Raw genomic sequence first — 57,671 nt, 5'->3', positions numbered from 1 at the left:
GATCCGGAAGGGCACCACGTGGCGTACAAAGCGTTCCGTGAAAACCCGCAGGCGAACCCGCTGACCACACCGTCGGGCAAAATCGAAATTTACTCCGAAGATCTGGCAAAAATCGCGTCGACATGGGAACTGCCGGAAGGAGACGTTATCGATCCGCTGCCGATCTACACGCCGGGCTTTGAGAACTACAACGATCCGCTGACGGCGAAATTCCCGCTGCAGCTGACCGGTTTCCACTACAAAGCGCGCGTGCACTCTACCTACGGTAACGTCGACGTGCTAAAAGCCGCCTGCCGCCAGGAGATGTGGATCAACCCTATGGACGCGAAAGCGCGCGGCATCAGCAACGGCGATCGCGTGCGCATCTTCAACGGTCGCGGCGAGGTGCACATTGAGGCCAAAGTGACGCCGCGCATGATGCCAGGCGTGGTGGCGTTAGGGGAAGGGGCCTGGTACAGCCCGGATGCCAACCGCATCGATCAGGCGGGCAGTATTAACGTGCTGACCACGCAGCGTCCGTCGCCGCTGGCGAAGGGCAATCCATCCCACACAAACCTTGTCCAGGTTGAAAAGGTTTAAGGAGTAGCCGATGACAACCCAGTATGGATTTTTTATTGATTCCAGCCGTTGCACCGGGTGCAAAACCTGCGAGCTGGCCTGTAAAGATTACAAAGACCTGACTCCGGACGTCAGCTTCCGCCGCATCTACGAATACGCCGGGGGCGACTGGCAGGAAGATAACGGCGTCTGGCATCAGAACGTCTTTGCGTATTACCTGTCGATTGCCTGTAACCACTGTGAAGACCCTGCCTGCACCAAGGTCTGCCCGAGCGGGGCGATGCACAAGCGTGAAGACGGCTTTGTGGTAGTGGATGAAGATGTCTGCATCGGCTGTCGCTACTGCCACATGGCGTGCCCGTACGGCGCGCCGCAGTACAACGCCGCCAAAGGTCATATGACCAAATGCGACGGTTGCCACACCCGCGTGGCTGACGGCAAAAAGCCGATTTGCGTCGAATCCTGCCCGCTACGCGCGCTGGACTTCGGTCCCATTGAAGAGCTGCGTCAGAAACACGGTCAGCTCGCCGCCGTGGCGCCGCTGCCGTCTGCGCACTTCACGAAGCCGAGTATTGTGATTAAACCTAACGCCAACAGCCGTCCTACAGGTGACACCACCGGCTACCTGGCAAACCCGAAGGAGGTGTGAGATGGGAAGTGGATGGCATGAATGGCCGCTGATGATCTTCACGGTCTTTGGTCAGTGCGTGGCGGGCGGCTTCATTGTGCTCGCGCTGGCGTTGTTAAAAGGGAACCTCAATGCCGAACAGCAGCAGCGTCTGGTTTTGAGCATGTTTGGCCTGTGGGTGCTGATGGGGATTGGTTTTATCGCCTCTACGCTGCACCTGGGTTCACCGATGCGCGCGTTTAACTCTCTGAACCGCGTGGGTGCCTCATCACTGAGTAACGAGATTGCCAGCGGGGCAATTTTCTTTGCCGTCGGTGGGCTGGGCTGGCTGCTGGCCGCTATGAAGAAGTTGCCTGCCGGTCTTCGCAGCCTGTGGCTGATCCTGACCATGGTGCTTGGCGTGGTGTTCGTGTGGATGATGGTGCGTGTCTATAACACTATCGATACCGTCCCCACATGGTACAGCGTCTGGACGCCGATGAGCTTCTTCCTGACGATGTTTATCGGCGGACCGCTGCTGGGCTACCTACTGCTGCGCGTGGCGGGCGTAGACGGGTGGGCAATGCGTTTACTGCCCGCCGTTTCGCTTCTGGCGCTGGTAGTAAGTGCGATGGTCGCCCTGATGCAGGGTTCTGAACTGGCAACCATTCACAGCTCTATCCAGCAGGCCTCTGCCCTGGTGCCGGACTACGGTGCGCTGATGGCCTGGCGTATCGTTCTGCTGGTCGCCGCGCTGGTATTCTGGATTTCTCCTCAGCTCAAAGGTTATCAGCCCGCGCTGCCGCTGCTGTCACTGGCTTTTGTGCTGGTACTGGCGGGTGAACTGATTGGTCGCGGCGTGTTCTACGGGTTGCATATGACCGTAGGGATGGCTATCGCCAGTTAACGTTGTATTTGGTTATATCAAGCCGGGCCTGAGTGCCCGGCTTTTTCTTTTTTCGATCATGAAATTTTTCGACTGTCGTTTTGCTTTTATTTTGCCCATTAATAAATGAAAACAGCGACATAATTAATATCTATAGCTGGCGTGGCATTAGCAGGATAAGTTTTTTAAATCGACAGGGAACATATTGTGCGAGGCGGCTAAATCAGTGGATTGACTTTGTTTTTGCCAGTGGCATGATGCGCACGAAATCTGAACTTCCTCACGGTTTTTAATCCATGACCACCTATACCCGGCCAGTGCTGCTGTTGCTCTGTGGCCTGCTTCTGTTGACCCTGGCGATCGCAGTGTTAAATACGCTCGTCCCGCTGTGGCTCGCCCATGAAAACTTACCGACCTGGCAGGTGGGTATGGTCAGCTCGTCCTTTTTTACCGGGAACCTGCTGGGTACGCTGGTGACCGGGAGCCTGATTAAGCGCTTTGGTTTTAACCGCAGCTATTATCTGGCTTCGCTGATTTTCGCTGCCGGGTGTGCGGGGTTGGGCCTGATGGTCGGCTTCTGGAGCTGGATGGCATGGCGCTTTATCGCCGGTGTAGGCTGCGCGATGATTTGGGTGGTCGTTGAAAGTGCGCTGATGTGCAGCGGAACCTCCCGCAACCGCGGTCGCCTGCTGGCAGCCTACATGATGGTTTATTACGTCGGCACCGTGCTGGGACAACTGATGGTGAGCAAACTACCAACCGACCTGATGAGCGTTCTGCCGTGGGTGACAGGTATGGTGCTGGCCGCGATCCTGCCGCTGCTCTTTACGCGCATTGTGAATCATAACAGCGAACACCAGGAAGCAACCCACGTCTGGCCAATGCTGAGACTACGTCAGGCGCGTCTGGGCGTTAACGGCTGCATTATCTCGGGGATTGTCCTCGGCTCGCTCTATGGCCTGATGCCGCTCTATCTGAATCATCAGGGCGTCAGCGATTCCGGAATTGGCTTCTGGATGGCGGTCATGGTGAGTGCGGGTATTGTGGGGCAGTGGCCGATTGGCCGCCTGGCGGACCGCTTTGGCCGTCTGCTGGTGCTGCGCGTTCAGGTCTTCGTGGTGATCATGGGCTGTCTTGCCATGCTCAGCAACGCCGCGATGGCGCCTGCGCTGTTCATTCTCGGGGCTGCCGGCTTTACGCTCTATCCCGTCGCGATGGCCTGGGCCTGTGAGAAAGTCGAGCATCACCAGCTGGTGGCAATGAACCAGGCGCTGTTACTGAGCTACACCATCGGCAGCTTATTAGGGCCGACGTTTACCGCGATGCTGATGCAGAATTACTCCGACAATTTACTGTTTATCATGATCGCCAGCGTGTCGTTTATTTATCTGTTAATGCTACTGCGTAAAGCGGGTGAACATCCAACGCCTGTGGCCCATGCCTGATGAATTAAAAGCCTGTCGATGACAGGCTTTTTTGTCCCCAACACAACTCAGAGTTTTACTTATTGTTTGTTTATTGCGCCGGACGATAATTCAGGTGAGTCCTACCACAATAAGGCAGCAATCATGTCTATTCGTCGTTTTTCCACTACCGCACTGGCCGTAGTGTTGTCTTTAACGTTTGCAACGGCTCCGGTCATGGCTAACCCTGGAAACGGGAATGGCAATGGTCACGGAAACGGGGGCGGACAGGGTAACAGCGGCAGTCATGGTAACGGGAATTCTGGTAACCATGGTAATAAGCAAAATAACGGTCAGGACAACCCTGGTAAATCGAATAAGAGCGTTAAAAACAGCAAAGATGTCGGTAATGATGTCGACGCTCGCGTCAGTTTCGATCATGCCCGCCATCTGGCCGTGAATTACGGCTTAACGGGCTATAAGTCTTTGCCTCCGGGGATCGCGAAAAACCTGGCGCGCGGTAAACCACTGCCTCCGGGTATTGCGAAGAAAACCGTTCCGGCCTCAATGCTGGACCAGCTTCCTTCCTATCCCGGCTATGAATGGCGCGTAGTGGGTGACGACCTGGTCTTAATTGCGCTGAGTACTGCGATTGTGACGACCGTTATTAACGGCGTCTTTAAATAGAATATAAAAAGGCCCGGTTTTACCGAGCCTTTTCTTTAATACATCACCTTGTGACCGTACTGTTCAAGAATACCTTTGACGCGTTCCATCGTCTCTTTTTTTGGCGGCTTCACGCCATCAAGCTTGTACTCTTCACCCATGGCCACCCATTTATGTTTACCCAACTCGTGATAGGGCAGAAGTTCGATTTTCTCGACGTTGCCCATGTCGCGGGTAAATTCGCCCAGGCGATGCGCGGAGTCGTCGTCATCTGACCAGCCGGGAACAACCACGTAGCGGATCCAGGTTTTGATGCCTTTATCGGCAATATATTTGGCAAACTCCAGCGTGCGGTGGTTGGAGACGCCCACCAGGTTCTGGTGGATCTCATCGTTCATCTGTTTGAGATCGAGCATCACCAGATCGGTCACTTCGAGCAGTTCATCGATCACCGGATCGTAGCGACGTACAAAGCCATTGGTATCCAGGCAGGTATGAATGCCTTCTTTGTGGCAGGCGCGGAACCAGTCGCGGACAAATTCGGCCTGAAGAATGGCTTCACCGCCGGATGCGGTGACGCCGCCGCCGGACGCGTTCATAAAGTGGCGGTAGGTCACCACCTCTTTCATCAAGTCTTCAACGGTCACTTCTTTACCGCCGTGCGTATCCCAGGTGTCACGGTTATGGCAGTACAGGCAGCGCATCAGGCAGCCCTGGAAAAAGGTGATAAAGCGGATACCCGGGCCATCGACGGTGCCACAGGATTCAAAGGAGTGAATGCGACCAATAATTGACATTGCGGTGATATCTCCAGCATCGGCCCGTCCGGGGCCTGAGTATGCACAGCTCAAAGCCGGCTGTGTTGAAGTCTGTTTTGGCTGATATCCATAGAGTATAGATAGCGGACAAAAGAGACTGAGGTGGAGAGGGTGCTAAAAAGGCCCCACTTACGTGGAGCCTTTATTGTACGCTTTTTAACGCGTGATTTCAGTCAATTCCACTTACATGGACTGAGTGAAAGTACGGGTGATAACGTCCTGCTGCTGTTCTTTCGTCAGGGAGTTAAAACGTACTGCGTAGCCAGATACGCGGATGGTCAGCTGAGGATATTTCTCAGGGTGTTCCATCGCGTCGAGCAGCATTTCACGGTTCATTACGTTCACGTTCAGGTGCTGACCACCTTCGATGGACGCTTCGTGGTGGAAGTAACCATCCATCAGACCCGCGAGGTTAGTTTTACGCACTTCGTCGTCTTTACCCAGCGCGTTTGGCACGATAGAGAAGGTATAAGAGATACCATCTTTCGCGTAAGCAAACGGCAGTTTAGCAACGGAGGTCAGAGAGGCAACAGCACCTTTCTGGTCACGACCGTGCATTGGGTTAGCACCTGGGCCGAATGGCGCGCCAGCACGACGACCGTCTGGGGTGTTACCGGTTTTCTTACCATACACAACGTTAGAGGTGATGGTCAGAACAGACTGAGTCGGGATAGCGTTACGGTAAGTAGTCAGTTTCTGAATTTTCTTCATGAAACGTTCTACCAGGTCAACCGCCATGTCATCAACGCGAGAATCGTTGTTACCAAACTGCGGATATTCGCCTTCGATTTCGAAATCTACAGCCAGGCCGTCTTCGTCACGAATCGGTTTAACTTTCGCATATTTGATTGCAGACAGGGAGTCAGCAGCAACGGACAGACCTGCGATACCACACGCCATGGTGCGGATAACGTCACGGTCGTGCAGCGCCATCAGAGATGCTTCGTAGCTGTACTTGTCGTGCATGTAGTGGATAACGTTCAGCGCGGTGACGTACTGTTTAGCCAGCCAGTCCATGAAGTGATCCATGCGGTCCATCACTTCGTCGAAGTTCAGAACGTCGCCTTTGATTGGCTCAGACTTAGGACCAACCTGCATTTTCAGTTTTTCATCAACGCCGCCGTTGATTGCGTACAGCATGGTTTTCGCCAGGTTTGCACGCGCACCGAAGAACTGCATTTGTTTACCAACAACCATTGGGCTTACGCAGCAAGCGATAGCGTAATCGTCGTTGTTGAAGTCCGGACGCATCAGGTCATCGTTCTCATACTGCAGAGAAGAGGTATCGATGGACACTTTAGCGGCGAATTTCTTGAAGTTCAGAGGCAGTTTTTCAGACCACAGAACGGTGATGTTCGGCTCCGGAGAAGGACCCATGGTGTACAGGGTGTTCAGGAAGCGGAAGCTGTTTTTGGTTACCAGAGTACGGCCGTCAACGCCCATACCACCGATAGATTCTGTTGCCCAGATTGGGTCACCAGAGAACAGCTCATCGTATTCAGGGGTACGCAGGAAGCGAACCATACGCAGCTTCATGACCAGGTGGTCAATCATTTCCTGAGCGTCTTGCTCGGTGATTTTGCCTGCTTTGATGTCGCGTTCGATGTACGCATCCAGGAAGGTGGATACGCGACCGAAGGACATTGCTGCACCGTTCTGAGACTTAACTGCGGCCAGGTAGCCGAAGTAGGTCCACTGGATAGCTTCCTGAGCGTTGGTAGCAGGACCAGAGATATCGCAGCCGTATTTAGCAGCCATCTCTTTGATCTGACCCAGCGCGCGGTGCTGTTCAGCGATCTCTTCACGCAGACGGATAGTCGCTTCCAGGTTTACGCCGTTTTCCAGATCGGACTGCAGGGAAACAAACTGCGCGTACTTGTCTTTCATCAGGAAGTCGATACCGTACAGCGCAACGCGACGGTAGTCACCGATGATACGGCCACGGCCATACGCATCTGGCAGACCAGTCAGAACGCCAGATTTACGGCAGTTCAGGATGTCTTTGGTATAAACATCGAATACACCCTGGTTGTGGGTTTTACGGTATTCGGTGAAGATTTTTTTCAGCATTGGGTCCAGCTCGCGGTTATACGCTTTGCAGGAACCTTCAACCATTTTGATACCACCGAACGGGATGATTGCGCGTTTCAGTGGTGCTTCAGTCTGCAGACCAACGATTTTCTCAAGGGCTTTGTTGATGTAGCCAGCATCGTGAGAAGTGATGGTGGAAGCAACGGAGGTGTCAAAATCAACTGGCGCGTGAGTGCGGTTTTCCAGTTTAACGCCTTCCATTACGCTGTCCCACAGCTTGGTGGTCGCGTCAGTTGCGCCAGCCAGGAAGGATTCGTCACCTTCATACGGGGTATAGTTTTTCTGAATGAAGTCACGTACGTTTACTTCATTCTGCCAGTCACCTTTCGCAAAACCTTCCCAGGCTGTGGCTAACTTTTCATTAAGCTCGGACATGTAACACCTACCTTCTTAAGTGGATTTTTTATTTACTGCCTGAGAAAACCATCAATGATGATCGTCGCCACGCAGGTAAATGACCCAGTATGTCAACCCAACTAACAGACCCCCACCGATAATGTTCCCGATAGTGACAGGGATCAGGTTATCAGTAATGAAATTCATAATAGTCAGGTGAGAGAAACTTTCCGGGGATGAACCAACTGCGGTCCAGAACTCCGGGCTCGCAAAGTCGCGGATAACAATGCCCATAGGGATCATGAACATATTCGCGATACTGTGCTCAAAGCCGCTGGCAACAAACATCGCAACCGGCAGAACCATAATTAAGGCTTTGTCCATCAGGCTACGACCCGAGTAGCTCATCCATACAGCCAGGCAGACCATCAGGTTAGCGAGGATGCCGAGAGCAACGGCTTCGATAAATGTGTGGTGCATTTTGTGGTCGGCGGTTTGCAGGACATTAAGGCCCCAGCCACCGTTGGCGGTCATGTACTCGCCAGAAAGCCACATCAACAAAACAAAGAGCAGACAGCCAACCAGGTTACCCACGTAGACGTTAAGCCAGTTACGTGCCAGCTGACCCCAGGTAATTCTTCCGCTGGCTTTTGCCACGACAATCAGTACCGTTGAGGTGAAGAGGTCGGCGCCGCAAATGACGCAGAGAATCAGACCCAGTGAGAAGCAAATGCCGCCAATCAGTTTGGCCATGCCGAAAGGCATTCCGGCAGTACCGGTAGTGGCGGTGATGTAGAAGACGAAAGCGATAGAGATGAACACACCAGCCGTGATCGCCAGATAGAACGTCTTCATCGGGTGTTTCGTTGCTTTATAGACACCCGCTTCTTCGGCAACTTTGGCCATCGCAGCAGGGAGTAAAAGATCAAAAGGGTTGTCAGCTTTCACACTAACTCTCTCTTTATTAAGTCGGCGACGAGATACTAACAAAGCATTATAGAAGAGAAATTGATATAGATCATATCTCGCCTGGCTTATAGGCCCGCAATGTGTATGGTTTTACGACAAATGCGGAATAAGTATTTGATTATCCGTATAAAAATAAATTTTAAAAGTTATGAAAAGAGTTGAATTTTTTCGTTCAGCCACCTCTGAGACAGTTAATTAATATGGAGTATTTACCATAAAAAGTAACAGTAAAGCTCGGGTAAATATTATTATATTTACCCATGATTAACTTTATTATTACAATCAACAGTCATTGCCGAAGAAAATAAAAAACGGGGCAATGAAATTGCCCCGTAATATAGCCCAGACGATTGAATACGCCTACTGCCGGTAATGTTATATGCGCTTATTTTGACCAGTAAGCGGCTTTTGCCTTCTGCAGCTTTTCGTAGGCCTTCAGCAGCGACTGATGCGCCGGGAAGGCTTTCAGATCGCTATCAACAGCCTGCAGGCCATAGAACGGCGCTTCGCCGCTCAGGGCTGCGCTGGCTGCTTCTACGGCTTCAGCACCATACATACGCACGAAAGCATTCAGGTACTGCAGCGGCTCGCGATCGTCTTCCTGGGCCAGCAGCAGCAGGGTTTGCAGGCAGCGGTAATAATTGGTGCGCTCGGCAGAGAAGACCGACTGGTTGAATTCCATGGTCCACTCGGTCCAGGCCAGAGCCTGATCCAAATCGCCACCCGCCAGGGCCAGCATCGCTTTCAGCTCACCAATACGCAGGGTATACCAGCCGTTGTCTTTACCGGTCGCCAGGCCCAGCAGTTCGCGTACGCGAGTGAAGTCATCGTGGCCTTCTTCGTCCAGTTGGGCGATCAGGTTCAGATAATCTTCTTTCTCCCACTCGCTGCCCGGCAGAGCCAGCAGCGTTTCGCGCAGGTGCGCGCCCATGCTGTTATTCGCCAGCCACAGATCTTCAGCAGGGTAGATGTCGGACATGCCCGGAACAATAATGCGGCACGCGTAGACGCCAAGATGCTCGTAGTCGGCAATGTAAACTTCCTGATCTTCAGCGTTGAAGATCGCCATCAGCGTGGCGAACTCTTCTTCGGTGGTACCGGCAAAGCTCCAGTCCACGAACGGATAGTCGGCGTCCTGCTTGAACATATCCCAGGAAATTAAGCCGCTGGAGTCGATGAAGTGGGTTTCGAGGTTGGTATGCTCGGCCACTTCTTCATCGTCAAACGTTGGCGGCGTAAACACGTCGAGATCTTTCAGGCTACGGCCCTGCAGCAGCTCGGTGACGGTACGCTCCAGCGCCACGCCGAAGTCCGGGTGCGCGCCGAAGGAGGCGAAGCAGGTGCCGTTGGTTGGGTTAAACAGCACGACGCAGATAACCGGGTACTTACCGCCCAGCGAGCCGTCATACGCGAAGATTGGGAAACCTTCTGCTTCCAGCTTAGCGATGGATTCCACCACGCCCGGGTAGCGCGCCAGCACGTCTGCCGGAATTTCTGGCAGGCTGATGGATTCGGCGATGATGCGGTTTTTAATGTGGCGTTCAAAGACTTCGGACAGACCCTGCACGCGCGCTTCATTGCGGGTGTTACCGGCGGACATACCGTTGGACACATACAGGTTGCCGACGATATTCATCGGAATATAAACGGTCTGCTCGTCAGACTGGCGGGTGAACGGCAGGGCGCAGATCCCACGGTCTTCATTGCCAGACTGCAGATCGATCAGCATGCTGGCAGTCAGTTCGCTGTCTGGATCGTAGAAGGCACGCAGGCGCGCGTCGAGAATACCTTCCGGCAGTTCGTCATCTTCGGTCAGCGGGAACCACTTTTCATTTGGATAGTGAACGAACGGGCCGTTAGCGATGGTCTCGCCCAGCCAGAAGTCTGCGAAGAAATAGTTGGTGGACAGACGCTCAAAATACTCACCCAGCGCAGAGGCCAGTGCCGCTTTTTTTGTCGCGCCTTTACCGTTGGTAAAGCACAGGGCACAGTCTTTATCGCGAATATGCACGGACCAGACATGCGGCACCGGATTGAGCCAGGAGGCTTCTTCGATGTTAAAACCCAGGTCGGTCAGTTTCTGCTGGAAGCGAGCGATGGAATCTTCCAGGGCGGCGTCTTTGCCGGGGATAAACGTTTGAGTCATGGCGGTCACTTTTATCGTACGTAAAGCGCGCAATGATACGGGTTTTGCGTGACGGGTGCTATCTTCGGCGAAAATAAAAGGCTGGGCTATGCTTAGTGGCAGTAACTGACTGTTAAGGCATAGAAAAATGAAAGCATTTGATCTCCAGCGGATGGCGTTTGATAAAGTTCCTCCTGAATTTCTGGGCGAAGTGGCGCTGCGCAGCCTGTATACCTTCGTACTCGTCTTCCTGTTTCTTAAAATTACCGGCCGTCGCGGCGTGCGGCAGATGTCGCTCTTTGAGGTGTTGATTATCCTGACGCTGGGCTCGGCGGCGGGGGACGTCGCCTTTTATGACGACGTACCAATGGTGCCGGTGTTTATCGTTTTTGTCTCACTGGCGCTACTTTACCGTCTTGTCATGTGGCTGATGTCGAAAAGCGAAAAGCTGGAAGATCTGCTTGAAGGGAAGCCGGTCGTTATCGTCGAGGACGGACAGCTGGCCTGGGAAAATGTACAAAGCGCCAATATGACCGAGTTTGAGTTCTTTATGGAGCTACGCCTGAACAGCGTTGAACAGCTCGGGCAGGTGCGGCTGGCGATCATGGAAACTAACGGGCAGATCAGCGTCTATTACTATTCTGACGACGAGGTGAAGCCGGGACTGTGTATCCTGCCGGATATGCTGATCGAGCGTTTCAAAACCGTACCTGAGTCAGGCGAGTATGCCTGCGTGAGATGTAGCCATGTCGTCGCGATGCAGCCGGGGGATCGTCAATTATGCCCCCGCTGTGCAAATCCGGAATGGACGAAGGTTAGCCGGGCTAAACGTATCACCTGACAGCCATTTTGTCGGTTTTGTCCTGGCGAGGCGGCAGATTGTTTTGTGTGACGCGGGGCACATTTCACGGGTCATAAGTTTTAGACATTGCGGCGCGTGTCACTGAATGATAAAACCGATATCCACAGTTATAACTTATGGCTTTTAGCGTGGTGAGGGGAAATGGCTCAAGTCTTTAATTTCAGTTCAGGTCCGGCGATGTTACCGGCAGACGTGCTTAAACAGGCTCAACAGGAACTTTGTGACTGGAACGGTCTCGGTACGTCGGTGATGGAAATCAGCCACCGTGGTAAAGAGTTTATTCAGGTGGCGGAAGAGGCAGAAAAGGATTTTCGCGATCTGCTGAATATTCCCTCGAACTACAAAGTATTGTTCTGTCACGGCGGCGGGCGCGGCCAGTTTGCAGGCGTTCCGCTGAATATCCTCGGTGACAAAACGACGGCTGACTACGTTGACGCGGGTTACTGGGCGGCGAGCGCTGTTAAAGAAGCGTATAAATACTGCACGCCGAATGTGATCGACGCCAAAGTGACCGTTGACGGTCTGCGCGCCGTGAAGCCAATGCGCGAGTGGCAGCTTTCTGATAAAGCAGCGTATCTTCACTACTGCCCAAACGAAACTATTGACGGGATTGCCATCGACGAGACGCCAAACTTTGGCAGCGATGTCGTGGTTGCCGCCGACTTCTCCTCTACCATTCTGTCTGCGCCAATTGATGTCAGCCGCTACGGCGTTATCTATGCGGGCGCGCAGAAAAATATCGGTCCGGCCGGTTTGACTATCGTCGTCGTGCGTGAAGACCTGCTGGGTAAAGCACATAAATCCTGCCCGTCGATTCTCGATTACACCGTGCTGAACGATAACGATTCTATGTTCAACACCCCACCAACGTTTGCCTGGTACCTCTCCGGCCTGGTCTTCAAATGGCTGAAGCAAAACGGCGGCGTGGCGCAGATGGATAAGGTGAATCAGCAGAAAGCTGAACTGCTGTATGGCGTGATCGACAAGAGCGATTTCTACCGCAACGATGTGGCGAACGCTAACCGTTCCCGCATGAACGTGCCGTTCCAGCTGGCGGACAGCAGCCTGGATAAAGTCTTCCTGGAAGAGTCCTTCGCGGCAGGCCTGCATGCGCTCAAAGGTCACCGTGTCGTTGGCGGCATGCGTGCTTCCATCTATAACGCGATGCCGCTGGAAGGCGTTAAAGCCCTGACGGATTTCATGATCGACTTCGAACGTCGTCACGGTTAATTTGCTGTTTTTCACCCCCGCAGCGTCCCTGCGGGGTTTTTATTATGTTGAGTTGAGAGTTTAGTTTTCATGGAATCCCTGACGTTACAACCTATCGCGCGGGTAGATGGCACCATTAATCTGCCTGGTTCAAAAAGTGTCTCGAACCGCGCTCTGCTGCTGGCAGCTCTGGCAAACGGCACCACCGTCCTTACAAACCTGCTGGACAGCGATGACGTGCGCCATATGCTCAATGCGCTGAAAGCGTTGGGTGTTCATTACACTCTCTCCGACGATCGTACCCGCTGCGAAGTGACCGGCAACGGCGGCGCGCTGCGCTCGGGCGAAGAGCTTGAACTGTTTCTGGGCAACGCGGGGACCGCGATGCGCCCGCTGGCGGCGGCCCTGTGCCTAGGGAGCAACAACATCGTGCTGACCGGCGAGCCGCGCATGAAAGAGCGTCCGATTGGTCACCTGGTGGATGCCCTGCGTCAGGGCGGCGCGCAGGTTGAGTATCTGGAGCAGGAAAACTATCCGCCACTGCGTCTGCGCGGCGGTTTTACCGGCGGTCACGTCGAGGTTGACGGCAGCGTCTCCAGCCAGTTCCTGACCGCGCTGCTGATGACCGCGCCGCTGGCTCCGCAGGATACGGTTATCACGATTAAAGGCGAGCTGGTCTCTAAACCGTACATTGATATCACGCTGCACCTGATGAAAACCTTCGGCGTTGATGTGGAAAACCAGTCTTATCAGCGCTTCGTGGTGCGCGGGGCACAGCAGTACCAGTCTCCGGGTAACTACCTGGTTGAAGGGGATGCGTCATCCGCGTCTTACTTCCTGGCCGCGGGTGCGATTAAAGGCGGCACGGTAAAAGTGACCGGTATTGGTCGTAACAGCGTGCAGGGCGACATCCGTTTTGCGGACGTGCTGGAAAAAATGGGCGCCATTGTCACCTGGGGCGATGACTTCATCTCCTGTACCCACGGCGAGCTGAACGCCATCGACATGGACATGAACCATATCCCTGATGCGGCGATGACTATTGCCACGGCGGCGCTGTTCGCCAAAGGCACCACCACGCTGCGTAACATCTACAACTGGCGCGTAAAAGAGACGGACCGCCTGTTCGCAATGGCGACAGAGCTGCGAAAAGTCGGTGCCGAGGTGGAAGAGGGCGAAGACTACATTCGCGTCACGCCTCCTGCAAAACTGCAGTTTGCGGAAATCGGCACCTACAACGATCACCGTATGGCGATGTGCTTCTCGCTGGTGGCGCTGTCAGATACGCCTGTCACGATCCTTGACCCGAAATGTACTGCGAAAACGTTCCCGGACTACTTCGAACAGTTGGCACGCATTAGCACGCTGGCCTGATAACGCCTTGCCGCATCGCCCGATGCGGCATTTCCTTACGCTTCATTACGAACACCTCCGCTCATTTCTTCTACACTCTGCTTCAATCATTCCGTAATTTGCACGCAAAGGTAACAGTTGCGCACGTTGGCGCGTATAATGCGCGGCGTTCATGTAAACGGTATGCCTTATTTAAGGAGAAAAAGATGACGGCAGTTGCCCCGGTAATCACCATTGATGGGCCGAGTGGCGCAGGGAAAGGTACTCTGTGCAAAGCGATGGCGGAAGCATTGCAATGGCATCTTTTAGATTCGGGAGCAATCTATCGCGTGCTGGCGCTGGCCGCGCTGCATCACCATGTGGATGTCGCGTCTGAAGAAGCGCTGGTTCCGCTGGCTGCGCATCTGGATGTGCGTTTCGTATCGACCGATGGCAACCTGGAAGTCATCCTTGAAGGGGAAGACGTGAGCGGCGAAATCCGTACGCAGGAAGTGGCTAATGCGGCCTCCCAGGTTGCGGCATTCCCGCGCGTTCGTGAGGCGCTGTTACGTCGTCAGCGCGCGTTTCGTGAAGCACCGGGTTTGATCGCTGACGGACGCGATATGGGAACTGTGGTATTCCCTGATGCGCCTGTAAAAATTTTCCTCGACGCCTCTTCGGAAGAACGTGCGCAACGCCGCATGCTTCAGTTGCAGGAAAAGGGGTTTAGTGTTAACTTTGATCGCCTTTTATCCGAGATAAAAGAGCGCGATGACCGCGATCGTAACCGCGCCGTCGCCCCACTTGTTCCTGCAGAAGATGCATTAGTTCTGGATTCAACCAGTTTAACTATTGAGCAAGTGATTGAAAAAGCGCTACAATATGCGCGCCAAAAACTGGCACTCGCGTAATCGCGACCGATTTAGCAGTACCCCCGCTGCAATGGATTGACGGCGGGTATGTGAAACAACCCCATCCGGCACGGAGCCAGGTGGACGTTAATATTAACCTGAAGATTAAACATGACTGAATCTTTTGCTCAACTGTTTGAAGAATCCTTAAAAGAAATCGAAACCCGCCCGGGTTCCATCGTTCGCGGTGTTGTTGTTGCTATCGACAAAGACGTAGTACTGGTTGACGCCGGTCTGAAATCTGAGTCCGCCATTCCGGCAGAGCAGTTCAAAAACGCCCAGGGCGAGCTGGAAATCCAGGTTGGTGACGAAGTTGACGTTGCTCTGGACGCAGTAGAAGACGGCTTCGGTGAAACCCTGCTTTCTCGTGAGAAAGCGAAACGTCACGAAGCATGGATCACGCTGGAAAAAGCTTACGAAGAAGCTGAAACTGTGGTCGGTGTTATCAACGGCAAAGTTAAAGGTGGCTTCACTGTTGAGCTGAATGGTATTCGTGCGTTCCTGCCAGGTTCTCTGGTAGACGTTCGTCCAGTTCGTGACACTCTGCACCTGGAAGGCAAAGAGCTTGAGTTCAAAGTAATCAAGCTGGACCAGAAGCGTAACAACGTTGTTGTTTCCCGTCGTGCCGTTATCGAATCCGAAAACAGCGCAGAACGCGATCAGCTGCTGGAAAACCTGCAGGAAGGCATGGAAGTCAAAGGTATCGTTAAGAACCTCACTGACTACGGCGCATTCGTTGACCTGGGCGGCGTTGATGGCCTGCTGCACATCACCGACATGGCGTGGAAACGCGTTAAGCACCCAAGCGAAATCGTGAACGTGGGCGACGAAATCACTGTTAAAGTGCTGAAGTTCGACCGCGAGCGTACTCGTGTATCCCTCGGCCTGAAACAGCTGGGCGAAGATCCATGGGTAGCTATCGCTAAGCGTTACCCAGAAGGTACTAAACTGACTGGTCGCGTAACCAACCTGACTGACTACGGCTGCTTCGTTGAAATCGAAGAAGGCGTTGAAGGTCTGGTGCACGTTTCCGAAATGGACTGGACCAACAAAAACATCCACCCATCCAAAGTTGTTAACGTTGGTGATGTAGTGGAAGTGATGGTTCTGGATATCGACGAAGAACGTCGTCGTATCTCCCTGGGCCTGAAACAGTGCAAAAACAACCCATGGCAGCAGTTCGCGGAAACCCACAACAAGGGCGACCGTGTTGAAGGTAAAATCAAGTCTATCACTGACTTCGGTATCTTCATCGGCCTGGACGGCGGCATCGATGGCCTGGTTCACCTGTCTGACATCTCCTGGAACGTTGCAGGCGAAGAAGCAGTTCGTGAATACAAAAAAGGCGACGAAATCGCTGCAGTTGTTCTGCAGGTTGACGCAGAGCGTGAGCGTATCTCCCTGGGCGTTAAACAGCTCGCAGAAGATCCGTTCAACAACTGGGTTGCACTGAACAAGAAAGGCGCAATCGTAAACGGTAAAGTGACTGCAGTTGACGCTAAAGGCGCAACCGTAGAACTGGCTGACGGCGTTGAAGGTTACCTGCGCGCTTCTGAAGCTTCACGTGACCGCGTTGAAGATGCCACTCTGGTTCTGAACGTAGGCGACGACGTTGAAGCTAAGTTCACCGGTGTTGACCGTAAGAACCGTGCAATCAGCCTGTCTGTTCGTGCTAAAGACGAAGCTGATGAGAAAGATGCAATCGCAACTGTTAACAAACAGGAAGATGCAAACTTCTCTAACAACGCAATGGCTGAAGCTTTCAAAGCAGCTAAAGGCGAGTAATATCAGGTTCTCAGCATCATTTGCGCTGTAACGCATTTACAGCGTGAAGGATGAGGAGCAAACTTGACAGATTACAGGATTCGTCCTGTAATCAATAACAAAGGGCGGCTACGGCCGCCCTTGTTTAATGAGCTGTTCAGCTAATTGGTTTGAAAGGAACCGGAGGAATCATGACCAAGTCAGAATTGATTGAAAGACTTGCCAGTCAGCAACCGCATATCCCTGCCAAGGCAGTGGAAGATGCCGTAAAAGAGATGCTGGAGCATATGGCCTCCACTCTTGCCCAGGGCGAGCGCATTGAAATCCGCGGTTTCGGTAGTTTTTCTCTGCACTATCGTGCTCCACGTACCGGGCGTAACCCGAAAACTGGTGATAAAGTTGAGCTGGAAGGTAAGTACGTTCCACACTTTAAGCCGGGTAAAGAACTGCGCGATCGCGCCAATATTTACGGCAACTGAGTTTAGCCAGCCGGTTAAACTGGGTTCGAAAGAAAGCACCTGCGGGTGCTTTTTTTGTCTCTGCCGCTTTCATTCTGAATATGCCCCGCATTTTCCGTTTCATTTTCTGCAAACTAATAAAAACAGCACGGCGCGTGCCGTAAAACGCATGCTTCTCACCTGACAACTCGCTCTGTCCGCTTACATACTGCCCTCCTGAAACAGGGAGGTAGCAATGGGAATTCCCGCTCTTAGCGTCTGCGTCATTCTGGCAATAGCCCCGTTACTTTGGTTACCTGAACTGCCATCACGTCATACCGTGTGGATAATGATTGCTGGCGGGGTCGTGCTGGCCGCACGGCGAAACGAACGACTGAAGTATGCGGGTATCACGCTGTTACTTTACGTGTGGGGTATTCTGGCTGCGAAGGAGAGCGTCTGGCCGATGCAGCATTTAACCACGGGGGCTGTGCAGGCTGAGGTAGCGATCACCGCCACAGATGGCGCAACGCAGCATCAGGCAAACATTCTCAGCGTTGATGGCAAGCGCTGGTGGGCTACTACCGGCGTCATGCTGTATGGCAATTATCTGCCACAGAAAGCGTGTGCCGGTCAGCGCTGGACCATGACGCTCAGGCTCAGGCCTGCCCATGGCGAACTGAACGACGGCGGTTATGATTCTCAGCGCAGCGCTTTTGCCCGCCATCAAACGCTGAGCGGGCGTTTCACCCGTGCGGAACTCGTTGATGGGCACTGCAGCCTGCGAGCGCAATATCTCATGTCACTGCAAAACCGCCTTTCTGCTTACCGATGGGGGGCGGTTATCCTCGGACTGGGAATGGGTGAACGTCTGGATGTGCCCCAGGAAATAAAAGACCTGATGCGTGAAACCGGGACGCTGCATTTGATGGCGATTTCGGGTCTGCATATCGCGCTGGCGGCATCCCTCGTCTGGTTACTCGCTCGTGGGATCCAGTTTTTATTACCCAGCCACCGGGTCCACTGGCAGATGCCTCTCCTGGCCGGATTGTGCTTTGCCGCTTTCTACGCCTGGCTTACCGGTCTGCAACCTCCTGCGCTGCGAACGGTCATTGCGCTTGCTGTGCTTGCATTATTGCGGATCGCTGCCCGGCAATGGTCTCCCTGGCAGGTGTGGGTCTGCTGTATCGCGGCGATCCTGATAAGCGACCCCTTAGCCATACTCTCGCAGAGTCTGCTCTTGTCTGCATTTGCGGTCGCCGCGCTGATTTTTTGGTTCCAGTGGCTGCCTCTTCCTGACTGGCAAAGGGCACGACGTATACGGCCGCTGCTGAACCTGATCTATCTGCAGGTGGGTATGTTGATGCTGCTGATGCCGGTACAGGTCCTGATTTTCCATGGCTTCAGCATCTCTTCCCTGGTCGCGAATCTCTTTGCCGTTCCCCTGGTGACGTTTGTCTCCGTGCCGCTGATCCTGTTCGGCATGCTGCTTCATCTCCTGCCGTTGGCGGCACCGGAAAGCGTCGTCTGGTTCGCAGCCAATAAGTCACTAGCGGGGCTTTTCTGGCTCCTCATGCGCCTGCCTGACGGCTGGCAAAATGTCGACCAACGCTGGCAGTACATGACATTACTGCCGTGGTTGAGCATCATTGCCTGGCGTTTTCGCGCCTGGAAAACCCTTCCAGCCGTTTGTTTTGCAGGAAGTATCTTACTGGCATTTCCTCTCTGGCGAACGGCAAAAAGCGAGAGCTGGACGCTGCATATGCTGGACGTGGGGCAGGGGCTGGCGATGGTCATTGAACGGCACGGGAAGGCCATTCTCTATGATACCGGGCTCGCCTGGCCGGGCGGGGATAGCGCGCAGCGGTTAATTATCCCGTGGCTTCGCTGGCATCACCTGAGGCCTGAAGGCGTTATTCTCAGTCATGAGCACCTCGACCATGCGGGAGGACTCGCATCGTTGCAAAAAGCGTGGCCGGAAGTGTGGGTAAGAAGCCCATTGCGCCAGGCGGAACATCTGCCCTGTTTTCGCGGGCAGAGATGGAAATGGCAGGGACTCACCTTCACCGCCCACTGGCCCCCCGAAAATTACCCGGCTCAGGGAAATAACCATTCCTGCGTGGTAAAGGTGGACGACGGTGAGCAGAGTGTTCTGCTAACAGGAGACGTTGAAGCGCAAGCGGAACAGGCTATGCTTAGCCATTACTGGCGTTATCTGACGTCCACGCTCATACAGGTGCCCCATCATGGCAGTAATACTTCGTCTTCATTGCCGCTGGTACAGCGGGTGGAAGGCCAGATCGCCCTGGATTCAGCGGCCCGCTATAACGCATGGCGATTCCCGTCGGCAAAAGTTGTCCGACGTTATCGAAAAGAGGGGTATATCTGGCACGATACTCCTCATTCTGGACAAATATCGGTGACATTCTCGCAACATCACTGGCAAATCCGGCGCTTGCGCGAGCAATTTTTACCCGTTTGGTATCATCAGTGGTTTGGCGAGCCCGTCGATAACGGGTAGAATATGCGGCTATTTCAACGAATGCTGGTTTTTTGAATGCATAACGACAAAGATCTCTCCACGTGGCAAACCTTCCGCCGACTCTGGCCGATGATTGCGCCCTTTAAAGCAGGCCTGATCGTGGCGGGAGTAGCGTTAATCCTCAACGCAGCCAGCGATACTTTTATGCTATCGCTTCTCAAACCGTTACTGGACGACGGTTTTGGTAAAACGGATCGCTCAGTGTTGCTATGGATGCCTCTGGTGGTTATCGGACTGATGATTTTACGCGGCATCACCAGCTATATTTCCAGCTACTGTATTTCCTGGGTATCAGGGAAAGTGGTTATGACCATGCGCCGTCGCCTGTTCAGCCACATGATGGGCATGCCGGTTGCGTTCTTTGACAAGCAGTCTACCGGGACGCTGCTGTCCCGTATCACCTACGACTCCGAGCAGGTTGCCTCCTCATCATCGAGCGCACTGATCACCGTTGTGCGTGAGGGCGCGTCAATCATCGGCCTGTTCGCGATGATGTTCTATTACAGCTGGCAGCTGTCGATCATCCTTATCGTTCTGGCACCGGTAGTTTCTATTGCCATCCGCGTCGTCTCAAAGCGCTTCCGCAATATCAGTAAGAACATGCAGAACACGATGGGGCAGGTGACGACCAGTGCGGAACAGATGCTGAAAGGGCATAAGGAAGTATTGATCTTCGGCGGTCAGGAGGTCGAAACCAAACGCTTCGATAAAGTCAGCAATAAAATGCGTCTGCAGGGGATGAAAATGGTCTCGGCCTCTTCCATCTCTGACCCGATTATTCAGCTGATTGCGTCGCTGGCGCTGGCATTTGTCCTGTATGCGGCAAGCTTCCCAAGCGTGATGGAGACGCTGACGGCGGGTACCATTACCGTAGTCTTCTCCTCAATGATCGCCCTGATGCGTCCGCTGAAATCCCTGACGAACGTGAATGCCCAGTTCCAGCGCGGGATGGCCGCCTGTCAGACGCTGTTCAGCATTCTGGATTCCGAACAGGAAAAAGATGAGGGTACACGCGAGATTGAGCGCGCTCGTGGCGATCTCGAATTCCGCAATGTCACTTTCGCCTATCCTGGTCGTGAAACGCCGGCGCTGCGTAATATCAACCTGTCCATTCCTGCGGGTAAAACCGTTGCGCTGGTGGGCCGTTCCGGCTCGGGTAAATCGACCATTGCCAGCCTGATCACCCGTTTCTATGATATTAACGAAGGTGAAATCCTTTTAGACGGTCATGACCTGCGGGAATATACCCTGCAATCTCTGCGTAACCAGGTGGCGCTTGTCTCCCAGAACGTGCACCTGTTCAACGATACCGTGGCTAACAACATTGCGTATGCGCGCACGGATGAGTACAGCCGTGAGCAGATTGAGAACGCCGCGCGCATGGCCTATGCAATGGACTTTATCAACAAGATGGATAACGGTCTGGATACGATAATCGGTGAGAACGGGGTACTGCTCTCCGGTGGTCAGCGTCAGCGTATCGCCATTGCGCGTGCGCTGCTGCGCGATAGCCCGATTCTGATTCTGGACGAGGCGACCTCTGCGCTGGATACGGAATCCGAACGCGCTATTCAGTCTGCACTGGATGAGCTGCAAAAGAACCGTACCTCTCTGGTGATTGCGCACCGTCTGTCGACTATCGAGCAGGCTGACGAAATCGTCGTAGTTGAAGACGGCATCATTGTTGAACGTGGAAGCCATGCTGATTTGCTGGAACACCGCGGCGTTTACGCTCAGTTACATAAGATGCAGTTTGGCGAATGATTGCACGCATCTGGTCCGGTGAATCCCCGCTGTGGCTGCTGCTTTTGCCGCTCTCCTGGCTTTACGGCCTGGTGAGCGGCATTATCCGTCTGCTTTACCGTCTGGGATTGAAGCGTGCCTGGCGCGCGCCAGTTCCGGTTGTGGTTGTCGGTAATCTTACGGCGGGCGGCAACGGTAAAACGCCGGTGGTGATCTGGCTGGTGGAGCAATTGCAAAAGCGCGGCATCCGCCCAGGAGTGGTATCGCGCGGATATGGTGGTAAAGCGGCGCGTTATCCGCTGTTGCTGACGGCGGAAACCACGAGTGCCGAAGCGGGTGATGAGCCGGTATTGATTTTCCAGCGTACCGGCGCGCCGGTTGCGGTCTCTCCGGTGCGCAGCGACGCCGTTCAGGCACTGCTTGCCGAACAGGCGGTACAAATCATTATCACTGACGATGGCCTGCAGCATTACGCCCTGGCGCGTGATAAAGAGATTGTGGTCATCGATGGGGTTCGCCGTTTCGGTAACGGCTGGTGGCTGCCGGCCGGACCCATGCGCGAACGGGCTTCGCGTCTTAAGTCCGTTGATGCGGTGATTGTGAACGGCGGTGAAGCAAACGCGGGTGAAATCCCGATGTGCCTGCAGCCGGGTCTGGCGGTCAACCTGGCGACGGGGGAACGCCGGGCGGTTGCTGAGCTGCCTTCACTGGTGGCGATGGCGGGCATTGGTCATCCGCCGCGCTTCTTCGCGACGCTGGAACAGTGTGGTGCCCGGCTGGAAAAACGGGTTCCGCTGGCCGACCACCAGGTGCTGGTGGAAGGGGAGGTAGACGCCCTGACCGTACCCGGACAGTCGCTGATTATGACCGAAAAAGATGCGGTGAAATGCCGTGCCTTTGCGAAAGATAACTGGTGGTATCTGCCGGTTGACGCTGAACTCAGCGGCGAGCAGCCGGAACACTTGCTCCAGGAACTCATTGCGTTGGTGCAGTAAAGGCTTACGCGGTTCTGGTGGCGCTTCGACGGACAGGAAAACGCATGTCTTTACCGCAACTCTCGCTTTCAGCCGCACGTAATCTCCACCTTGCCGCGCAGGGGCTACTCAAAAAGCCCCGCCGCCGCGCGCAGCCTGCCGATATCCTTTCTACCGTCCAGCGCATGTCGCTGCTTCAAATCGACACCATTAATATTGTGGCCCGTAGCCCCTATCTGGTGCTGTTTAGCCGCCTGGGGAATTATCCTTCACAGTGGCTGGATGAGGCGCTCAGCAAGGGTGAATTAATGGAGTACTGGGCGCACGAAGCCTGCTTCCTGCCCCGCAGCGATTTTGCCCTGGTGCGTCACCGTATGCTTGCCCCGGAAAAGATGGGCTGGAAATACCGACAGGCGTGGATGCTGGAACATGCGGCCGAAATTGAACAGCTCATCGCGCATATTCAGGATAATGGCCCCGTCCGCTCCGCCGATTTTGAACACCCGCGCAAGGGTACAAGCGGCTGGTGGGAGTGGAAGCCGCACAAACGTCATCTCGAAGGGCTGTTCACCTCTGGAAAAGTCATGGTGATTGAGCGGCGTAATTTTCAGCGCGTCTACGACCTGACGTATCGCGTGATGCCGCACTGGGACGACGAGCGTGACCTGCTTACCCAGGAGGCGGCCGAGGCCATCATGCTCGAAAACAGCGCCCGCAGCCTGGGGATTTTCCGCACGCAGTGGCTGGCAGATTATTATCGCCTTCGCCAGCCCGCGCTGAAATCGCTTCTGGACATATGGAAACGCGAACAGCGAGTCATCCCCGTCACGGTGGAAACGCTGGGCGAAATGTGGCTGCATGCGGATCTCCTCCCGCTACTGCCTCAGGCCCTGGAGGGGAAACTTCAGGCAACCCACAGTGCGGTGCTGTCGCCTTTCGACCCGGTCGTCTGGGACAGAAAACGCGCTGAGCAGCTGTTCGATTTTAGCTACCGGCTGGAATGTTATACCCCGGCCCCAAAGCGCCAGTATGGCTACTTTGTTCTCCCGCTGCTGCATAAGGGACAGCTGGTCGGGCGCATGGACGCTAAAATGCACCGCAAGACCGGCACGCTTGAAATCATTGCGCTTTATCTGGAAGAGGGCGTCAGGTTGACGGCAAGCCTGGAAAAAGGGTTAACGTTCGCCATCAGCGAATTCGCGCGCTGGCAGGGTGCCCGCGACGTGACGCTGGGCCGGGTGCCCGACGGACTGTTTACATCCTGTCGAAGTGGCTGGGAAACAGGCACTCCCTGAAAAGGGAATGTGTTAAGCTTTAGCGATTACCCATACGGAGGAACTATGGATCACCGTTTACTTGAAATTATTGCCTGCCCGGTATGCAACGGCAAACTCTACTACAGCCAGGACAAACAGGAGCTGATTTGCAAGCTGGACAGCCTTGCTTTCCCGCTGCGTGACGGCATTCCGGTATTGCTGGAAAATGAAGCTCGTTCCCTGGTGGCAGAAGAGAGCAAACCATGAGTTTTGTTGTCATTATTCCTGCGCGTTATGCCTCAACGCGTCTGCCGGGTAAACCGCTGGTGGATATCAACGGCAAGCCGATGATCGTGCATGTCCTCGAGCGTGCGCGTGAATCCGGCGCCGATCGCGTGATTGTTGCTACCGATCATCCTGACGTCGCCCGTGCGGTTGAGGCGGCAGGCGGAGAGGTGTGCATGACCCGCGCCGATCACCAGTCCGGCACCGAGCGTCTGGCGGAAGTGGTTGAGAAATGTGGTTTCAGTGATGATACGGTCATTGTGAACGTGCAGGGCGACGAGCCGATGATCCCGGCGGTGATTATCCGTCAGGTAGCAGAAAACCTGGCGCAGCGTCAGGTCGGTATGGCGACGCTCGCGGTGCCCATTCACCACGCTGAAGAGGCATTCAATCCGAATGGGGTGAAGGTGGTCATGGATGCTGAAGGCTATGCGCTCTATTTCTCACGCGCCACGATCCCGTGGGATCGCGATCGCTTTGCGCTCTCTAAAGAGACTATTGGTGATACCTTCCTGCGTCATATTGGGATCTACGGCTATCGGGCCGGTTTTATTCGTCGATATGTTACCTGGGCGCCGAGTCCGCTGGAACATATCGAAATGCTGGAACAGCTTCGTGTGCTCTGGTACGGCGAGAAAATTCACGTTGCAGTTGCTGAGGAAGTCCCTGGCACGGGCGTAGACACCCCTGAAGATCTTGAGCGTGTTCGCGCCGAATTGCGTTAATCTTACCGGCATCTCTCCGTAAGGAGGGATGCACTCTCCGGTTTATTTTTCCCTTTCTTTTCCCTGATTGATCTCTTCCGGGTGACATCTTCCTTCAGGACGCTCATTATAAAAGCAGTAGTCTTAATGGGGGTAATCTCATATGGAACAGCTGCGTGCCGAACTTAGCCATCTGCTTGGTGAGAAATTAAGTCGGGTCGAATGCGTGAGTGAAAAGGTCGATACTGCGCTTTGGTCGTTGTATGACAGCCAGGGCAATCCAATGCCGCTGATGGCCAGAAGTTTCACCTCGCCGGGCGTTGCCAGGCAGCTTGCATGGAAAATGTCTATGCTGGCGCGGGAGGGAACCGTCCGTATGCCGACGGTGTATGGCGTGATGACCCATGAGGAACACCCGGGCCCGGACGTACTGCTGATTGAGCGTTTACGCGGTGTGCCCGTTGAAGCGCCCGCGCGCACGCCGGAACGCTGGGAGCAGCTAAAGGACCAGATTGTCGAGGCGCTGCTGGCCTGGCACCGCCAGGATAGCCGCGGGCTTGTCGGTCCGGTCGACAGCACTCAGGAAAACCTGTGGCCGCTATGGTATCGGCAGCGGGTGGAAGTGCTGTGGGGAACGCTTAACCAGTTCAACAATACCGGTTTAACCATGCAGGACAAACGTATCCTGTTTCGCACCCGCGAGTGCTTACCGGCGCTGTTCGAGGGTTTTAATGACAACTGCGTGCTAATCCACGGTAATTTCACCCTGCGCAGCATGCTCAAGGACTCCCGTAGCGATCAGCTTCTGGCGATGCTCGGGCCGGGGATCATGCTCTGGGCTCCGCGTGAATATGAGCTCTTCAGGCTCAGCGACAGCGGGGCGGCGGAAGGTTTACTTTGGCATTACCTTCAACGCGCCCCTGTTGCGGAAGCATTTCTCTGGCGGCGCTGGCTCTACCTGCTCTGGGACGAAGTCGCGCAGCTGGTGAACACCGGACGTTTTAATCGTGCAAACTTCGATCTGGCAACAAGATCACTCTTGCCCTGGCTCGCCTGACGATCCTTTCAGCCACTGCCAGAGGCGTCCAAGCGTCTCGTAGCCGACGCGATCGCTATGCATCAGCCACATAGGGGATGGGATCGCCCGTTCCCATGGGTTGAGCGGCGCGTTGATGGCCATCTGGTTTGCCGGTGCGGGAAGCGGGTGCAGGCCTTGCTTTTCAAAGAAAATCATCGCGCGCGGCAGGTGTGAGGCGGAGGTCACCAGTAAGAACGGCGCATCGCCAATCGCCTGCTTCACTGCGGCAGCCTCTTCCTCGGTATCTTTTGGGCTGTCCAGGGTGATAATCGATGAACGAGGTACGCCGAGCGATTCCGCGACCCTGGCGCCCGCTTCAGCCGTACTCACCGGGTTCGTTTTGGCCGCCGCGCCGGTGAAGATCATTTTTGATCCCGGGTTCGCCAGCCAGAGGCGAATGCCTTCGTTTAGCCGTGGCAGGCTGTTGTTGATCAGGTTTGAACTGGGGGCCCAGTCAGGATCCCAGGTATATCCGCCCCCCAACACCACGATGTACGGCACTTTCTGATTTCCCTGCCATGTCGGATACTTGTTTTCGATGGGGTCTAACAGACCATCCGCGACCGGTTGCAGGCTAAACAGCAGCAAGACAAACCAGCCGAGCGTGATAACCGTTTTGCCACTCTTCTGAAAGCGGCTGAACCAGACCAGCCCCAGCCCCAGCGCGATGATAATGAGCAGCAGCGGAAGGGGAAGCATCATCGCTCCAATGTATTTCTTCAGGGTAAAAAGCATCCTTTTTGGTTCCTTTTTTAACCATATAGCAAGTGATTACCCGTGATATTACACCAGAGAGGTTCATTCTCCGCGCGGGTGTGACAAAATAGCGGTTTTGTAGTTAGCGAGTGGAACTCTCCCAATGCGGGATCGCAATTTTGATGACATCGCGGAAAAGTTTTCGCGCAACATTTATGGCACCACGAAAGGGCAGCTCCGTCAGACGATCCTCTGGCAGGATCTGGACACCATTCTGGCCACCTTTGGTGGGCAAACGTTGCGCGTGCTGGACGCCGGTGGCGGTGAAGGGCAGACGGCGATTAAAATGGCCGAGCGCGGTCATCACGTCACGCTTTGCGATCTTTCTGGAGAAATGGTCGCCCGCGCGACGCGTGCGGCAGAAGAGAAAGGTGTGAGCGACAACATGCATTTTATACAATGCGCCGCTCAGGACATTGCACAGCATTTGGAAACCCAGGTTGATCTGATATTGTTTCATGCGGTGCTGGAGTGGGTTGCCGATCCACAAAGCGTGTTACAAACCCTGTGGTCGATGTTGCGCCCGGGCGGCACGCTGTCGCTGATGTTCTACAATGCTAACGGCTTCCTGATGCACAACATGGTTGCAGGAAACTTCGACTATGTGCAGGTCGGGATGCCCAAAAAGAAAAAGCGCACGCTTTCCCCGGACTATCCGCGCGATCCGCAGCAGGTTTACGGCTGGCTGGAAGCGATTGGCTGGCAGATTGTCGGGAAGACGGGCGTCAGGGTGTTTCATGATTATCTGCGTGAAAAACACAAACAGCGTGACTGTTTTGACACCTTAACAGAATTGGAAACGCGGTATTGCCGTCAGGAGCCTTTTATCAGCCTTGGCCGCTATATTCACGTCACCGCGCACAAGCCGCAGATGCAAGGATAACCTATGAGTGAATTTTCCCAGACAGTCCCCGAACTGGTTGCCTGGGCCAGGAAAAACGATTTCTCCATCTCGCTGCCGGTAGACAGACTCTCTTTCCTGCTGGCGGTTGCCACGCTGAACGGCGAACGACTGGATGGTGAAATGAGCGAGGGTGAACTGGTGGATGCGTTCCGCCATGTCAGTGATGCGTTTGAGCAAACCAGCGAAACCATTAGCGTGCGTGCCAACAACGCGATTAACGATATGGTGCGTCAACGTCTGCTGAACCGCTTTACCAGCGAGCAGGCGGAAGGAAACGCCATCTATCGCCTGACGCCGCTGGGCATCGGCATCACCGATTACTATATTCGCCAGCGTGAATTTTCCACGCTGCGTCTTTCCATGCAGCTGTCGATCGTGGCGGGTGAGCTTAAGCGCGCCGCCGACGCGGCGGATGAAAACGGTGACGAATTCCACTGGCACCGTAACGTCTACGCGCCGCTGAAATACTCGGTGGCCGAGATTTTCGACAGTATCGATCTCACCCAGCGCCTGATGGACGAACAGCAGCAGCAGGTGAAAGACGATATTGCCCAACTGCTGAATAAAGACTGGCGAGCGGCCATTTCCAGCTGTGAACTTCTGCTGTCAGAAACCTCCGGCACGCTGCGCGAACTGCAGGATACGCTGGAAGCCGCAGGGGACAAGCTGCAGGCCAACCTGCTGCGCATCCAGGATGCGACGCTGGCGCACGACGATCTGCATTTTGTTGACCGCCTGGTATTCGATCTGCAGAGCAAACTGGACCGCATTATCAGCTGGGGCCAGCAGTCGATCGACCTGTGGATCGGCTACGACCGACACGTGCATAAATTTATCCGTACCGCGATTGATATGGATAAAAACCGCGTCTTTGCCCAGCGTCTGCGTCAGTCGGTGCAGACCTATTTCGATGCGCCGTGGGCGCTGACCTACGCCAATGCCGATCGTCTGCTGGATATGCGCGACGAAGAGATGGCGCTGCGCGATGAAGAGGTAACCGGTGAACTGCCGCCGGATCTGGAATACGAAGAATTTAACGAAATTCGCGAGCAGCTTGCGGCGATGATCGAAGAACAGCTCGCGGTCTACAAAACCAGACAAGCTCCGCTGGATCTTGGACTCGTGGTGCGCGACTATCTGGCGCAATATCCTCGTGCGCGCCACTTCGACGTTGCCCGCATTGTGGTAGACCAGGCGGTTCGCCTGGGTATCGCACAAGCAGATTTCACCGGACTGCCGCCTAAGTGGCAGCCAATTAACGATTACGGAGCCAAGGTACAGGCGCATGTCATTGACAAATATTGAACAAGTGATGCCGGTTAAGCTGGCACAGGCGCTGGCGAATCCGTTATTTCCGGCGCTGGACAGCCAGCTGCGTGCCGGTCGTCACATTGGCTTAGACGAGCTGGATAATCACGCCTTTTTGATGGACTTCCAGGAGTATCTGGAAGAGTTTTACGCACGTTACAACGTGGAACTTATCCGCGCGCCGGAAGGATTTTTCTATCTGCGCCCGCGCTCCACGACGCTGATTCCGCGTTCCGTGCTCTCCGAGCTGGATATGATGGTCGGCAAAATTCTCTGCTATCTCTACCTCAGTCCGGAACGTCTGGCAAATGAAGGGATCTTCACCCAGCAGGAACTTTACGACGAGCTGTTGACGCTGGCAGATGAGAGCAAGCTGCTCAAGCTGGTGAACAACCGCTCCACGGGTTCGGATCTTGACCGTCAGAAATTACAGGAAAAGGTTCGCTCTTCCCTGAACCGTCTGCGCCGTCTGGGGATGGTCTGGTTTATGGGCCACGACAGCAGCAAATTCCGCATTACGGAATCTGTCTTCCGCTTCGGCGCCGACGTGCGTGCGGGCGATGACGCGCGTGAAGCGCAGCTTCGCATGATCCGCGACGGTGAAGCGATGCCGGTGGAAAACCATTTGCAGCTCAATGATGAGCATGAAGAAAATCTGCCGGATAGCGGGGAGGAAGAGTAATGATTGAACGCGGTAAATTTCGCTCACTGACGCTGATTAACTGGAACGGCTTCTTTGCCCGAACGTTCGATCTGGATGAGCTGGTCACGACGCTCTCCGGCGGTAACGGTGCGGGTAAATCCACCACCATGGCGGCCTTTGTTACGGCGCTGATCCCTGACCTGACGCTGCTTCACTTCCGTAACACCACCGAAGCGGGGGCAACAAGCGGCTCCCGTGATAAAGGTCTGCACGGTAAGCTGAAGGCCGGCGTCTGTTATTCGGTTCTGGACGTCATTAACTCCCGTCATCAGCGAGTGGTAGTAGGCGTGCGCCTGCAGCAGGTCGCCGGGCGCGACCGTAAAGTGGATATCAAACCGTTTGCGATTCAGGGCCTGCCGACCTCCGTGCAGCCTACGGCGCTGCTGACGGAAACCCTGAACGAACGCCAGGCGCGCGTGCTGACGCTGCAGGAGCTGAAAGATAAGCTCGAAGCGATCGAAGGCGTGCAGTTCAAGCAGTTCAACTCGATTACCGACTACCACTCGCTCATGTTCGATCTGGGCGTGGTGGCGCGTCGTCTGCGCACCGCATCAGACCGTAGCAAATACTACCGCCTGATCGAAGCGTCTCTGTACGGCGGTATCTCCAGCGCCATTACCCGCTCCCTGCGCGATTACCTGTTACCGGAAAACAGCGGGGTGCGTAAGGCCTTCCAGGATATGGAAGCGGCGCTGCGTGAAAACCGTATGACGCTGGAAGCGATTCGCGTTACCCAGTCTGACCGTGACCTGTTTAAACACCTGATCAGCGAAGCCACCAACTACGTGGCGGCGGACTATATGCGCCACGCCAACGAGCGGCGCGTGCATCTCGATCAGGCATTAGAATATCGTCGCGAACTGTTTACCTCCCGTAAACAGCTGGTGGCCGAGCAGTACAAGCACGTCGAAATGGCGCGCGAGCTCGGTGAGCATAACGGTGCCGAGGGCGACCTGGAAGCCGACTACCAGGCCGCCAGCGATCACCTGAACCTGGTGCAAACCGCGCTGCGTCAGCAGGAAAAAATTGAGCGCTACGAAGCGGACCTCGACGAGCTGCAAATTCGCCTCGAAGAGCAGAATGAAGTGGTGGCTGAAGCCGCCGAGATGCAGGAAGAGAACGAAGCACGCGCCGAAGCCGCCGAGCTGGAAGTGGATGAGCTGAAAAGCCAGCTTGCCGATTACCAGCAGGCACTTGACGTGCAGCAGACGCGAGCGATTCAGTACACCCAGGCATTGCAGGCATTGCAGCGTGCGAAAGAGCTGTGCCATCTGCCTGACCTGACGCCGGACAGCGCCGACGAGTGGCTGGATACCTTCCAGGCCAAAGAGCAGGAAGCCACCGAGAAACTGCTGTCCCTCGAACAGAAAATGAGCGTCGCGCAAACGGCACACAGCCAGTTTGAGCAGGCTTATCAATTAGTCGTTGCGATTAACGGCCCGCTGGCGCGTAGCGAAGCCTGGGACGTTGCCCGTGAACTGCTGCGCGACGGCGTGAACCAGCGCCATCTGGCCGAGCAGGTTCAGCCGCTGCGCATGCGTCTGAACGAGCTGGAGCAGCGACTGCGCGAGCAGCAGGAAGCCGAACGTCTGCTGGCGGAATTCTGCAAGCGTCAGGGCAAAAATTACGACTTTGACGAGCTTGAGGCCCTGCATCAGGAGCTGGAAGCGCGTATTGCAGCCCTGTCCGATACCGTATCAAACGCCAGCGAACAGCGTATGAACCTGCGTCAGGAGCTGGAGCAGATTCAGTCCCGTTCGAAGACGCTCCTGGAGCGTGCGCCGGTCTGGCTGGCGGCTCAAAGCAGCCTGAACCAGCTCAGCGAGCAGTGCGGCGAGCAGTTCGAATCCGGCCAGGAAGTGACCGAATACCTGCAGCAGCTGCTGGAGCGCGAACGAGAAGCTATCGTTGAGCGTGATGAAGTGGGCGCGCGCAAGCGTGACGTCGATGAAGAAATTGAACGCTTAAGCCAGCCTGGCGGGTCAGAAGATCCGCGCCTGAATGCTCTCGCCGAGCGTTTTGGCGGCGTGCTGCTGTCCGAGATTTATGACGACGTTGGCCTGGACGATGCCCCGTACTTCTCCGCGCTGTACGGTCCATCCCGCAACGCGATTGTGGTCCCGGATCTGTCGCTGATTTCTGAGCAGCTTGCCGGCCTGGAAGATTGCCCGGAAGATCTCTACCTGATCGAAGGGGATCCGCAGTCGTTCGATGACAGCGTATTCAGCGTCGACGAGCTGGAAAAAGCGGTGGTGGTGAAAATCGCCGATCGTCAGTGGCGTTACTCCCGCTTCCCGGAGCTGCCGCTGTTTGGCCGCGCCGCGCGCGAAAGCCGCATCGAGAGCCTGCACGCCGAGCGTGAAACGCTGTCTGAACGTTTTGCGACCCTGTCGTTTGACGTGCAGAAAACCCAGCGTCTGCACCAGTCTTTCAGCCGCTTTATCGGCAGCCATCTCGCCGTAGCGTTTGACGCGGATCCGGAAGCCGAAATCCGCAAGCTCAATACCCGCCGTGGCGAGCTGGAACGTGCGATTGCCAGCCATGAAAGTGATAACCAGCAGAGTCGCGTTCAGTTTGAACAGGCGAAAGAGGGCGTTGCTGCCCTTAACCGCATTCTGCCGCGCCTGAATCTGCTGGCGGATGACACGCTGGCTGACCGTGTGGACGAGATCCAGGAGCGTCTGGATGAAGCGCAGGAAGCCGCGCGTTTCGTTCAGCAGCACGGCAATCAGCTGGCGAAGCTGGAGCCCGTCGTGTCTGTTCTGCAGAGCGACCCGGAACAGTTCGAGCAGTTAAAAGAAGATTATGCCTGGTCGCAGCAGGTGCAGCGCGAAGCGCGTCAGCAGGCGTTTGCCCTGACGGAAGTGGTGCAGCGTCGGGCCCACTTTGGCTACTCCGATTCGGCGGAAATGCTGAGCGGTAACAGCGACCTGAACGAAAAACTGCGTCAGCGCCTTGAGCAGGCGGAAGCGGAACGTACTCGCGCCCGCGAAGCAATGCGCAGCCACTCCGCTCAGCTGAACCAGTACAACCAGGTGCTGGCCTCGCTGAAAAGCTCCTTCGACACCAAGAAAGAGCTGTTAAACGATCTGCAGAAAGAGCTTCAGGACATCGGCGTTCGTGCCGACAGCGGGGCAGAAGAGCGCGCGCGTATTCGTCGTGACGAGCTGCATTCACAGCTCAGCAATAACCGCGCGCGTCGTAATCAGCTGGAAAAAGCGCTGACCTTCTGCGAAGCGGAAATGGATAACCTGACCCGTCGCCTGCGCAAGCTGGAACGCGACTATCACGAAATGCGCGAGCAGGTCGTAACCGCCAAGGCGGGCTGGTGCGCCGTGATGCGCATGGTGAAGGACAATAACGTTGAGCGTCGTCTGCACCGCCGCGAGCTGGCGTATCTCTCTGCGGATGAGCTGCGTTCCATGTCGGATAAGGCGTTGGGTGCGCTGCGTCTGGCGGTGGCGGATAACGAACACCTGCGCGACGTGCTGCGTATGTCGGAAGATCCAAAACGTCCGGAACGTAAAATCCAGTTCTTCGTGGCGGTTTACCAGCACCTGCGCGAGCGTATTCGTCAGGACATCATCCGTACCGACGATCCGGTTGAAGCCATCGAACAGATGGAGATCGAGCTGGGTCGCCTGACGGAGGAACTGACCTCCCGCGAGCAGAAGCTGGCGATCAGCTCCCGCAGCGTGGCGAATATCATTCGTAAAACCATTCAGCGCGAGCAGAACCGTATCCGCCAGCTGAACCAGGGCCTGCAGAGCGTATCGTTTGGCCAGGTGAACAGCGTGCGCCTTAACGTCAACGTGCGTGAAGCCCACGCGACGCTGCTGGAAGTGCTGTCTGAGCAGCACGAGCAGCATCAGGATCTGTTCAACAGTAACCGTCTGACCTTCTCTGAAGCGCTGGCGAAGCTCTATCAGCGCCTGAATCCGCAGATTGATATGGGCCAGCGTACGCCGCAAACCATCGGTGAAGAGCTGCTGGATTACCGTAACTACCTGGAAATGGAGGTAGAGGTAAACCGTGGTTCAGACGGCTGGCTGCGTGCGGAGTCCGGAGCGCTCTCAACCGGTGAAGCGATCGGTACCGGGATGTCAATTCTGGTGATGGTCGTACAGAGCTGGGAAGATGAAGCGCGCCGCCTGCGCGGCAAAGACATCTCCCCATGCCGACTGCTGTTCCTGGATGAGGCGGCGCGTCTTGATGCCCGCTCAATTGCCACGTTGTTCGAGCTTTGCGAACGTCTTGATATGCAGCTCATTATTGCGGCGCCGGAGAACATCAGCCCCGAGAAGGGCACCACCTACAAACTGGTGCGTAAAGTGTTCCAGAACAGCGAACACGTTCACGTTGTGGGGCTGCGTGGCTTTGCGCCGCAGCCGCCAGAGTCATTGCCGGAAACCACGGCGGACGCTTCCTAAAGCGTCTTCTGACCCGAAGCGGCGCACTGGCGCCGCTTTTTTTTTAAACTTAACTTGTGCTTGGGGCTGCGTTATCTTTAAACTTCTTTACATAAGGTAAGGCAACAGCTTAGCCGTCTACCTATAATGAAATAAAGCCCCAACGTGATGGGCATGTCGTGAAAACAGGGGGCAAGGGATGTTGCTTAAGAAAAAATGTGGTCGTCAGCTGTCTGCGCTGAGTTTATGCCTGGCAGTGATGTTTGCTCCGCTGTTAACCGCCCAGGCCGACGAGCCTGAAATTGTGCCGACTGACAGCTCGGCAACGACAGGCACGCAGCCAACGTCGTTGTCCCAGCCGCTGGACCAGTCTCCGGCAACGGCTATCATGGCCGGTATTAAACCGCTGCCGGAAGGCATCGACGCCGAATCGCTCAGTCAGCAGCTGCAGTCAGAGCTGCCGTCAGGCTACACGCCTGTCTATCTCAATCAGCTCACGCTCCTCTATGCCGCCCGCGATATGAAACCGATGTGGGAAAACCGCGATGCCGTGCGTGCCTTCCAGCAGCAGCTGGCTGAAGTCGCGATTGCAGGATTTCAGCCGCAGTTTACAAAGTGGGTTGAGCTGTTAACCGATCCTGCCGTCACCGGGCAGGCGCGGGACGTGGTGCTTTCCGATGCCATGATGGGCTACCTGCAGTTCGTGGCGGGCATTCCGGTCAACGGCAACCGCTGGCTGTACAGCGATAAGCCGTACAGGCTGGCGACGCCGGCGCTGTCGGTGATTAACCAGTGGCAGTTAGCGCTGGATAACGGCGAACTGCCGCGCTTTATCGCCAGCCTCGCACCGGCGCATCCACAATATGCCACTCTGCACCAGTCGCTCCTCGCGCTGGTGGGCGACTCGCGCCCATGGCCGCAGATGCGCGGTACCGCGACGCTGCGTCCGGGGCAGTGGAGCAGCGATGTGCCTGCTCTGCGCGAGATCCTGTTGCGTTCCGGTCTTCTTGATGGCGGGCCAAAGATTGCTCTCCCGGGCGATGATCCACAAAGCGTCGCCGTCAGCCCGTCAGCTCCAGTAAAAGAGAAGAAAGCCGTTGTCCTGAGCAACAAACCTGCGGCTTACGATCGCGAGCTGGTTGCGGCTGTTAAACAGTTCCAGGCCGCTCAGGGGCTGGGGGCCGATGGCGTCATTGGCCAGACGACGCGCGACTGGCTGAACGTATCGCCTGCGCAGAGGGCAGGGGTGCTTGCGCTCAATATCCAGCGTTTGCGCCTGCTGCCGGGAACGCTATCTACCGGGATTATGGTTAACATCCCGGCGTATTCCCTGGTCTATTATCAGGATGGTAGCGAAAAACTGGCGTCGCGCGTGATTGTCGGTCGTCCGGATCGTAAAACCCCGATGATGAGCAGCGCGCTGAATAACGTGGTGGTTAACCCGCCATGGAACGTACCGCCGACCCTTGCGCGAAAAGACATTCTGCCGAAGGTCTGGAACGATCCGGGTTATCTGGAGCGTCATGGCTATACGGTGATGCGTGGATGGAACAGCAAAGAGGCCATCGATCCTTATATGGTCGACTGGTCGACGATCACCGCGTCGAATCTGCCGTTCCGTTTCCAGCAGGCTCCCGGGGCGCATAACTCTTTAGGGCGCTACAAATTCAATATGCCGAGTTCAGAAGCTATCTATCTGCACGATACGCCGAACCACAACCTGTTCCAGAAAGATACGCGGGCGCTAAGTTCTGGCTGCGTACGCGTGAACAAAGCCTCGGAGCTGGCCAATATGCTGCTGCAGGATGCGGGCTGGAACGATACGCGCATTTCGGATGCCCTAAAGCAGGGGGATACGCGTTACGTTAATATTCGACACAATATTCCGGTCAATCTTTACTATCTGACGGCGTTTGTTGGCGAAGACGGGCGTACTCAGTATCGTACAGATATTTACAATTATGATCTCACCGCGCGATCTGGCGCACAAATTTTGCCAAAAGCGGAACAATTAATCAGGTAAATGAAGCAGTTCGGGAAAAATGATTGTCGTAAGTTAGGGTGAATAAGGGGCTATATCGCTGCAAGCCGCGTATTCACTGGGGTTGGGCGCCTTGACGTACCCGGTTTTGCCAGTTAAGGTGCCCTTCGTGCGCTAAGCATATTACGATTTCTTTTACCTGTAGACCTGATTATCATGGACAAATTTGACGCTAATCGCCGCAAACTGCTGGCGTTAGGTGGTGTTGCGCTTGGCGCAGCGGCCATCTTGCCGACGCCAGCATTTGCCACCCTCTCGACACCTCGTCCGCGAGTTTTAACGCTCAACAATCTGCATACCGGTGAGTCGCTAAAAGCGGAGTTTTTCGATGGCAGAGGCTATATTCAGGATGAATTAGCAAGACTTAACCATTTTTTCCGTGATTTCCGCGCGAATAAAATAAAAGCCATCGATCCAGGACTGTTTGATCAGCTTTTCCGCCTTCAGGGCCTGCTGGGCACCAGCAAGCCGGTGCAGCTCATTTCTGGCTATCGCTCTATTGACACCAATAATGAACTACGCGCCCACAGTCGTGGGGTAGCGAAAAAAAGCTATCATACGAAGGGACAGGCAATGGATTTCCATATTGAAGGCGTTTCGTTAGCCAATATTCGCAAAGCCGCGTTATCTATGCGCGCAGGTGGTGTAGGATATTACCCCAGCAGCAACTTTGTGCATATTGATACCGGTCCGGTTCGGCACTGGTAATAACGAAACACAGGAGCAGTATGAACTATCGTATTATTCCGGTTACCGCGTTCTCCCAGAATTGTTCATTGATCTGGTGCGAACAGACTAAACTGGCCGCGCTTGTCGATCCTGGCGGTGACGCTGAGAAAATCAAGCAGGAAGTCGCCGACAGCGGCGTGACGCTCATGCAGATTTTACTGACGCATGGTCACCTTGACCATGTGGGTGCAGCGGCTGAACTCGCTAAACACTACGGTGTGCCGATCGTCGGTCCGGAAAAAGAAGATGAGTTCTGGCTGCAGGGGTTACCCGCCCAAAGCCGCATTTTTGGCCTTGATGAGTGTCAGCCCCTGACGCCCGATCGCTGGCTGAACGAAGGAGAGCGCGTTAACGTAGGGAATGTGACTTTACAGGTGTTGCATTGTCCTGGGCATACGCCAGGCCATATCGTCTTCTTTGATGACCAGTCCCGTCTGCTGATTTCCGGCGATGTGATTTTCAAAGGTGGCGTAGGACGCAGCGATTTTCCGCGCGGCGATCATGGACAGCTGATTCAGTCGATTAAACAGAAGTTATTGCCGCTGGGTGATGATGTGACGTTTATCCCTGGGCACGGTCCGATGTCGACGCTGGGCTATGAACGGCTCCATAACCCGTTCCTTCAGGATGAGATGCCTGTCTGGTAACCCGAATAAAAAAAGCCTGCATAATGCAGGCTTTTTTATGGGCGCAAATTACAGTACGGCGACAATCGCTTCGCACAGTGGCGCCATGTTGTCAGGCGTCATGCCTGCAACGTTCACGCGGCCAGAGGCCACGGCGTACACGCCAAACTCTTCACGCAGACGCAGAACCTGCTCTTTGGTCAGGCCGCTGAACGAGAACATGCCGTTCTGTTTGATGATAAAGCTGAAGTCGCGGTCTGCGCCTTTCTCAGCAAGGGTGTTCACAAACAGCAGGCGCATGCGCTGAATGCGCTGGCGCATATCGTTCAGCTCTTGTTCCCAGATAGCGCGCAGCGCATCGTTGCTCAGGATAGTGGCAACAACAGACGCACCGTGTGCCGGTGGGTTAGAGTAGTTAGCGCGGATAACCGATTTCATCTGGCTGAACGCACGATCGACGGTCTCTTCGTTAGCAGCAACCAGCGTACAGGCGCCTACGCGCTCATTGTACAGACCAAAGTTCTTGGAATACGAGCTGGCGACAATCAGCTCCTGGTGCACGGCTGCAAACGCGCGCAGGCCTTCGGCATCTTCTTCCAGACCACGGGCGAAGCCCTGGTAGGCAAAGTCAAACAGCGGCAGCCAGCCTTTCTCTACGGACAGCTTCGCCAGGTGTTCCCACTGCTCAAGCGTCGGGTCGATACCGGTTGGGTTATGGCAGCAGCCGTGGAACAGCACCACGTCACCCGCCTGCGCTTCGCTCAGGCTTGCCAGCAGGCCGTCAAAGTCGAGAGAGTGGTTGGCCGCGTCGTAGTAAGCGTATTCACGCACTTCCAGACCCGCGGAGTTAAACACGCTCTTGTGGTTAGGCCAGCTTGGGTTGCTTACCCATACGCGCTTCACAGAGGTGTTTTTCGCAAGGAAATCCGCCGCCACGCGCAGCGCACCAGTACCGCCTGGGGTCTGTGCTGTACGGGCACGTTTGTCACTCACAATTGCGCTGCCTTTACCGAACAGCAGCTCCTGGGTGCAGCGACCAAATTCAGGGATACCATCAATACCGAGGTAGTTTTTGGTGGTTTCGTTTTCCAGCAGATACTGCTCAGCTTTCTTAACGCTGGTCAGTACCGGAGTTTTGCCGGTTTCATCTTTATATACACCAATACCCAGGTTGATTTTGCCAGGGCGGTCGTCGGCACGAAACAGATCGGCCAGGCCCAGAATAGGGTCGGCAGGAGCGGCGGTAATGTTCTCAAACATGACGAAGTTCCATTGTGATTACAGAAGTGAAATCCGCTATCAGGTTAACGGTAGATTTACAAAATGCCAACCGTTTGCGACGAAAAGCGTGCGGCTTTTCAAAAGTCGCCATTATTTTCTGTCACGCATAAAAAAACAGGGCCGAAGCCCTGTTCATTAAGCATATAACAAAGTGGTGTTCTGATTAGAACTGGTAAGTCACACCTACAGCAGCCATATCGTCGTTGCCGTTCAGACCGCCAACAGCTTTCGCGTAGTCGGAGTCTTTGTCCAGCAGGTTGATGTAGTAGTCAGCCCACACGTTGAAGTTTTTGTTGAAGTAGTAAGTGGTACCAACCTGGATGAATTTAGCCAGGTCTGCATCGCCACCGCTGAAGCCATTGACGGCAGCCAGGTCTTTACCTTTGGTCTGCACGTAGGAGATTGCTGGACGCAGGCCGAAATCGAACTGGTACTGTGCAACCACTTCGAAGTTCTGCGTTTTGTTAGCGAAGCCAGCGTCACCGTTAGAACCGGTACGGGTGGTGTTACGGGTTTCTGCATAGGTGGTTGCCAGGTAGATGTTGTTAGCGTCGTATTTCAGACCAACACCCCATGCTTCAGCTTTATCACCTTCCCCATCAGCTTTCTGGTTCAGAGTACGGTTAGCGTTGCTGTAAGATGCGATTGCACCGAAGCCTTCGCCGAAGTCGTAACCCAGAGAGTAGCCTACGCCGTCACCGTTAGAGGTTTTAACGTCAGCACGGTCGTTTTTGCCCTGGTACTGAACGCCCAGGCTCAGGCCGTCAACCAGACCGAAGAAGTTGCTGTTACGGTAGGTAAGCAGACCGGTGCTGCGGCTGGTCATAAAGTTATCAACATAGTTACCGCCCCAGGTCATACCTGAGAAGGACGGCGCCATATCGGTGTATGATTCTACGTCGTAAACGATACCGTAGTTACGACCGTAGTCGATGCTGCCAGCATCGCCCGCTTTCAGGCCAGCGAATGCCAGACGGTTTTTGTTAGTCTGAGTACCATTTTCAGCCTGGTTAGCCAGGAAACGGTATTCCCACTGGCCGTAACCGGTCAGCTGGTCGTTGATCTGAGTTTCGCCTTTGAAACCGATCTGCGCGTAGGTAGCGTCGTTATTGTTGGTGTTATCACCGGAAGTCACGAAATCGTGCTCGGCGTTAACTTTCCCGTAGAAGTCCAGTTTGTTGCCGTTCTTGTTATAGATTTCTGCAGCGTTAGCTGCACCGGCTACCAGCAGGGCAGGGATTACCACTGCCAGAATATTGCGCTTCATCATTATTTATTACCCTCATTGGTTTTTTTATGACACTCGCCACTGCCGTCAATAAATTCTGTCAATAAATATTTCCGGAACTATTGATGAGAGTTTGGTGTCTTTATGTATCTGACAGGCATCTTTCCATTCGCCGAAGCGTTTCGCTAGCCTGAAAGTGCTACAATTCTCAAGATTAAGTAACCAAAAGAAAATATGTGTAACTAAATGTGTATTTTTGGGAACTTTGTGAACCACCTCAAACTTCAGAGCGCCCTGGCGAATTAAGCGACAGGGCATATCCTATATATATGAATTCCTTATGATTAATTTGGATAAAGGCATTTCATATAAACAGACGCTAAACGACTCATTTTTTCTTATGGCTTTAAAAGGCCTTCCGGACGGCTGTAAAAGTGGTTGAAATTTGTGCTAACGCCAGAAGGTGTAATAATCGCAATAAGAATGGGGTTTATTTTTTGTGGCTGGATGTTTCGCGGAAACAAAACGTAACAGGTAGTGGTTGTGACGGGGAGAAGGTTTAAAGACGCTGACTTTACGCTGACGAAAACTGACAATACAGAATAAAATAATGGCCAGCATCTGCTGGCCATTTTAGTTTTTTACCGATTAGAAGCTGGCGTTACGTGGAGTACGTGGGAACGGGATCACGTCGCGTACGTTCTGAACACCGGTAACGTAGGCAATCAGACGCTCGAAGCCCAGACCAAAACCGGCGTGCGGTACGGTACCGTAACGACGAAGATCGCGGTACCAGCTGTAGTCAGCTGGGTTGAGCCCCATCTCTTCCATACGCGCGTCCAGCACGTCAAGACGTTCTTCACGCTGAGAGCCACCGATGATTTCACCGATGCCCGGCGCCAGGACGTCCATCGCTGCCACGGTTTTACCGTCTTCGTTAAGGCGCATGTAGAAGGCCTTAATGTCTTTCGGGTAGTTTTTAACGACCACCGGCGCTTTGAAATGTTTCTCGGCCAGATAGCGTTCGTGCTCAGACGCCAGGTCAACGCCCCAGTAAACCGGGTTCTCGAACGTCTCACCGCATTTCTCGAGGATCGCCACCGCGTCGGTATAGTCCACCTGCGCAAAGTCGGCAGAGACGAAACGCTCCAGACGCGCTACGGCATCGCTGTCTACGCGTTCTGCGAAGAATTTCATGTCGTCAGGACGTTCTTCCAGCACCGCTTTGAACACATACTTCAGCATTGCTTCCGCCAGACCCGCAACATCGTCCAGGTCGGCGAAGGCCACTTCCGGCTCCAGCATCCAGAATTCCGCCAGGTGACGGCTGGTGTTGGAGTTTTCGGCACGGAAGGTTGGGCCAAAGGTGTAGATCTTAGATAGCGCACAGGCGTACGTTTCGCCGTTGAGCTGACCAGATACCGTCAGGAAAGCTTCTTTACCAAAGAAGTCTTTGTCATAGTCCACTTTACCTTCCGGCGTGCGCGGCAGGTTTTCCATGTCCAGCGTCGAGACGCGGAACATTTCACCGGCACCTTCCGTGTCGGACGCGGTGATCAGCGGGGTAGACACCCAGAAGTAACCCTGCTCGTCGAAGAAACGATGCAGCGCCTGCGCCAGCGTATGACGCACGCGCGCCACCGCACCAATCAGGTTGGTACGCGGACGCAGGTGGGCGACTTCACGCAGATATTCGATGCTGTGACGTTTTGCCGCCATCGGATAGGTGTCCGGATCTTCAACCCAGCCGGTGACTTCAATCGCAGAAGCCTGAATTTCGAAGCTCTGGCCCTGGCCCGGTGATGCCACAACCACGCCGGTAACAATTACGGAACAGCCCGTCGTCAGGTGCAGAACGTCATCATTGTAATTGGGCAGAGAATTATTAATGACGGCCTGTACAGGATCAAAGCAGGAACCGTCATAGACGGCAAGGAAGGAGATGCCAGCTTTAGAATCTCGGCGGGTACGCACCCATCCGCGCACGGTGACTTCCTGGTCAACGGCGACACGGCCCTGGAGTACGTCGGCTACAGGCACAACGCTCATAATATTCTCTCTGTTAATAGTCGGAAAAAATAAACACTTGTCCACCCTTATGGGGGGATATCTATGTTACCTGCCATCCGCTATCAGACAAGTAAATTTCGCAGTCAAAAGAGAAGAATTGAGAAATAAATAAGAAGAGGGGAGCCTTGAAGGCTCCCGTAAGCGCTTAACTGGCTTTTTTGATCTGGGGAAGATCGAACGCTTTACGCAGTGCGCGGACAAACGCTTTGTCATGGCAGATGGTTTTGCCCGGACTGTCGGAGAGTTTTGCCACCGGCTTGCCGTTACATTCCACCAGTTTGATGACGATATTCAGAGGTTTTACCTGAGGGATATCGCAGGTCAGACGGGTACCGATCCCGAAACTCAGGTTCACCCGGGTGTTGAAATGGCGGTAAAGTTCGACCGCTTTCGCCAGGTCGAGATTATCCGAGAAGACCAGAACCTTGCTCATCGGGTCAATGCCAAGTTTCTCGTAATGGGCAATAGCCTTCTCGCCCCATTCAACCGGATCCCCGGAGTCGTGGCGTAACCCCTGGTAACGCTCAGCGAACTCGGGACCAAAGTCGCGCAGGAAGGCATCCATCGTAATACAGTCGGTGAGGGCGATCCCGAGTTGATTCGGGTACTCCTCAAGCCATGCGGCCAGTGCCGCACGCTGGCTGTTAGCCAGGTCAGGGCTGATCTGCTGATGCGCCTGGAACCACTCGTGTGCCTGGGTGCCCATCGGCGTCAGGTTGAGGCGGCGTGCCAGATCGTAGTTACTGGTGCCAACGAACCACGGCTCCTGCTGCAGACGTTTAACAATAGCCTCCTGAACGTCACGCGAGAAACGGCGGCGGGTGCCAAAGTCCATCAGGCGGAAGCGGGACATGTCCAGCCCTGCGGTCAGCGTGGAGAAGTCAGCGAGCTTGTTTTCCAGCGAGGCGACCGCCTGCGCTACGCCCGTTTCCGGTGAGCGATAGCGGTGAGCCAGTTCACTGATCACCGCCAGAAGCGGCACTTCCCACATGATCACTTCCCGCCACGGACCTTCAAGGCGAATATCCAGCTTGCCGTTATCGTTAACCACGGTGACCTGCTCCGGCTTATAGCGGAAATCGCGAAGCCAGTTCAGGTAGTCGGCTTTGAAGAAAGGCAGGCCAGAAAGCCACTGATATTCCTCGTCCTGCAGCGTCAGATGCTGCATAGCATTGACCTGTTCACGAATGGCGTCTGCGTAGATGCCCAGCAAGTCGTCGCCACGACAGCGGAATTCCGCCGCGACATGAACGTCATAGTAATGGTGGAAAACGGCTTGCTGCATATGCAGTTTATACGCGTCGGTATCCAGCAACGTATGCAGAACTGGAGAAGCGAATTGAGTCATAGGTGCGCAGTAGCATCCTCTCACAGGAGCGTTTAGTACAATAAACAACTCCGGAGTATACCTTGTTTAGTGATTTATTGAACCCCGATCACAACATAAGCGCGTTTTATGGTCGAGGGCATTTTGTGCCCCGTGTTATACAAATGTAGCAAAAAAAGGCGTTGACCCTGAAAAGATGAACATTCTGCATAGCGCGTTTTGCGCAACAGGAATATATTGAAACGTTACTCGACAAACGATGCATAAGGTTTTCTATGACACAACAGCCACAAGCCAAATACCGCCACGACTACCGTGCGCCGGATTATCTGATTAGCGAAATCGATCTGACTTTTGACCTGGATGCCACTAAAACCGTTGTCACGGCGGTGAGTCAGGTGACGCGCCACAGCGCAACTGCCGTGCCGCTGCGTCTGGATGGCGAAGACCTGACGCTGGTCTCCCTGCATATTAATGATGAAGCCTGGTCGGACTATAAAGAAGAAAACAACCAGCTGGTCATCGACAACCTGCCGGAACAGTTTACGCTGCGCATCGTGAATGAAATCAGCCCGGCCGCCAATACCGCGCTGGAAGGGCTGTACCAGTCTGGCGTGGCGCTGTGTACCCAGTGTGAAGCTGAAGGGTTCCGCCACATTACCTGGTATCTCGACCGCCCGGATGTCCTGGCGCGCTTCACCACTAAAATCATCGCCGATAAAACCCTGTATCCCTTCCTGCTCTCCAACGGCAACCGCGTAGGTGAAGGCGAGCTGGAGAACGGTCGTCACTGGGTTCAGTGGCAGGATCCATTCCCGAAACCGTGCTACCTGTTTGCGCTGGTGGCGGGGGACTTCGACGTGCTGCGCGACACATTCAAAACGCGCTCTGGCCGCGAGGTGGCGCTGGAGCTGTTTGTTGACCGCGGCAACCTGGACCGCGCGCCGTGGGCGATGACCTCCCTCATCAACTCCATGAAGTGGGACGAAGAGCGCTTCGGCCTCGAATATGACCTCGACATCTATATGATCGTCGCCGTTGATTTCTTCAACATGGGCGCAATGGAGAATAAAGGCCTCAACGTCTTTAACTCCAAATACGTGCTGGCGCGTACCGATACCGCAACGGACAAAGACTACCTCGATATCGAACGCGTCATCGGCCACGAATATTTCCACAACTGGACCGGCAACCGCGTCACCTGCCGCGACTGGTTCCAGCTGAGCCTGAAAGAGGGCCTGACCGTCTTCCGTGACCAGGAGTTCAGCTCCGATCTGGGATCACGCGCGGTGAACCGCATCAACAACGTGCGTACCATGCGCGGCCTGCAGTTTGCGGAAGATGCCAGCCCAATGGCGCATCCGATTCGCCCGGATAAAGTCATCGAAATGAACAACTTCTACACCCTGACGGTGTATGAGAAAGGCGCTGAAATTATCCGCATGATCCACACCCTGCTGGGTGAGGAGAACTTCCAGAAAGGGATGCAGCTGTACTTCGAGCGTCATGACGGCAGCGCGGCCACCTGCGACGATTTTGTGCAGGCGATGGAAGATGCCTCCAATGTCGATCTCTCTCACTTCCGCCGCTGGTACAGCCAGGCCGGTACGCCGATTGTTACCGTCAAAGACGACTACAATCCGGAAACCGAGCAGTACACGCTGACCATCAGCCAGCGCACGCCGCCGACGGCGGAGCAGGAAGAGAAATATCCGCTGCATATTCCGTTCAGCATTGAGCTGTACGATAACGAAGGCAAAGTCATCCCGCTGCAGAAGGGCGGCCACCCGGTACACCACGTGCTGAACGTGACCCAGGCCGAACAGACCTTTATCTTCGATAACGTCTACTTCCAGCCGGTGCCTGCGCTGCTGTGTGAATTCTCCGCGCCGGTGAAGCTGGAGTACAAGTGGAGCGATCAGCAGCTGACGTTCCTGATGCGTCACGCGCGTAACGACTTCTCCCGCTGGGATGCCGCGCAAAGCCTGCTGGCGACCTACATCAAGCTCAACGTAAACCGTCATCAGCAGGGCCAGCCGCTGTCGCTGCCTGTTCACGTAGCTGACGCGTTCCGCGCGATCCTGCTGGATGAGAAGATTGACCCGGCGCTGGCCGCTGAAATTCTGACCCTGCCGTCAGCGACTGAAATCGCGGAGTTGTTCGAGATTATCGATCCGATCGCGATCGTGGCGGTGCGTGAAGCGCTGACCCGTACGCTGGCTGCTGAACTGGCGGACGAGTTCCTGGCTATTTATAACGCCAACAAGCTTGACGCTTATCGCGTTGAGCATGCGGACATTGGTAAACGTTCTCTGCGCAACACCTGCCTGCGCTATCTGGCGTTTGGTGAAACCGAGCTGGCGAACACCCTGGTGAGCAAGCAGTATCACGAAGCGGATAACATGACCGACGCGCTGGCCGCGCTGGGCGCAAGCGTTGCCGCCGAACTGCCGTGCCGTGATGCGCTAATGCAGGAGTACGACGACAAGTGGCATCAGGATGGCCTGGTGATGGACAAGTGGTTCATCCTGCAGGCGACCAGTCCGGCGGCCGATGCGCTCAGCAACGTACGCAGCCTGCTGAAGCATCGCTCCTTTACCCTGAGCAACCCAAACCGCGTGCGTTCGCTGATTGGCGCGTTTGCCAGCAGCAACCCGGCCGCGTTCCACGCCGAAGACGGCAGCGGTTATCAGTTCATGGTGGAAATGCTGACCGAGCTGAACAGCCGTAACCCGCAGGTGGCGTCGCGTCTGATTGAGCCGCTGATCCGTCTGAAACGCTACGATGCGAAGCGTCAGGCGAAGATGCGCGCCGCGCTTGAGCAGCTGAAAGGGCTGGAAAACCTGTCTGGCGATCTGTACGAGAAGATTGCTAAAGCGCTTGCCTGATGTAAAAGTCCGGTGGGCAGGTAAAAGCAAAACGGCAACCTCGGTTGCCGTTTTTAGTGTTTTCTCCCTCTCCCCGTGGGATAGGACCGGGGGGAAGGCATCAGGCATTAGCCTTGGCTTGCCGCAACTCCGTTTCCCCCCGTTTCATCACCCGATCCAGCACTTCTGCTTCCAGCTCCGCCAGTCTTGCCGAGCCCACGCGACGAGGCCGCGGAAGATCCACCGTCAGATCCAGACCTATTTTCCCTTCCTCTATTAACAGCACCCGGTCGGCCATTGCGACGGCTTCGCTCACGTCATGCGTCACCAGCAGTACCGTAAAGCCGTGCGCCTGCCAGAGAGAGCCAATCAAATCCTGCATTTCGATTCGCGTCAGGGCGTCGAGCGCGCCCAGCGGTTCATCGAGCAACAGCAGGCCAGGACGGTGAATTAACGCCCGCGCCAGCGCCACGCGCTGCTTCTGTCCACCCGAAAGGGCAGCAGGCCATTCATCGGCTCGATTTTCCAGCCCAACGGCGGCCAGCGCCAGGCGGGCTTCATCCCGCCAGCTGCCCTTCAGACCGAGCCCGACGTTGTCGATAACCGTTTTCCACGGCAGCAGCCGCGCGTCCTGGAACATCATGCGGGTATCGTCCTGAATATTCGCAAGCGGCGTTGTCCCTGCCAGAATGTCACCGCCGTTGGGGGCTTCCAGCCCGGCCAGCAGCCGTAGCAGCGTACTCTTGCCGCCGCCGCTGCGCCCGACAACGGCCACAAACTGTCCGGCGGGAATATGCAGATCCAGCCCGTTAAGTATGGTGTTTTCGCCGTAGCGTTTGGTGACGCCGTTCAGCAGTAACGGGGTCCCCTGATTCAGTCGTGCAGTATTCATGCTTTCGCCTCCTGAAGGGTATAGGCCGGGTTCCAGCGCAGCCAGCTGCGCTCCAGCCACTGGGCGCTGACGTCAGCGAGTTTGCCGAGCAGGGCATAAAGGATAATGGCAACCACCACCACGTCCGTTTGCAGGAATTCGCGGGCGTTCATCGCCAGGTAGCCAATCCCGGAGTTAGCTGAGATGGTTTCCGCCACAATCAGCGTCAGCCACATCAGGCCGAGCGCAAAACGCACCCCGACCATAATGGAGGGCAGGGCGCCCGGCAGAATCACATGAATAAAGAGGGAAAAACCCGATAAGCCGTAGCTGCGCGCCATCTCCACCAGACCGCGATCGATATTGCGGATGCCGTGCCAGGTATTGATGTAGATCGGGAACAGCGTGCCCAGCGCCACGAGGAAGATCTTAGCGCTCTCATCAATCCCAAACCACAGAATAACCAGCGGGATAAGCGCCAGATGCGGCACATTACGCAGCATCTGGATGGAGGTATCCAGCAGCCGCTCGCCCCAGCGGGAAAGGCCGCTGATCAGGCCCAGAACCAGACCGATGCTGCCGCCGATGGAAAAACCGATCACGGCGCGCCAGGAGCTGATCGCCAGGTGCTGCCACAGCTCTCCGCTAACGCTTAGCGACCAGAACGCTTCTACAACGCCCTCCGGAGAGGGCAGAATGCGGCTCGACAGCCAGCCGGTAGACGATGCGAGCTGCCAGAGCGCCACAATGCCGATGGGTAAAAACCACGGCGCGGCGCGCAGCAGCCATTTTTGTGAGGTGGCAGACATGGTCACTCCTTAGCTCTGTGCGGCTTTGCGTGGAATGAATTCGTTCGCCACGGCTTCGCCCTGAAGCTGAAGCCGCTGCGGCTGCGGAATTTCCGGAATGGCGACATCCAGATGCGGGAACAACAGCTCGCCCACCTTGTACGCCTCTTCCAGATGCGGATAACCGGAGAGAATGAAGCTGTCGATGCCCAGTTCGGCGTATTCATTGATGCGCGCGGCCACGGTTGGGCCGTCGCCTACCAGCGCCGTGCCCGCGCCGCCGCGTACCAGACCGACGCCCGCCCACAGGTTCGGGCTGATCTCCAGGTTCTCGCGCTTGCCGTTGTGCAGGGACGCCATTCGGTGCTGTCCGACGGAGTCGGTTTTAGCAAACGCGGCCTGCGCCCTGGCGATAGTCTCATCGTCCAGATGGGAGATCAGACGGTCCGCCGCCTGCCAGGCTTCTTCATTGGTTTCGCGCACAATCACGTGCAGGCGAATGCCGAAGCGCACCTTGCGGCCATGGGCGGCCGCCTTAGCGCGAACCTGGGCAATTTTTTCTTTCACCAGCTCCGGCGGTTCGCCCCAGGTCAGATAGAGATCGACCTGCTCTGCCGCCAGATCCTGCGCTACATCCGACGACCCGCCAAAATAGAGCGGTGGGCGCGGCTGCTGCACCGGCGGGAAGTAGAGCTTCGCGTCGCGAACGTGAATATGCTTGCCTTCAAAGGTGACGGTTTCCCCTTCCAGCAGACGTCGCCAGACGCGGGTGAACTCGGCGGAGGCTTCGTAGCGTTCGGTATGGTCGAGGAACACGCCGTCGCCCGCCAGCTCCTGCGGATCGCTGCCCGTCACCAGGTTAAACAGGGCGCGGCCGTTCGACAGTCGGTCCAGCGTTGCCGCCTGACGTGCCGCCACGGTAGGGGAGACGACGCTCGGGCGTAACGCAACCAGGAACTTCAGACGCTGGGTGACCGGGATCATCGACGCGGCGACCAGCCACGCATCTTCACATGACCGTCCGGTTGGTATCAGCACCCCGGTGAAACCGATTCGGTCCGCAGCCTGCGCAATCTGCTGCAGGTAGCCGTGGTCAACCGGGCGCGAGCCCTCTTCTGTACCAAGATAGTGTCCATCACCGTGGGTGGGTAAAAACCAGAAAAGATTCAGACTCATGATTTAGCTCCTTCTTTGCCTGCGGGCTGCCAGATGCGTTCGCGAATAGTGACCTGTTTTGGTACCAGGTGGTTTTGATAGAAGAGATCAGCCGTTTGTTGCTGAAGCGCGGCGACGTGCGCGTCCACGGGCGTAATAGTGGTTGGTGGACGGTGGTTGAGATAGCTCGCGATCACCGGCTCAGGTAAGCCCATGGTTTTCGCCAGCAGGGAAATGCTCTCCTGACGCTGGCTCTGAGTCAGGGCATCGGCCTGGGTAAAGGTATCCAGAACGCCCTGAATAAATGCGCCGTTCTTTTCCGCATAAGGGCGCGCGGCCAGATAGAACGAGCCAGTCTGCTTCAGCGTGGTACCGTCTTTCAGCACGCGAACGCCGCCCTGCAGCAATGCGGCGGAGTAGTACGGATCCCAGATGGCCCAGGCATCAACGTTCTTCTGCAGGAACGCGGCGCGCGCGTCGGCAGGCGTCAGGTAAACAGGCTGAATGTCAGTGAACTTGAGCCCGGCCTCTTGCAGGGCACGCAGCAACAGGTTGTGTGAGCTGGAACCTTTCTGGAATGCGACCTTATGACCTTTGAGATCGGCGACGCTTTTGATATCGCTGTTTTCAGGCACCAGGATCACCTCGGCCTTCGGCTTGGGCGGCTCAACGCCTACATAGACGAGGTCCGCTCCCGCCGCCTGGGCGAAAATAGGGGGAATATCGCCCGTGCTGCCGAGATCGATGCTGCCCACGTTCAGGGCCTCCAGCATCTGCGGGCCAGCCGGGAACTCTACCCAGGAGAATTTGGTGTCCGGGAAGCGTTTTTCCAGAAGCTGGTGGCTTTTTGCCAGCACCATGCTGACGCTGCCTTTCTGATAGCCGATACGTAAGTTTTCAGGAGCCGTTTCTGCGGCATGGGCCAGCGAGGTAAGCGCCATCAAACCGGCCAGTCCGATGCGGGTTAAGGTTTTAAACATGTGCGACTCCTTGAGGCTGACCAAACGCCGGCGCCTGGATATCCCGGCGATGCAGGGCATGCCAGAAGGTTTCCAGAGCAGTATCGAGGCGGGTTTGCAGGTTGGGCGTAAAGTGGGGTTTGTGCTGATAGTCGATGACCTGGGAGTCATCGGCGAAAACGCCGTGGAGGATCTCCTGCGCTTTCAGCGCGTTCAGCACCGGCTTCAGGGCGTAATCCACGGCCAGTAAATGGGCAACCGTACCGCCTGTTGCCAGCGGCAGCACCACTTTCCCGTCCAGCGCGCGTTCCGGAAGCAGATCGAGCAGGGTTTTCAGCGCTCCGGAAAAAGAGGCTTTATAAATGGGCGTTGCCACAATTAAGCCGTCAGCGCCGTTAAGCTGCTCGATGAGCGTTTTAAGCGCTGGGCTGTCGAAACGGGCGTAGAGCAAATCTTCAGGTTCGAAGTTATGCAGGTTCCAGTGGCACACTTCCACATCCAGAGCATTGAGTTTTTCACGGGCATATTCCAGCAGGGCGCTGGAGCGCGAAGGGAATCGTGGACTTCCGGCCAGGGTAATGACGCGCATACTTCCTCCTTATAACTAATTGTTTGCTTTTATCTAACATTCATAACAATTTTAAGGAGTGTGACACCGCGCGTTTATTCCACTAAATGATTTATCTGCAATTAAAATGCGAAAAAGTGCATAAGAAATAGACGGGGAGGTAAACGATTGCGTTTTACGCCGATTTTTTGCCGCAGGTCAATTCCCTTTCGCGCCGGGATCGCCCATAATCCCCTCCCGGTTTGCACACCGGGAATCCAGGAGAGTTCATGTACTACCCCTTCGTTCGTAAAGCCCTTTTCCAGCTCGACCCTGAGCGCGCTCATGAATTTACATTCCAGCAATTACGTCGTATTACCGGAACGCCTCTGGCCGCGCTGGTGCGCCAGCATGTGCCGGTAAAACCTGTGCAGTGCATGGGTCTGACCTTTAAAAATCCGCTGGGTCTGGCGGCCGGTCTGGACAAAAATGGCGAGTGCATTGATGCCCTGGGCGCGATGGGCTTTGGCTCCATTGAAATCGGCACCGTCACCCCGCGCCCGCAGCCGGGAAATGACAAGCCGCGCCTGTTCCGACTGGTGGAAGCCGAAGGGCTGATCAACCGCATGGGCTTCAATAACCTCGGTGTTGATCACCTCGTTGAGAACGTTAAAAAATCCCACTTTGACGGAATACTGGGCATCAATATCGGCAAAAATAAAGACACGCCGGTCGAGCAGGGTAAAGATGACTATCTGATTTGTATGGAAAAAGTCTACGCCTATGCTGGTTATATTGCGGTGAATATTTCTTCACCCAATACTCCAGGTCTGCGTTCCTTACAATATGGCGAAGCGCTGGACGATCTTCTGAGTGCCATTAAAAATAAGCAAAATGAACTCCAGTCGATCCACCATAAATATGTTCCGGTCGCGGTTAAGATCGCCCCGGATCTTTCTGCCGAAGAATTGATCCAGGTTGCCGACAGTTTGGTTCGCCATAATATTGATGGTGTTATTGCGACCAATACTACCCTCGATCGTTCCCTCGTGCAGGGAATGAAAAACTGTGACGAAGCGGGTGGGTTAAGTGGACGTCCGGTACAATTAAAAAGCACCGAAATTATTCGCGCCCTGTCTGCGGAATTAAATGGCCGTCTGCCGATTATTGGCGTCGGCGGCATTGACTCCGTGATTGCTGCGCGCGAAAAGATGGCGGCGGGTGCGTCGCTGGTGCAAATCTATTCCGGCTTTATTTTTAAAGGGCCGCCGCTGATTAAAGAAATCGTTACGCATATCTAATCTTTTCTCTTAATCAGACAACCAGGGCTTTATTTCCAGCCCTGGTTGTTTTATATTCCGTCACTGTTGCTTATTTAGACATTATAGTCTTTTATTAATGGTGTTATAAACGAAGCGGCGATCGGGACATTTTTAGTACAGGACGTTTCGGGGACGGGAGAGAAACATGCGAATTAAACCTGACGATAACTGGCGCTGGTATTTTTGCGACGAGCATGACCGAATGATGCTCGACTTAGCCAATGGCATGTTGTTTCGCTCTCGTTTTGCCCGCCGGATGTTAACCCCGGACGCCTTTTCCCCGTCAGGCTTTTGCGTTGATGACGCTGCGCTTTATTTCTCCTTTGAGGAAAAATGTCGCGATCTGGTGCTCTCGAAAGAGCAGCGCGCCGAGCTGGTATTAAATGCGCTGGTGGCTATCCGCTTCCTGAAACCGCAAATGCCAAAGAGCTGGCATTTCCTGCCGCACGGCATGAACTGGACCCCGGCAACGGGCGATGCGGCGAGCGTCAATCTGAGCGATACCGCAGAAGAGGTGAGCCTGCTGGTGGTGGAGCCTGGCGAAAATGCCGCGCTCTGTTTGCTGGCCCAGCCCGGCGTGACGATTGCCGGGCGGACAATGCAGCTTGGGGATGCCATTAAGGTGATGAACGACAGGCTGAAGCCCCAGCTTCGCGTAGATTCCTTCAGCCTCGAGCAGGCGGTTTAAGCTTCCAGCTGTACGGACGTTTTCGGTATGCAGCTACAGCACAGAATTGTGCCGTCATTTCCAATTGCCGATTTTTTCAACGCACTCACTTCGCCATCCACCAGCCTGATGCGGCAGCATCCGCAAATGCCCGCGCGACAGGAATAGGGGATGCGGATCCCTGCTTGTTCCAGCTGCTCAAGCAACACCTGCTGGTTGTTCCCCCGGATGACGTTACCCTGCCAGTGAATATCTACCGCAGAGGCGACATTTGTCACAACGTCGACCATTTCTTCTTCCTGACCTGAGCCGTACACTCTTGCAGGCCCTCGGGCGAGAACTTCTACCTCATCACCGACGCGGATCGCGCCGCTGGAGCGCGGGATCAGGTTCTGGCCGAAATCCACATCGCCGTTATCCTGCGCGGTGCGGAATGACTGCAGCGTCTTCAGCGGTTCGCCGGAAGGGTGCTTCTGGCCTTTCTCCGGGCTGACCGTCGTGAAAATGCAGCGGCTGCAAGGCTTCACCACGTCAAAAATGACGCTGCCAATGCGGATCACTTTCCAGGTATCTTCTTCCCATGCCCCGGCACCCGTCACCACCAGATTCGGACGGAACTGTTCCATCTGAACGCTGGCTTTGCAGCGGCCTTGTAAATCACGCAGCGAGGCTTCGTTAGTCAGCAGGAACGGGAAGCCATCGGCAAAGGAAAGGGGAACGGCGTCGTGGCGCTTCACGCGACGCGTCAGTTCAGGCCCAACCCAGCGCAGCTGCACGTCGCGGGAGAAGAAACCGCTCAGCCAGCGGTTAATTTCATCCGGGGCTATGCGCGCGGTAAAATGATTGCCCCACACTTCCGTTGGCGCATCGACAGGCGCAAAATCAGCAAAGCGAATGACCGCACTGGAGCCGTCCGGCGCGGTCAGGTGCAAACCGTCATGAAGCGGGGAAGGGGTAAAGCGAACCATCTGCGGGAACTGGCGTGCGGTAATGAACGTGCCGTCAGGCTCGGTGACCATAAAAATACGATCGAATGCAAATCCGCTCATGTCGGCCAGCGCGTGAGAGACGCCGATGCCGCGCATGGATTTCACCGGATGAATAAAAAGCCTGGATAACGTCGCCACTGCACACTCCCACAAATGAAAATAAGCCTTCAACTTTATGACATACACGCCATATTAGCTATAATGCGCGACAATTTTCTAAGAGTAAAAGTGACGATATGAATTCTCTGTTTGCCAGTACGGCCCGTGGGCTGGAAGAGCTGTTAAAAACTGAACTGGAAAGCCTGGGCGCGCAAGAGTGCCAGGTGGTTCAGGGTGGTGTCCATTTTGAGGGCGACACGCGGCTTATTTACCAGAGCCTGATGTGGAGCCGTCTGGCGTCGCGCATCATGCTGCCGATGAAGGAGTGCAAGGTCTATAGCGACCTGGATCTCTATACCGGCGTACAGATGATCGACTGGACAGAAATCTTCACGCCCAATGCCACCTTTGCGGTGCATTTCAACGGCGTGAACGACGAGATTCGCAACAGCCAGTACGGTGCCCTGCGCGTTAAAGACGCCATTGTGGACTGCTTCACGCGTAAAAATAAGGAACGTCCGAACGTCGATCGCGAAAACCCCGATCTGCGTATTAACGTCTGGCTGAACGGCGACACGGCGAGTATCTCCCTCGATCTGAGCGGCGCGGGCCTGCACCTGCGCGGCTACCGCGATCGTACCGGTATGGCGCCAATTAAAGAAACCCTGGCCGCCGCCATTGTAATGCGCTCCGGCTGGCAGCCGGGCACGCCGCTGCTCGATCCGATGTGTGGTTCCGGTACGTTGTTGATTGAAGCGGCCATGCTGGCAACCGACCGCGCGCCGGGACTGCATCGCGGTCACTGGGGCTTTAAAGGCTGGGCGCAGCACGACGAAGCGATCTGGAAAGAGGTCAAAGACGACGCTCAGACCCGCGCGCGTAAAGGTCTCGCGGAGTACACCTCCCACTTCTACGGTTCGGACAGCGACCCGCGCGTAATTGAACGCGCGCGCAGCAACGCCCGTCGCGCCGGTATCGGCGAGCTGGTCACCTTTGAGGTGAAAGACGTGGCGAATCTGACCAACCCGCTGCCAAAAGGCCCGTACGGTACCGTGATCAGCAACCCGCCATACGGCGAGCGTCTGGACAGCGAACCGGCGCTGATTGCCTTGCACAGCCTGCTGGGCCGCAATATGAAGGACTACTTCGGCGGCTGGAATCTGTCGCTGTTTAGCGCCTCGCCGGAGCTGCTGAGCTGCCTGCAGCTGCGTGCCGATCGCCAGTTTAAGGCGAAAAACGGCCCGCTGGACTGCGTGCAGAAGAACTATCATCTGGCGGAGAAGGCGGCGGACAGCAAGCCGTCCGGCGTGGCGGAAGATTACGCCAACCGCCTGCGCAAGAACCTGAAGAAATTTGAGAAGTGGGCGAAGCAGGAGGGCATTGAATGCTATCGCCTGTACGATGCCGACCTGCCGGAGTATAACGTGGCGGTTGACCGCTACGCGGACTGGGTGGTGATTCAGGAATATGCGCCGCCGAAAACCATTGATGCGCAAAAAGCGCGTCAGCGCATGCTGGACGTTATCGCGGCCACCATCGCCGTGCTCGGCATTGCGCCGAACAGGCTGGTGCTGAAAACTCGTGAGCGTCAGAAAGGAAAAAATCAGTATCAGAAGATGGGTGAAAAGGGTGACTTCATCGAAGTGGGTGAATACAACGCTCGCCTGTGGGTGAACCTGACCGACTATCTTGATACCGGCCTGTTCCTCGATCACCGTATCGCCCGTCGTATGCTGGGCCAGATGAGCAAGGGCAAAGATTTCCTCAACCTGTTCTCCTATACCGGCAGCGCGAGCGTGCATGCGGGTCTGGGCGGCGCGCGGAGCACCACCACGGTGGATATGTCCCGCACCTATCTGGAGTGGGCGGAGCGCAACCTGCGTCTTAACGGTCTGACCGGACGTCAGCACCGACTGATGCAGGCCGACGTGCTGGGCTGGCTGCGCGATACTGACGAGCAGTTCGACCTGATCTTCATCGATCCGCCGACCTTCTCCAACTCCAAGCGTATGGAAGATAGCTTTGACGTGCAACGCGATCACCTGCGCCTGATGACCGACCTGAAGCGCCTGCTGCGTAAGGGCGGCACTATTATGTTCTCGAACAACAAACGCGGCTTCCGTATGGATCATGACGGCTTAGCAGCCCTGGGACTGAAAGCACAAGAAATCAGCCAAAAAACGCTGTCTCAGGACTTTGCCCGTAACCGTCAAATTCATAACTGCTGGTTGATTACCGCGGCCTGAAAGGAAATATAAATGTCTTTAATTAGTATGCACGGCGCGTGGCTCTCTTTCAGCGACTCGCCGCTTCTCGATAATGCAGAGCTGCATATCGAAGATAACGAGCGCGTCTGTCTGGTGGGCCGTAACGGCGCGGGTAAATCCACGCTGATGAAAATCCTTAACCGCGAACAGGGGCTGGATGACGGCCGCATCGTTTACGAGCAGGATCTGATCGTCTCCCGCCTCCAGCAGGACCCGCCGCGTCACGTGACCGGCAGCGTTTACGATTTCGTGGCGGAAGGCATTTCCGAGCAGGCCGAATACCTGAAGCGCTATCACGAGATTTCGCATCTGGTGATGACCGACCCGAGCGACAAAAACCTCAACGAACTGGCGAAAGTGCAGGAGATGCTCGATCACCACGGTCTGTGGCAGCTTGAAAACCGTATTAACGAGGTTTTGGCCCAGCTTGGTCTGGAAGCGGACATGGAGCTGTCGGCGCTTTCCGGCGGCTGGTTGCGTAAAGCGGCCCTGGGCCGCGCGCTGGTCAGCGGGCCGAAGGTGCTGCTGCTGGACGAACCGACCAACCACCTGGATATCGAAGCGATTGACTGGCTGGAAGGTTTCCTGAAAACCTTCAGCGGCACCATCATCTTTATCTCGCACGACCGTTCGTTTATTCGCAACATGGCGACGCGTATTGTCGATCTCGACCGCGGCAAGCTGGTCACCTATCCCGGCGATTACGACACCTATCTGCTGGAGAAAGAAGAAAACCTGCGCGTGGAAGAGCTGCAGAATGCGGAGTTCGACCGCAAGCTGGCGCAGGAAGAGGTGTGGATCCGCCAGGGCATCAAGGCCCGCCGTACACGTAACGAAGGCCGCGTGCGCGCTCTGAAGGCAATGCGTCTTGAGCGTAGCGAACGCCGTGAAGTGATGGGCAGCGCCAAAATGCAGGTGGAAGAGGCGTCCCGTTCCGGCAAGATTGTCTTCGAAATGGAAAACGTCAACTATCAGATTGATGGCAAAGTACTGGTGAAAGATTTCTCCGCTCAGGTCCAGCGCGGCGACAAAATTGCGCTTATCGGCCCGAACGGCTGCGGTAAAACCACGCTGCTGAAGCTGATGCTGGGCCAGCTGCAGGCCGACAGCGGCCGCATTCACTGCGGGACTAAGCTGGAAGTGGCCTACTTCGACCAGCACCGCGCGGAGCTGGATCCGGACCGCACGGTGATGGATAACCTCGCCGAAGGCAAGCAAGAGGTGATGGTAAACGGCAAACCGCGCCACGTGCTGGGCTATCTGCAGGACTTCCTGTTCCATCCGAAACGCGCTATGACCCCAGTCCGTGCGTTATCCGGCGGTGAGCGAAACCGTCTTCTGCTGGCACGTTTGTTCCTGAAACCAAGTAATCTGTTAATTCTCGATGAACCAACGAACGACCTGGATGTCGAAACGCTGGAATTACTCGAAGAGCTGATTGACGGTTATCAGGGGACCGTGATGCTGGTTAGCCACGATCGTCAGTTCGTGGATAACACCGTAACCGAATGCTGGATCTTCGAAGGTGAAGGGCGAATTGGTCAATATGTCGGCGGTTATCACGATGCAAAAGGGCAGCAGTCGCAGTCTCTGGCGCAGAAACAGTCAAAGTCCAAAATAAGTTCTGAACCTGCTGTAACAAAAGCAGAAACTGTCAAGAAAACCTCGGCTAAACTAAGCTATAACCTGCAGCGCGAACTGGAGGGACTACCGCAGCGTCTTGAAGAGCTGGAGGCCGCGCTTGAAGATCTGCAAAAACAGGTTGCTGATGCTTCATTCTTTACCCAATCGCATGACTATACTCAGAAAGTACTGTCAGAACTGTCAGCGGCTGAAAAAGCCCTGGAAGAAGCATTTGAGCGCTGGGAGTACCTTGAGTCTCTGAAAAACGGCGCATAAACAGGGATAACATATGTGTGACCAGCACCATGCCGACAGGCATATTTTATGCTCGCAATGCGATATGCTCGTGGCGTTGCCAGAGCTTGGTCACGGACATAAAGCCCTGTGTCCACGTTGCGGCGCAACGTTGACAACCGAGTGGGACGCGCCGCGGCAGCGTCCCACTGCTTACGCTCTGGCAGCATTGTTCATGCTGCTGCTCTCCAATCTCTTCCCCTTCATCTATATGAAGGTGGGGGGGATAACCAGCCAGGTGGATTTGCTTGAAATCCCGGGCGTGATGTTCTCGGAAGATTACGC

Annotated in this window: 45 protein-coding genes and 1 pseudogene (2 of these 46 running past the window's edge); 31 read left to right on the top strand and 15 right to left on the bottom strand. The window is 55.3% G+C overall.

Features of this window, described 5'->3' with window-relative positions:
- From dmsA to RVY89_RS11485, 5 genes are all read left to right on the top strand, one after another.
- On the top strand, positions 1 to 579 hold the end of the coding sequence (gene dmsA, locus RVY89_RS11505; RefSeq protein ID WP_484827879.1) for a dimethylsulfoxide reductase subunit A. It extends 1,866 nt beyond the left edge of the window; 579 of the gene's 2,445 nt are visible here — the last part of the coding sequence; its start codon lies off the left edge, out of view; its stop codon occupies positions 577 to 579.
- Positions 580 to 589: 10 nt separating this feature from the next.
- Positions 590 to 1,207 carry a DMSO/selenate family reductase complex B subunit gene (locus RVY89_RS11500; protein ID WP_021240882.1) on the top strand — a complete coding sequence of 206 codons (618 nt, stop codon included), beginning with the start codon at positions 590 to 592 and terminating at the stop codon, positions 1,205 to 1,207.
- 1 nt (position 1,208) lies between these two features.
- Entirely contained in the window at positions 1,209 to 2,072 is an 864-nt protein-coding gene (locus RVY89_RS11495; protein WP_484827878.1) for a dimethyl sulfoxide reductase anchor subunit family protein, read from the top strand.
- A 275-nt stretch (positions 2,073 to 2,347) separates the two neighbouring features.
- Entirely contained in the window at positions 2,348 to 3,496 is a 1,149-nt protein-coding gene (locus RVY89_RS11490; protein WP_484827877.1) for an MFS transporter, read from the top strand.
- 123 nt (positions 3,497 to 3,619) lie between these two features.
- Positions 3,620 to 4,141, top strand: coding sequence for an anti-virulence regulator CigR family protein (locus RVY89_RS11485; protein WP_484827876.1), 522 nt, complete (start codon positions 3,620 to 3,622; stop codon positions 4,139 to 4,141).
- Between the two features lie 35 nt (positions 4,142 to 4,176).
- Here RVY89_RS11485 and pflA read toward each other — a convergent pair whose 3' ends face one another.
- From pflA to ycaO, 4 genes are all read right to left on the bottom strand, one after another.
- Positions 4,177 to 4,917 carry a pyruvate formate lyase 1-activating protein gene (gene pflA / locus RVY89_RS11480; protein ID WP_023310991.1) on the bottom strand — a complete coding sequence of 247 codons (741 nt, stop codon included), beginning with the start codon at positions 4,915 to 4,917 and terminating at the stop codon, positions 4,177 to 4,179.
- Between the two features lie 204 nt (positions 4,918 to 5,121).
- Positions 5,122 to 7,404: a formate C-acetyltransferase gene (gene pflB, locus RVY89_RS11475; RefSeq protein WP_024907798.1), complete on the bottom strand. Its 2,283-nt coding sequence runs from the start codon at positions 7,402 to 7,404 to the stop codon at positions 5,122 to 5,124.
- A 51-nt stretch (positions 7,405 to 7,455) separates the two neighbouring features.
- On the bottom strand, positions 7,456 to 8,313 hold the full coding sequence (gene focA / locus RVY89_RS11470; RefSeq protein WP_008499974.1) for a formate transporter FocA: 858 nt from the start codon (positions 8,311 to 8,313) through the stop codon (positions 7,456 to 7,458).
- Positions 8,314 to 8,719: 406 nt separating this feature from the next.
- Positions 8,720 to 10,480, bottom strand: coding sequence for a 30S ribosomal protein S12 methylthiotransferase accessory factor YcaO (ycaO, locus tag RVY89_RS11465; protein ID WP_371898417.1), 1,761 nt, complete (start codon positions 10,478 to 10,480; stop codon positions 8,720 to 8,722).
- Positions 10,481 to 10,607: 127 nt separating this feature from the next.
- Here ycaO and RVY89_RS11460 point away from each other — a divergent pair, with 127 nt between their 5' ends.
- The 13 genes from RVY89_RS11460 to RVY89_RS11400 all read left to right on the top strand — a co-directional run bounded on the left by RVY89_RS11460 (position 10,608) and on the right by RVY89_RS11400 (position 25,535).
- The gene (locus RVY89_RS11460) at positions 10,608 to 11,300 is read left to right on the top strand and encodes a DUF421 domain-containing protein (protein WP_371898416.1); all 693 of its coding nucleotides are present in this window, start codon (positions 10,608 to 10,610) and stop codon (positions 11,298 to 11,300) included.
- Between the two features lie 162 nt (positions 11,301 to 11,462).
- Complete coding sequence (serC, locus tag RVY89_RS11455) at positions 11,463 to 12,551, top strand: 3-phosphoserine/phosphohydroxythreonine transaminase (protein ID WP_484827875.1); 1,089 nt, start codon at positions 11,463 to 11,465, stop codon at positions 12,549 to 12,551.
- A gap of 69 nt (positions 12,552 to 12,620) precedes the next feature.
- Positions 12,621 to 13,904 (top strand): 3-phosphoshikimate 1-carboxyvinyltransferase, encoded by a 1,284-nt coding sequence (gene aroA / locus RVY89_RS11450; RefSeq protein WP_371898414.1) that lies wholly within the window; start codon positions 12,621 to 12,623, stop codon positions 13,902 to 13,904.
- Positions 13,905 to 14,089: 185 nt separating this feature from the next.
- Entirely contained in the window at positions 14,090 to 14,773 is a 684-nt protein-coding gene (gene cmk / locus RVY89_RS11445; RefSeq protein WP_013097305.1) for a (d)CMP kinase, read from the top strand.
- A 111-nt stretch (positions 14,774 to 14,884) separates the two neighbouring features.
- The gene (gene rpsA / locus RVY89_RS11440) at positions 14,885 to 16,558 is read left to right on the top strand and encodes a 30S ribosomal protein S1 (protein ID WP_008499966.1); all 1,674 of its coding nucleotides are present in this window, start codon (positions 14,885 to 14,887) and stop codon (positions 16,556 to 16,558) included.
- 170 nt (positions 16,559 to 16,728) lie between these two features.
- The gene (gene ihfB / locus RVY89_RS11435) at positions 16,729 to 17,016 is read left to right on the top strand and encodes an integration host factor subunit beta (protein WP_008499965.1); all 288 of its coding nucleotides are present in this window, start codon (positions 16,729 to 16,731) and stop codon (positions 17,014 to 17,016) included.
- Positions 17,017 to 17,230: 214 nt separating this feature from the next.
- Positions 17,231 to 19,495 (top strand): ComEC family protein, encoded by a 2,265-nt coding sequence (locus RVY89_RS11430; protein WP_484827874.1) that lies wholly within the window; start codon positions 17,231 to 17,233, stop codon positions 19,493 to 19,495.
- Positions 19,496 to 19,531: 36 nt separating this feature from the next.
- The gene (msbA, locus tag RVY89_RS11425; RefSeq protein ID WP_371898412.1) at positions 19,532 to 21,280 is read left to right on the top strand and encodes a lipid A ABC transporter ATP-binding protein/permease MsbA; all 1,749 of its coding nucleotides are present in this window, start codon (positions 19,532 to 19,534) and stop codon (positions 21,278 to 21,280) included.
- On the top strand, positions 21,277 to 22,254 hold the full coding sequence (gene lpxK, locus RVY89_RS11420; protein ID WP_484827873.1) for a tetraacyldisaccharide 4'-kinase: 978 nt from the start codon (positions 21,277 to 21,279) through the stop codon (positions 22,252 to 22,254). The genes msbA and lpxK overlap by 4 nt, the downstream gene beginning before the upstream one ends.
- Positions 22,255 to 22,298: 44 nt before the next feature.
- On the top strand, positions 22,299 to 23,528 hold the full coding sequence (locus RVY89_RS11415) for a winged helix-turn-helix domain-containing protein (protein WP_484827872.1): 1,230 nt from the start codon (positions 22,299 to 22,301) through the stop codon (positions 23,526 to 23,528).
- A 45-nt stretch (positions 23,529 to 23,573) separates the two neighbouring features.
- Positions 23,574 to 23,756 (top strand): protein YcaR, encoded by a 183-nt coding sequence (gene ycaR / locus RVY89_RS11410; RefSeq protein ID WP_006174474.1) that lies wholly within the window; start codon positions 23,574 to 23,576, stop codon positions 23,754 to 23,756.
- On the top strand, positions 23,753 to 24,499 hold the full coding sequence (kdsB, locus tag RVY89_RS11405; protein WP_484827871.1) for a 3-deoxy-manno-octulosonate cytidylyltransferase: 747 nt from the start codon (positions 23,753 to 23,755) through the stop codon (positions 24,497 to 24,499). Before ycaR ends, kdsB begins: the two co-directional genes overlap by 4 nt.
- A gap of 142 nt (positions 24,500 to 24,641) precedes the next feature.
- Positions 24,642 to 25,535 (top strand): YcbJ family phosphotransferase, encoded by an 894-nt coding sequence (locus RVY89_RS11400; protein WP_371898408.1) that lies wholly within the window; start codon positions 24,642 to 24,644, stop codon positions 25,533 to 25,535.
- Here RVY89_RS11400 and elyC read toward each other — a convergent pair.
- The gene (gene elyC / locus RVY89_RS11395) at positions 25,512 to 26,291 is read right to left on the bottom strand and encodes an envelope biogenesis factor ElyC (protein ID WP_484827870.1); all 780 of its coding nucleotides are present in this window, start codon (positions 26,289 to 26,291) and stop codon (positions 25,512 to 25,514) included. The two genes, RVY89_RS11400 and elyC, sit on opposite strands and share 24 nt — an antisense overlap.
- Positions 26,292 to 26,415: 124 nt before the next feature.
- Between elyC and cmoM the strand changes: the two are divergent.
- From cmoM to RVY89_RS11360, 7 genes and pseudogenes are all read left to right on the top strand, one after another.
- Positions 26,416 to 27,206: pseudogene (cmoM, locus tag RVY89_RS11390) on the top strand (tRNA uridine 5-oxyacetic acid(34) methyltransferase CmoM).
- Positions 27,199 to 28,521 carry a chromosome partition protein MukF gene (mukF, locus tag RVY89_RS11385; protein WP_371898406.1) on the top strand — a complete coding sequence of 441 codons (1,323 nt, stop codon included), beginning with the start codon at positions 27,199 to 27,201 and terminating at the stop codon, positions 28,519 to 28,521. Before cmoM ends, mukF begins: the two are co-directional and overlap by 8 nt.
- A complete protein-coding gene (gene mukE, locus RVY89_RS11380) occupies positions 28,502 to 29,206 on the top strand; it encodes a chromosome partition protein MukE (RefSeq protein WP_008499954.1) in 705 nt (234 codons plus the stop codon). Before mukF ends, mukE begins: the two co-directional genes overlap by 20 nt.
- Entirely contained in the window at positions 29,206 to 33,657 is a 4,452-nt protein-coding gene (gene mukB, locus RVY89_RS11375) for a chromosome partition protein MukB (RefSeq protein ID WP_484827869.1), read from the top strand. Before mukE ends, mukB begins: the two co-directional genes overlap by 1 nt.
- 178 nt (positions 33,658 to 33,835) lie before the next feature.
- Positions 33,836 to 35,659: a L,D-transpeptidase gene (gene ldtD / locus RVY89_RS11370; protein WP_484827868.1), complete on the top strand. Its 1,824-nt coding sequence runs from the start codon at positions 33,836 to 33,838 to the stop codon at positions 35,657 to 35,659.
- A gap of 174 nt (positions 35,660 to 35,833) precedes the next feature.
- Entirely contained in the window at positions 35,834 to 36,385 is a 552-nt protein-coding gene (gene mepK / locus RVY89_RS11365; RefSeq protein ID WP_032639289.1) for a peptidoglycan L,D-endopeptidase MepK, read from the top strand.
- A 20-nt stretch (positions 36,386 to 36,405) separates the two neighbouring features.
- The gene (locus RVY89_RS11360) at positions 36,406 to 37,053 is read left to right on the top strand and encodes an MBL fold metallo-hydrolase (protein ID WP_484827867.1); all 648 of its coding nucleotides are present in this window, start codon (positions 36,406 to 36,408) and stop codon (positions 37,051 to 37,053) included.
- A 48-nt stretch (positions 37,054 to 37,101) separates the two neighbouring features.
- On the opposite strand, the gene aspC is transcribed toward RVY89_RS11360, so the two are convergent.
- From aspC to pncB, 4 genes are all read right to left on the bottom strand, one after another.
- Positions 37,102 to 38,292: an aspartate transaminase gene (aspC, locus tag RVY89_RS11355; protein ID WP_047346900.1), complete on the bottom strand. Its 1,191-nt coding sequence runs from the start codon at positions 38,290 to 38,292 to the stop codon at positions 37,102 to 37,104.
- Positions 38,293 to 38,476: 184 nt separating this feature from the next.
- Positions 38,477 to 39,583, bottom strand: coding sequence for a porin (locus RVY89_RS11350; protein ID WP_484827866.1), 1,107 nt, complete (start codon positions 39,581 to 39,583; stop codon positions 38,477 to 38,479).
- A 606-nt stretch (positions 39,584 to 40,189) separates the two neighbouring features.
- Entirely contained in the window at positions 40,190 to 41,590 is a 1,401-nt protein-coding gene (gene asnS / locus RVY89_RS11345) for an asparagine--tRNA ligase (protein WP_126302791.1), read from the bottom strand.
- 166 nt (positions 41,591 to 41,756) lie between these two features.
- The gene (pncB, locus tag RVY89_RS11340; protein ID WP_484827865.1) at positions 41,757 to 42,959 is read right to left on the bottom strand and encodes a nicotinate phosphoribosyltransferase; all 1,203 of its coding nucleotides are present in this window, start codon (positions 42,957 to 42,959) and stop codon (positions 41,757 to 41,759) included.
- Between the two features lie 254 nt (positions 42,960 to 43,213).
- On the opposite strand from pncB, the gene pepN reads away from it, so the two are divergent.
- Positions 43,214 to 45,826, top strand: a complete 2,613-nt coding sequence (gene pepN, locus RVY89_RS11335; protein WP_371898400.1) for an aminopeptidase N — start codon at positions 43,214 to 43,216, stop codon at positions 45,824 to 45,826.
- A 100-nt stretch (positions 45,827 to 45,926) separates the two neighbouring features.
- Here the strand turns inward: pepN and ssuB are convergent, their stop codons facing one another.
- The 5 genes from ssuB to ssuE are packed head-to-tail and all read right to left on the bottom strand — an operon-like array spanning position 45,927 to position 50,167.
- Complete coding sequence (gene ssuB / locus RVY89_RS11330; RefSeq protein ID WP_484827864.1) at positions 45,927 to 46,697, bottom strand: aliphatic sulfonates ABC transporter ATP-binding protein; 771 nt, start codon at positions 46,695 to 46,697, stop codon at positions 45,927 to 45,929.
- Positions 46,694 to 47,485, bottom strand: a complete 792-nt coding sequence (ssuC, locus tag RVY89_RS11325; protein ID WP_236903042.1) for an aliphatic sulfonate ABC transporter permease SsuC — start codon at positions 47,483 to 47,485, stop codon at positions 46,694 to 46,696. Before ssuC ends, ssuB begins: the two co-directional genes overlap by 4 nt.
- Positions 47,486 to 47,494: 9 nt before the next feature.
- Positions 47,495 to 48,640, bottom strand: a complete 1,146-nt coding sequence (gene ssuD, locus RVY89_RS11320) for an FMNH2-dependent alkanesulfonate monooxygenase (RefSeq protein WP_032658175.1) — start codon at positions 48,638 to 48,640, stop codon at positions 47,495 to 47,497.
- Entirely contained in the window at positions 48,637 to 49,599 is a 963-nt protein-coding gene (locus RVY89_RS11315) for an aliphatic sulfonate ABC transporter substrate-binding protein (protein ID WP_484827863.1), read from the bottom strand. Before RVY89_RS11315 ends, ssuD begins: the two co-directional genes overlap by 4 nt.
- Positions 49,592 to 50,167 (bottom strand): NADPH-dependent FMN reductase, encoded by a 576-nt coding sequence (gene ssuE / locus RVY89_RS11310; protein ID WP_023335146.1) that lies wholly within the window; start codon positions 50,165 to 50,167, stop codon positions 49,592 to 49,594. The genes RVY89_RS11315 and ssuE overlap by 8 nt, the downstream gene beginning before the upstream one ends.
- Positions 50,168 to 50,415: 248 nt before the next feature.
- On the opposite strand from ssuE, the gene pyrD reads away from it, so the two are divergent.
- Both pyrD and zapC read left to right on the top strand, forming a co-directional pair.
- Positions 50,416 to 51,426 (top strand): quinone-dependent dihydroorotate dehydrogenase, encoded by a 1,011-nt coding sequence (gene pyrD, locus RVY89_RS11305; protein WP_484827862.1) that lies wholly within the window; start codon positions 50,416 to 50,418, stop codon positions 51,424 to 51,426.
- 166 nt (positions 51,427 to 51,592) lie between these two features.
- The gene (gene zapC, locus RVY89_RS11300) at positions 51,593 to 52,135 is read left to right on the top strand and encodes a cell division protein ZapC (RefSeq protein WP_024907772.1); all 543 of its coding nucleotides are present in this window, start codon (positions 51,593 to 51,595) and stop codon (positions 52,133 to 52,135) included.
- Here zapC and RVY89_RS11295 read toward each other — a convergent pair.
- Positions 52,132 to 53,241 (bottom strand): YcbX family protein, encoded by a 1,110-nt coding sequence (locus RVY89_RS11295; RefSeq protein ID WP_484827861.1) that lies wholly within the window; start codon positions 53,239 to 53,241, stop codon positions 52,132 to 52,134. The genes zapC and RVY89_RS11295 overlap by 4 nt on opposite strands.
- A 98-nt stretch (positions 53,242 to 53,339) precedes the next feature.
- On the opposite strand from RVY89_RS11295, the gene rlmKL reads away from it, so the two are divergent.
- The 3 genes in view from rlmKL to pqiA are tightly spaced (at most 13 nt apart) and all read left to right on the top strand, a layout consistent with a single transcriptional unit that may run on beyond the window.
- Positions 53,340 to 55,448, top strand: coding sequence for a bifunctional 23S rRNA (guanine(2069)-N(7))-methyltransferase RlmK/23S rRNA (guanine(2445)-N(2))-methyltransferase RlmL (rlmKL, locus tag RVY89_RS11290; protein ID WP_484827860.1), 2,109 nt, complete (start codon positions 53,340 to 53,342; stop codon positions 55,446 to 55,448).
- 12 nt (positions 55,449 to 55,460) lie between these two features.
- A complete protein-coding gene (locus RVY89_RS11285; protein ID WP_484827859.1) occupies positions 55,461 to 57,368 on the top strand; it encodes an ABC transporter ATP-binding protein in 1,908 nt (635 codons plus the stop codon).
- A 13-nt stretch (positions 57,369 to 57,381) separates the two neighbouring features.
- Positions 57,382 to 57,671 carry the start of a membrane integrity-associated transporter subunit PqiA gene (gene pqiA / locus RVY89_RS11280; protein WP_048222348.1) on the top strand. Its footprint extends 964 nt past the window's final position, so 290 of the gene's 1,254 nt are visible here — the first part of the coding sequence; it begins with the start codon at positions 57,382 to 57,384; its stop codon lies off the right edge, out of view.

This window comes from Enterobacter sp. 3U4 (genome assembly GCF_057224565.1).
Note: the sequence above shows the minus strand (reverse complement) of the source record. Positions and strands in the feature narration are given on the sequence as shown.

Excerpts from the sequence above, each read along its gene's own strand:
- kdsB (WP_484827871.1), top strand. The coding sequence starts at position 23,753 with ATGAGTTTTGTTGTCATTATTCCTGCGCGTTATGCCTCAACGCGTCTG.
- ssuC (WP_236903042.1), bottom strand. The coding sequence starts at position 47,485 with ATGTCTGCCACCTCACAAAAATGGCTGCTGCGCGCCGCGCCGTGGTTT.
- pncB (WP_484827865.1), bottom strand. The coding sequence starts at position 42,959 with ATGACTCAATTCGCTTCTCCAGTTCTGCATACGTTGCTGGATACCGAC.
- RVY89_RS11400 (WP_371898408.1), top strand. The coding sequence starts at position 24,642 with ATGGAACAGCTGCGTGCCGAACTTAGCCATCTGCTTGGTGAGAAATTA.
- lpxK (WP_484827873.1), top strand. The coding sequence starts at position 21,277 with ATGATTGCACGCATCTGGTCCGGTGAATCCCCGCTGTGGCTGCTGCTT.
- RVY89_RS11500 (WP_021240882.1), top strand. The coding sequence starts at position 590 with ATGACAACCCAGTATGGATTTTTTATTGATTCCAGCCGTTGCACCGGG.
- ssuD (WP_032658175.1), bottom strand. The coding sequence starts at position 48,640 with ATGAGTCTGAATCTTTTCTGGTTTTTACCCACCCACGGTGATGGACAC.
- ldtD (WP_484827868.1), top strand. The coding sequence starts at position 33,836 with ATGTTGCTTAAGAAAAAATGTGGTCGTCAGCTGTCTGCGCTGAGTTTA.
- ycaR (WP_006174474.1), top strand. The coding sequence starts at position 23,574 with ATGGATCACCGTTTACTTGAAATTATTGCCTGCCCGGTATGCAACGGC.
- RVY89_RS11285 (WP_484827859.1), top strand. The coding sequence starts at position 55,461 with ATGTCTTTAATTAGTATGCACGGCGCGTGGCTCTCTTTCAGCGACTCG.
- RVY89_RS11490 (WP_484827877.1), top strand. The coding sequence starts at position 2,348 with ATGACCACCTATACCCGGCCAGTGCTGCTGTTGCTCTGTGGCCTGCTT.
- mukF (WP_371898406.1), top strand. The coding sequence starts at position 27,199 with ATGAGTGAATTTTCCCAGACAGTCCCCGAACTGGTTGCCTGGGCCAGG.
- RVY89_RS11495 (WP_484827878.1), top strand. The coding sequence starts at position 1,209 with ATGGGAAGTGGATGGCATGAATGGCCGCTGATGATCTTCACGGTCTTT.
- ihfB (WP_008499965.1), top strand. The coding sequence starts at position 16,729 with ATGACCAAGTCAGAATTGATTGAAAGACTTGCCAGTCAGCAACCGCAT.
- rpsA (WP_008499966.1), top strand. The coding sequence starts at position 14,885 with ATGACTGAATCTTTTGCTCAACTGTTTGAAGAATCCTTAAAAGAAATC.
- elyC (WP_484827870.1), bottom strand. The coding sequence starts at position 26,291 with ATGCTTTTTACCCTGAAGAAATACATTGGAGCGATGATGCTTCCCCTT.
- ycaO (WP_371898417.1), bottom strand. The coding sequence starts at position 10,480 with ATGACTCAAACGTTTATCCCCGGCAAAGACGCCGCCCTGGAAGATTCC.
- RVY89_RS11415 (WP_484827872.1), top strand. The coding sequence starts at position 22,299 with ATGTCTTTACCGCAACTCTCGCTTTCAGCCGCACGTAATCTCCACCTT.
- ssuB (WP_484827864.1), bottom strand. The coding sequence starts at position 46,697 with ATGAATACTGCACGACTGAATCAGGGGACCCCGTTACTGCTGAACGGC.
- mepK (WP_032639289.1), top strand. The coding sequence starts at position 35,834 with ATGGACAAATTTGACGCTAATCGCCGCAAACTGCTGGCGTTAGGTGGT.
- pyrD (WP_484827862.1), top strand. The coding sequence starts at position 50,416 with ATGTACTACCCCTTCGTTCGTAAAGCCCTTTTCCAGCTCGACCCTGAG.
- mukB (WP_484827869.1), top strand. The coding sequence starts at position 29,206 with ATGATTGAACGCGGTAAATTTCGCTCACTGACGCTGATTAACTGGAAC.
- mukE (WP_008499954.1), top strand. The coding sequence starts at position 28,502 with ATGTCATTGACAAATATTGAACAAGTGATGCCGGTTAAGCTGGCACAG.
- RVY89_RS11315 (WP_484827863.1), bottom strand. The coding sequence starts at position 49,599 with ATGTTTAAAACCTTAACCCGCATCGGACTGGCCGGTTTGATGGCGCTT.
- aroA (WP_371898414.1), top strand. The coding sequence starts at position 12,621 with ATGGAATCCCTGACGTTACAACCTATCGCGCGGGTAGATGGCACCATT.
- RVY89_RS11430 (WP_484827874.1), top strand. The coding sequence starts at position 17,231 with ATGGGAATTCCCGCTCTTAGCGTCTGCGTCATTCTGGCAATAGCCCCG.
- RVY89_RS11485 (WP_484827876.1), top strand. The coding sequence starts at position 3,620 with ATGTCTATTCGTCGTTTTTCCACTACCGCACTGGCCGTAGTGTTGTCT.
- RVY89_RS11350 (WP_484827866.1), bottom strand. The coding sequence starts at position 39,583 with ATGATGAAGCGCAATATTCTGGCAGTGGTAATCCCTGCCCTGCTGGTA.
- RVY89_RS11460 (WP_371898416.1), top strand. The coding sequence starts at position 10,608 with ATGAAAGCATTTGATCTCCAGCGGATGGCGTTTGATAAAGTTCCTCCT.
- msbA (WP_371898412.1), top strand. The coding sequence starts at position 19,532 with ATGCATAACGACAAAGATCTCTCCACGTGGCAAACCTTCCGCCGACTC.
- ssuE (WP_023335146.1), bottom strand. The coding sequence starts at position 50,167 with ATGCGCGTCATTACCCTGGCCGGAAGTCCACGATTCCCTTCGCGCTCC.
- RVY89_RS11360 (WP_484827867.1), top strand. The coding sequence starts at position 36,406 with ATGAACTATCGTATTATTCCGGTTACCGCGTTCTCCCAGAATTGTTCA.
- cmk (WP_013097305.1), top strand. The coding sequence starts at position 14,090 with ATGACGGCAGTTGCCCCGGTAATCACCATTGATGGGCCGAGTGGCGCA.
- rlmKL (WP_484827860.1), top strand. The coding sequence starts at position 53,340 with ATGAATTCTCTGTTTGCCAGTACGGCCCGTGGGCTGGAAGAGCTGTTA.
- pflB (WP_024907798.1), bottom strand. The coding sequence starts at position 7,404 with ATGTCCGAGCTTAATGAAAAGTTAGCCACAGCCTGGGAAGGTTTTGCG.
- asnS (WP_126302791.1), bottom strand. The coding sequence starts at position 41,590 with ATGAGCGTTGTGCCTGTAGCCGACGTACTCCAGGGCCGTGTCGCCGTT.
- serC (WP_484827875.1), top strand. The coding sequence starts at position 11,463 with ATGGCTCAAGTCTTTAATTTCAGTTCAGGTCCGGCGATGTTACCGGCA.
- zapC (WP_024907772.1), top strand. The coding sequence starts at position 51,593 with ATGCGAATTAAACCTGACGATAACTGGCGCTGGTATTTTTGCGACGAG.
- pepN (WP_371898400.1), top strand. The coding sequence starts at position 43,214 with ATGACACAACAGCCACAAGCCAAATACCGCCACGACTACCGTGCGCCG.
- pflA (WP_023310991.1), bottom strand. The coding sequence starts at position 4,917 with ATGTCAATTATTGGTCGCATTCACTCCTTTGAATCCTGTGGCACCGTC.
- aspC (WP_047346900.1), bottom strand. The coding sequence starts at position 38,292 with ATGTTTGAGAACATTACCGCCGCTCCTGCCGACCCTATTCTGGGCCTG.